The organism is Nitrosococcus watsonii C-113 (assembly GCF_000143085.1).
GTDB classification, from domain to species: Bacteria; Pseudomonadota; Gammaproteobacteria; order Nitrosococcales; family Nitrosococcaceae; genus Nitrosococcus; species Nitrosococcus watsonii.
Window position 1 is genome coordinate 1,810,687 of record NC_014315.1, and the last position, 57,671, is coordinate 1,868,357.

At 48.8% G+C, this 57,671-nt stretch carries 52 protein-coding genes, 1 tRNA gene and 2 pseudogenes (2 of these 55 only partly in view); 27 read left to right on the forward strand and 28 right to left on the reverse strand.

Annotated features, from left to right (window positions below):
• Positions 1-844 carry the 5' portion of a diacylglycerol/lipid kinase family protein gene (locus tag NWAT_RS08105; RefSeq protein WP_013220624.1) on the reverse strand. Its footprint begins 137 nt before the window's first position, so the window shows 844 of its 981 coding nt (coding positions 1-844); its start codon is at positions 842-844; its stop codon lies beyond the left edge, outside the window.
• 283 nt (positions 845-1,127) lie between these two features.
• Here NWAT_RS08105 and NWAT_RS08110 point away from each other — a divergent pair, with 283 nt between their 5' ends.
• From NWAT_RS08110 to NWAT_RS08145, 6 genes are all read left to right on the forward strand, one after another.
• On the forward strand, positions 1,128-1,442 hold the full coding sequence (locus tag NWAT_RS08110; RefSeq protein ID WP_013220625.1) for a DUF883 family protein: 315 nt from the start codon (positions 1,128-1,130) through the stop codon (positions 1,440-1,442).
• Positions 1,443-1,445: 3 nt separating this feature from the next.
• The gene (locus tag NWAT_RS08115) at positions 1,446-1,724 is read left to right on the forward strand and encodes a phage holin family protein (protein WP_013220626.1); all 279 of its coding nucleotides are present in this window, start codon (positions 1,446-1,448) and stop codon (positions 1,722-1,724) included.
• Positions 1,725-2,155: 431 nt separating this feature from the next.
• The gene (gene ppsA / locus NWAT_RS08125; protein WP_013220628.1) at positions 2,156-4,540 is read left to right on the forward strand and encodes a phosphoenolpyruvate synthase; all 2,385 of its coding nucleotides are present in this window, start codon (positions 2,156-2,158) and stop codon (positions 4,538-4,540) included.
• Positions 4,541-4,821: 281 nt separating this feature from the next.
• Entirely contained in the window at positions 4,822-4,980 is a 159-nt protein-coding gene (locus NWAT_RS16140; RefSeq protein ID WP_013220629.1) for a YqaE/Pmp3 family membrane protein, read from the forward strand.
• Between the two features lie 18 nt (positions 4,981-4,998).
• Positions 4,999-5,415: a DUF4112 domain-containing protein gene (locus NWAT_RS08135; protein WP_013220630.1), complete on the forward strand. Its 417-nt coding sequence runs from the start codon at positions 4,999-5,001 to the stop codon at positions 5,413-5,415.
• Between the two features lie 663 nt (positions 5,416-6,078).
• Entirely contained in the window at positions 6,079-6,294 is a 216-nt protein-coding gene (locus NWAT_RS08145) for an amphi-Trp domain-containing protein (RefSeq protein WP_013220632.1), read from the forward strand.
• Positions 6,295-6,573: 279 nt separating this feature from the next.
• On the opposite strand, the gene NWAT_RS08150 is transcribed toward NWAT_RS08145, so the two are convergent.
• The gene (locus NWAT_RS08150; protein ID WP_013220633.1) at positions 6,574-8,217 is read right to left on the reverse strand and encodes an AI-2E family transporter; all 1,644 of its coding nucleotides are present in this window, start codon (positions 8,215-8,217) and stop codon (positions 6,574-6,576) included.
• Positions 8,218-8,483: 266 nt separating this feature from the next.
• Between NWAT_RS08150 and NWAT_RS08155 the strand changes: the two genes are divergently transcribed.
• Positions 8,484-9,140: a DUF6629 family protein gene (locus NWAT_RS08155; RefSeq protein ID WP_013220634.1), complete on the forward strand. Its 657-nt coding sequence runs from the start codon at positions 8,484-8,486 to the stop codon at positions 9,138-9,140.
• A 70-nt stretch (positions 9,141-9,210) separates the two neighbouring features.
• Here NWAT_RS08155 and NWAT_RS08160 read toward each other — a convergent pair whose 3' ends face one another.
• Both NWAT_RS08160 and NWAT_RS08165 read right to left on the reverse strand, forming a co-directional pair.
• On the reverse strand, positions 9,211-9,852 hold the full coding sequence (locus NWAT_RS08160) for a hypothetical protein (RefSeq protein WP_013220635.1): 642 nt from the start codon (positions 9,850-9,852) through the stop codon (positions 9,211-9,213).
• Between the two features lie 53 nt (positions 9,853-9,905).
• Positions 9,906-10,409: a hypothetical protein gene (locus NWAT_RS08165; protein WP_232420070.1), complete on the reverse strand. Its 504-nt coding sequence runs from the start codon at positions 10,407-10,409 to the stop codon at positions 9,906-9,908.
• 280 nt (positions 10,410-10,689) lie between these two features.
• Here NWAT_RS08165 and NWAT_RS08170 point away from each other — a divergent pair, with 280 nt between their 5' ends.
• A complete protein-coding gene (locus NWAT_RS08170) occupies positions 10,690-11,280 on the forward strand; it encodes a hypothetical protein (RefSeq protein ID WP_013220637.1) in 591 nt (196 codons plus the stop codon).
• A 36-nt stretch (positions 11,281-11,316) separates the two neighbouring features.
• On the opposite strand, the gene NWAT_RS08175 is transcribed toward NWAT_RS08170, so the two are convergent.
• Entirely contained in the window at positions 11,317-12,063 is a 747-nt protein-coding gene (locus NWAT_RS08175) for a flavodoxin family protein (RefSeq protein WP_013220638.1), read from the reverse strand.
• 510 nt (positions 12,064-12,573) lie between these two features.
• Here NWAT_RS08175 and NWAT_RS08180 point away from each other — a divergent pair.
• From NWAT_RS08180 to NWAT_RS08200, 5 genes are all read left to right on the forward strand, one after another.
• Complete coding sequence (locus NWAT_RS08180; protein ID WP_232420071.1) at positions 12,574-12,975, forward strand: hypothetical protein; 402 nt, start codon at positions 12,574-12,576, stop codon at positions 12,973-12,975.
• A gap of 130 nt (positions 12,976-13,105) precedes the next feature.
• Entirely contained in the window at positions 13,106-13,609 is a 504-nt protein-coding gene (locus tag NWAT_RS08185) for a hypothetical protein (RefSeq protein WP_013220640.1), read from the forward strand.
• A 124-nt stretch (positions 13,610-13,733) separates the two neighbouring features.
• Positions 13,734-15,128: a TolC family protein gene (locus NWAT_RS08190; RefSeq protein WP_232420072.1), complete on the forward strand. Its 1,395-nt coding sequence runs from the start codon at positions 13,734-13,736 to the stop codon at positions 15,126-15,128.
• 3 nt (positions 15,129-15,131) lie between these two features.
• Positions 15,132-16,340: an efflux RND transporter periplasmic adaptor subunit gene (locus tag NWAT_RS08195; RefSeq protein WP_013220642.1), complete on the forward strand. Its 1,209-nt coding sequence runs from the start codon at positions 15,132-15,134 to the stop codon at positions 16,338-16,340.
• A 27-nt stretch (positions 16,341-16,367) separates the two neighbouring features.
• Positions 16,368-19,637, forward strand: a complete 3,270-nt coding sequence (locus NWAT_RS08200) for an efflux RND transporter permease subunit (RefSeq protein ID WP_013220643.1) — start codon at positions 16,368-16,370, stop codon at positions 19,635-19,637.
• Here the strand turns inward: NWAT_RS08200 and NWAT_RS16145 are convergent.
• Both NWAT_RS16145 and corA read right to left on the reverse strand, forming a co-directional pair.
• Complete coding sequence (locus NWAT_RS16145) at positions 19,532-20,167, reverse strand: DUF599 domain-containing protein (protein WP_013220644.1); 636 nt, start codon at positions 20,165-20,167, stop codon at positions 19,532-19,534. The genes NWAT_RS08200 and NWAT_RS16145 overlap by 106 nt on opposite strands.
• Positions 20,168-20,194: 27 nt before the next feature.
• The gene (gene corA / locus NWAT_RS08205; protein ID WP_013220645.1) at positions 20,195-21,271 is read right to left on the reverse strand and encodes a magnesium/cobalt transporter CorA; all 1,077 of its coding nucleotides are present in this window, start codon (positions 21,269-21,271) and stop codon (positions 20,195-20,197) included.
• A 192-nt stretch (positions 21,272-21,463) separates the two neighbouring features.
• Here corA and NWAT_RS08210 point away from each other — a divergent pair, with 192 nt between their 5' ends.
• Positions 21,464-22,114 carry a DUF2959 domain-containing protein gene (locus NWAT_RS08210; RefSeq protein WP_013220646.1) on the forward strand — a complete coding sequence of 217 codons (651 nt, stop codon included), beginning with the start codon at positions 21,464-21,466 and terminating at the stop codon, positions 22,112-22,114.
• 176 nt (positions 22,115-22,290) lie between these two features.
• Here NWAT_RS08210 and bfr read toward each other — a convergent pair whose 3' ends face one another.
• Positions 22,291-22,755: a bacterioferritin gene (gene bfr / locus NWAT_RS08215; protein ID WP_013220647.1), complete on the reverse strand. Its 465-nt coding sequence runs from the start codon at positions 22,753-22,755 to the stop codon at positions 22,291-22,293.
• 151 nt (positions 22,756-22,906) lie between these two features.
• Between bfr and NWAT_RS08220 the strand changes: the two genes are divergently transcribed.
• Together NWAT_RS08220 and NWAT_RS08225 are read left to right on the forward strand one after the other, a co-directional pair.
• Complete coding sequence (locus NWAT_RS08220; RefSeq protein ID WP_013220648.1) at positions 22,907-24,106, forward strand: NnrS family protein; 1,200 nt, start codon at positions 22,907-22,909, stop codon at positions 24,104-24,106.
• A gap of 135 nt (positions 24,107-24,241) precedes the next feature.
• Positions 24,242-24,700: a universal stress protein gene (locus NWAT_RS08225; protein WP_013220649.1), complete on the forward strand. Its 459-nt coding sequence runs from the start codon at positions 24,242-24,244 to the stop codon at positions 24,698-24,700.
• On the opposite strand, the gene NWAT_RS08230 is transcribed toward NWAT_RS08225, so the two are convergent.
• The gene (locus NWAT_RS08230) at positions 24,690-27,392 is read right to left on the reverse strand and encodes a cation-transporting P-type ATPase (RefSeq protein WP_013220650.1); all 2,703 of its coding nucleotides are present in this window, start codon (positions 27,390-27,392) and stop codon (positions 24,690-24,692) included. The genes NWAT_RS08225 and NWAT_RS08230 overlap by 11 nt on opposite strands.
• Positions 27,393-27,557: 165 nt before the next feature.
• On the opposite strand from NWAT_RS08230, the gene NWAT_RS08235 reads away from it, so the two are divergent.
• Together NWAT_RS08235 and NWAT_RS08240 are read left to right on the forward strand one after the other, a co-directional pair.
• Positions 27,558-28,850: a DUF3422 family protein gene (locus NWAT_RS08235; RefSeq protein WP_013220651.1), complete on the forward strand. Its 1,293-nt coding sequence runs from the start codon at positions 27,558-27,560 to the stop codon at positions 28,848-28,850.
• Positions 28,851-29,003: 153 nt separating this feature from the next.
• Positions 29,004-29,330, forward strand: a complete 327-nt coding sequence (locus tag NWAT_RS08240) for a hypothetical protein (RefSeq protein WP_198342149.1) — start codon at positions 29,004-29,006, stop codon at positions 29,328-29,330.
• Positions 29,331-29,537: 207 nt separating this feature from the next.
• Here the strand turns inward: NWAT_RS08240 and NWAT_RS08245 are convergent, their stop codons facing one another.
• From NWAT_RS08245 to gpmA, 3 genes are all read right to left on the reverse strand, one after another.
• Positions 29,538-30,182 carry a PEP-CTERM sorting domain-containing protein gene (locus NWAT_RS08245; RefSeq protein ID WP_232420073.1) on the reverse strand — a complete coding sequence of 215 codons (645 nt, stop codon included), beginning with the start codon at positions 30,180-30,182 and terminating at the stop codon, positions 29,538-29,540.
• 282 nt (positions 30,183-30,464) lie between these two features.
• The gene (locus NWAT_RS08250) at positions 30,465-31,583 is read right to left on the reverse strand and encodes a S1C family serine protease (protein WP_013220653.1); all 1,119 of its coding nucleotides are present in this window, start codon (positions 31,581-31,583) and stop codon (positions 30,465-30,467) included.
• Between the two features lie 51 nt (positions 31,584-31,634).
• Positions 31,635-32,357: a 2,3-diphosphoglycerate-dependent phosphoglycerate mutase gene (gene gpmA / locus NWAT_RS08255; protein WP_041350945.1), complete on the reverse strand. Its 723-nt coding sequence runs from the start codon at positions 32,355-32,357 to the stop codon at positions 31,635-31,637.
• 677 nt (positions 32,358-33,034) lie between these two features.
• Between gpmA and NWAT_RS08260 the strand changes: the two genes are divergently transcribed.
• Positions 33,035-34,144, forward strand: a complete 1,110-nt coding sequence (locus tag NWAT_RS08260; RefSeq protein WP_456299426.1) for an S-(hydroxymethyl)glutathione dehydrogenase/class III alcohol dehydrogenase — start codon at positions 33,035-33,037, stop codon at positions 34,142-34,144.
• Positions 34,145-34,182: 38 nt separating this feature from the next.
• Positions 34,183-35,028, forward strand: a complete 846-nt coding sequence (gene fghA / locus NWAT_RS08265; RefSeq protein ID WP_013220656.1) for an S-formylglutathione hydrolase — start codon at positions 34,183-34,185, stop codon at positions 35,026-35,028.
• 13 nt (positions 35,029-35,041) lie between these two features.
• Here fghA and NWAT_RS08270 read toward each other — a convergent pair whose 3' ends face one another.
• The 3 genes from NWAT_RS08270 to folE form a co-directional block, all read right to left on the reverse strand.
• Positions 35,042-36,181 (reverse strand): patatin-like phospholipase family protein, encoded by a 1,140-nt coding sequence (locus NWAT_RS08270; RefSeq protein ID WP_013220657.1) that lies wholly within the window; start codon positions 36,179-36,181, stop codon positions 35,042-35,044.
• 169 nt (positions 36,182-36,350) lie between these two features.
• The gene (locus NWAT_RS08275; RefSeq protein WP_013220658.1) at positions 36,351-37,106 is read right to left on the reverse strand and encodes a phytanoyl-CoA dioxygenase family protein; all 756 of its coding nucleotides are present in this window, start codon (positions 37,104-37,106) and stop codon (positions 36,351-36,353) included.
• A gap of 39 nt (positions 37,107-37,145) precedes the next feature.
• Complete coding sequence (gene folE / locus NWAT_RS08280) at positions 37,146-37,787, reverse strand: GTP cyclohydrolase I FolE (RefSeq protein ID WP_013220659.1); 642 nt, start codon at positions 37,785-37,787, stop codon at positions 37,146-37,148.
• A 195-nt stretch (positions 37,788-37,982) separates the two neighbouring features.
• Here folE and NWAT_RS08285 point away from each other — a divergent pair, with 195 nt between their 5' ends.
• From NWAT_RS08285 to NWAT_RS08300, 4 genes are all read left to right on the forward strand, one after another.
• The gene (locus tag NWAT_RS08285) at positions 37,983-38,765 is read left to right on the forward strand and encodes a class II glutamine amidotransferase (RefSeq protein WP_013220660.1); all 783 of its coding nucleotides are present in this window, start codon (positions 37,983-37,985) and stop codon (positions 38,763-38,765) included.
• 177 nt (positions 38,766-38,942) lie between these two features.
• The gene (locus tag NWAT_RS08290; RefSeq protein ID WP_013220661.1) at positions 38,943-39,317 is read left to right on the forward strand and encodes an Hsp20/alpha crystallin family protein; all 375 of its coding nucleotides are present in this window, start codon (positions 38,943-38,945) and stop codon (positions 39,315-39,317) included.
• Position 39,318: 1 nt separating this feature from the next.
• Entirely contained in the window at positions 39,319-41,640 is a 2,322-nt protein-coding gene (lon, locus tag NWAT_RS08295; protein WP_013220662.1) for an endopeptidase La, read from the forward strand.
• Positions 41,641-41,720: 80 nt separating this feature from the next.
• Positions 41,721-41,963, forward strand: coding sequence for a hypothetical protein (locus NWAT_RS08300; protein WP_232420074.1), 243 nt, complete (start codon positions 41,721-41,723; stop codon positions 41,961-41,963).
• Positions 41,964-41,974: 11 nt separating this feature from the next.
• On the opposite strand, the gene NWAT_RS08305 is transcribed toward NWAT_RS08300, so the two are convergent.
• From NWAT_RS08305 to NWAT_RS08360, 13 genes and pseudogenes are all read right to left on the reverse strand, one after another.
• The gene (locus tag NWAT_RS08305) at positions 41,975-42,334 is read right to left on the reverse strand and encodes a transposase (protein WP_083781438.1); all 360 of its coding nucleotides are present in this window, start codon (positions 42,332-42,334) and stop codon (positions 41,975-41,977) included.
• 145 nt (positions 42,335-42,479) lie between these two features.
• Positions 42,480-42,776: pseudogene (locus tag NWAT_RS08310) on the reverse strand (integrase core domain-containing protein); the annotation flags it as partial.
• Positions 42,695-42,913 carry a hypothetical protein gene (locus NWAT_RS08315; protein WP_083781439.1) on the reverse strand — a complete coding sequence of 73 codons (219 nt, stop codon included), beginning with the start codon at positions 42,911-42,913 and terminating at the stop codon, positions 42,695-42,697. The pseudogene NWAT_RS08310 and the gene NWAT_RS08315, both read right to left, overlap by 82 nt.
• Before the next feature lie 363 nt (positions 42,914-43,276).
• Positions 43,277-43,444: a hypothetical protein gene (locus NWAT_RS18200; RefSeq protein ID WP_456299417.1), complete on the reverse strand. Its 168-nt coding sequence runs from the start codon at positions 43,442-43,444 to the stop codon at positions 43,277-43,279.
• Between the two features lie 30 nt (positions 43,445-43,474).
• Positions 43,475-43,609 (reverse strand): annotated as a pseudogene (locus tag NWAT_RS18205) (recombinase family protein); the annotation flags it as partial.
• A complete protein-coding gene (locus tag NWAT_RS17050; RefSeq protein ID WP_198342150.1) occupies positions 43,596-43,790 on the reverse strand; it encodes a transposase in 195 nt (64 codons plus the stop codon). The pseudogene NWAT_RS18205 and the gene NWAT_RS17050, both read right to left, overlap by 14 nt.
• The gene (locus NWAT_RS17055; RefSeq protein WP_198342151.1) at positions 43,783-44,049 is read right to left on the reverse strand and encodes a hypothetical protein; all 267 of its coding nucleotides are present in this window, start codon (positions 44,047-44,049) and stop codon (positions 43,783-43,785) included. The genes NWAT_RS17050 and NWAT_RS17055 overlap by 8 nt, the downstream gene beginning before the upstream one ends.
• A 26-nt stretch (positions 44,050-44,075) precedes the next feature.
• Positions 44,076-44,390, reverse strand: a complete 315-nt coding sequence (locus NWAT_RS08330; RefSeq protein WP_456299418.1) for a recombinase family protein — start codon at positions 44,388-44,390, stop codon at positions 44,076-44,078.
• Positions 44,391-44,497: 107 nt separating this feature from the next.
• On the reverse strand, positions 44,498-46,225 hold the full coding sequence (locus NWAT_RS08335; protein WP_013220663.1) for a DUF885 domain-containing protein: 1,728 nt from the start codon (positions 46,223-46,225) through the stop codon (positions 44,498-44,500).
• Positions 46,226-46,513: 288 nt separating this feature from the next.
• Positions 46,514-47,458 (reverse strand): COG2958 family protein, encoded by a 945-nt coding sequence (locus tag NWAT_RS08340; protein WP_013220664.1) that lies wholly within the window; start codon positions 47,456-47,458, stop codon positions 46,514-46,516.
• 213 nt (positions 47,459-47,671) lie between these two features.
• Positions 47,672-47,747, reverse strand: a tRNA-Thr gene (locus NWAT_RS08345).
• A 151-nt stretch (positions 47,748-47,898) separates the two neighbouring features.
• Entirely contained in the window at positions 47,899-49,905 is a 2,007-nt protein-coding gene (locus NWAT_RS08350; RefSeq protein ID WP_013220665.1) for a sodium-translocating pyrophosphatase, read from the reverse strand.
• A gap of 847 nt (positions 49,906-50,752) precedes the next feature.
• Positions 50,753-52,384: a PEP-CTERM sorting domain-containing protein gene (locus tag NWAT_RS08360; protein WP_013220666.1), complete on the reverse strand. Its 1,632-nt coding sequence runs from the start codon at positions 52,382-52,384 to the stop codon at positions 50,753-50,755.
• Between the two features lie 626 nt (positions 52,385-53,010).
• Here NWAT_RS08360 and ftsH point away from each other — a divergent pair.
• From ftsH to NWAT_RS08375, 3 genes are all read left to right on the forward strand, one after another.
• Positions 53,011-54,945, forward strand: a complete 1,935-nt coding sequence (gene ftsH / locus NWAT_RS08365) for an ATP-dependent zinc metalloprotease FtsH (RefSeq protein ID WP_013220667.1) — start codon at positions 53,011-53,013, stop codon at positions 54,943-54,945.
• 452 nt (positions 54,946-55,397) lie between these two features.
• Entirely contained in the window at positions 55,398-56,711 is a 1,314-nt protein-coding gene (locus NWAT_RS08370; RefSeq protein ID WP_013220668.1) for a YfdX family protein, read from the forward strand.
• A 601-nt stretch (positions 56,712-57,312) separates the two neighbouring features.
• Positions 57,313-57,671 carry the 5' portion of a Smr/MutS family protein gene (locus NWAT_RS08375; protein ID WP_013220669.1) on the forward strand. The gene runs 190 nt beyond the window's last position, so the window shows 359 of its 549 coding nt (coding positions 1-359); it begins with the start codon at positions 57,313-57,315; its stop codon lies beyond the right edge, outside the window.

Sequence of the window (57,671 nt, forward strand, 5' to 3'; positions counted from 1 at the left end):
TTATATTTTTTTCGGCCCATAAATAGTCCGTATGGGGAGATTCCTTATGCCGTCCCCTCAAGGCATGCCACAAAAAAGACGAATAATGGAGAAGGCCCCGGGTCCGGACAATACAAATATCCACTTTCCCGTCATCAGGCTTGACCTCTTCGCCCCAACGCAGGGTAGCCGCTCCCATGGCGCCTACATTAGCAATCATAATAAAAGCGGCTTTAATGCGCTGCCGCTGACCGTCCACAACGAGGTCAAAACGCCATACCCGAGTGCCGATAAATTCAGCAATCCCATTCCAGATATAGGCGAGTTGGCGAAAACGCCGTTTAGCCTCCACGCTGGTTCTCTCCGCAATGCGCGAATAAGAACCCAGGCTAATATGGGAAATCAAAACCTGACGGCCCACCCGCATGGCATCAATCTTTCTTATCGCACCCCCGGTAACCACGAGTTGACAGGCGGACTCCAGATCTAACGGGATAGCCAACTCACGGGCTAGTAAATTGGCCGTACCCACCGGAATAATACCCAGGGGAATCGGGCTGTGAATTAACTCACCAGCCACCATCGAAGCGGTGCCGTCACCGCCTGCCGCGACGATAACGCTATAGTCTTTCTCCCGCGCCTCACGCACAATACTGGGCAAGTGCTCTTTGCCAGTGGTCTCATAAATTTCGTAGCCTACATCATGCTGCTCGCAGTATTGCTTCAGAGTAAACCTGACCTGCTCGGCGCTGCAGCTGCCCGCGACTGGATTAAGAATGAGAAATAGGCGCGAATTGGCCGTGTCTGGTTCAAGCGTCTCTGCGGTTGATGTAAATTTTACATCATCATTATGTAAAGATTTCATACTCATTATCCTCAAACAATCACCTCACGGATACGTTGCATGGCAATTCCAGAATAAACATAGTGAAGTGTCCTCAAAAGGCAAGTTTTATTCCAATAAATTAAACTGGCAAACAGCGCGCCAGTAATTAGATTTGACTCTGGCGAGTACCTTCGTTTGCAGGGCAATAAAAAAGTGGTGATTTTTTATTTATATGCTATTCTTCCAATAGTAAACGTTTTACTATTGTGGTATTGAATATTATTTTTCTAACTTTCATATAGAGTATAGAGGCAATTCTCAAATGGCGGATAACTCTCCAAAAAAAGAAGTGGATGAATTAAAGGACGAACTTAGCCAACTACGTAAAGATATGGGAAGCGTAGTTTCAGCGGTAAAAAACTTGGGTCAGAGCACGGCCCGGACTACCAAAACCAAGGCCGAGCAGGAACTAGACGAAATGCTTGAGAAATTAAACCGAGCCTATTTGTCGGCCCGCGAAGGGGGTGAACGGGCGGTCATATCCACCTATAGCGAAATTGAACGGCACCCATTGGCTAGCTTGGGTGTTGCCTTTGTAGCTGGATTAATTGCAGGTAAACTGTTCTCTCAAAAATAAATCGTGACTGCCTTTGTCGAAGTTTTTCTAGCTGCGATCGAACTGATCAAAGCAGAACTGCAGCAATCGAAAATAAATCTTTTTTCTTTCCTCGCCGCGCTGGGTTTTTATCTGGCAGGGGTATTTTTTCTTATCATAGCATTGGTTCTGATATTGGTATCCATCGGTTTGGCATTAGATACCGTATTTTCAATGCCTATTGCTGTACTCATTACCGGGGCGGTAGCTATTTTATTCGGCCTGCTGTTAATTTACTTTGGAAATTTAAAACTCCGGCGATAATTTTGGATTTTAATCATGGCGGCTATAAAAAATTCTAATATCACTCCTGAAGAAAGAATAAGTCAGGCACGCCTGCGTTTACTAGCCGCAGCACAAATGGGATCTGCACGCTTACCTTCGAAACCCTATAAAAAAACGACTCCTATCCCCGCTATTGCTTTCGCTTTTGCTGCTGGCTTCGTTGCCGGTTTCTTTCCATCCATATCAAAAACTCTCTCCCAAGAAACCAGCCCCCTTTTACGCCTTTGGCTGACAAACCGAATGGTGCCTCCCCCAAAAAAATAACTGTTTTTTTACCCGCCTTAGTCTTTGTAAGCACGGAACTTGCGAGACCTTATAATTTTACTATACTGCAACTGATTAGCTGCGAAAAGCGCCTAAAATCCGCTGTTATTTTTGGAGTGTCTCCATAAATCCGTCAGGAGAAAACAATGGCTGAACAGTACGTCAGGTGGCTGGAAAACCTGGTTTCCCATGATGTCCCCTTGGTAGGGGGTAAAAATGCTTCGTTGGGAGAAATGATCCAACAACTACAGGAAACAGGCATCCAGGTTCCCGAGGGTTTCGCCACCACGGCTCAGGCTTATTGGGACTTCCTAGAGGCCAATCATCTTAAAGAGAAAATCGCGCAACAGCTAGAAGAACTAAGGAAAGATCAGCAATTATTAGCAAAAGTCGGCGAAACCATACGAGAGTGGTTCTATGAGGCTGATTTCCCTGCTCCCCTCGCGCAAGCTATTACACAAGCCTATAAGCAGCTAGCCGAACAAATAGGACGTCAGAACCCGGATGTAGCGGTGCGCAGCAGCGCCACGGCCGAGGATCTTCCGGAAGCAAGTTTCGCTGGTCAGCAGGCAAGTTTTCTCAATATCAGCGGAGAAGAAAATCTGCTGGATGCTTGCCGATGTTGTTTTGCCTCCCTATTTACTGACCGAGCCATTATTTATCGCGAAAATCACGGCTTCGATCACCTGAAGGTAGCGCTTTCAGTCGGCATCCAGAGGATGGTCCGCTCGGATCGGGCCGGCGCCGGGGTGATGTTTTCCATCGACACGGAGAGCGGATTTCCTGATGCAGTGCTCATCAATGCCGCCTGGGGACTGGGCGAGAGTGTGGTCCAGGGAAGCGTGGACCCGGATGAATATATGGTTTTTAAACCCTTGCTCAAAAACTCCGCCTATTGCCCCATTATCAAGAAAAAAATTGGCAAGAAAGCTCAAAAAATTGTTTATACCACGGAAGGGGAAAAACCCATACAAACCCTCGATACCGCTACCAAAGAGCGTCTTTATCCAGTATTAAACGATGACGAAATTCTCACCCTGGCCCGATGGGCAGCCACTATCGAAGATCATTACGGCTTCCCCATGGATATTGAGTGGGCTAAAGATGGAATAACCCATGAACTTTTTATTGTCCAGGCCCGCCCAGAAACTGTTCACTCTCGCAAAGAAGATTCCTTGCTCAAGACTTATACCCTAAAACAAAAGGGGAAACATTTGCTCAGCGGGCTTAGCATTGGCAGCGCCATTGCGGCGGGTAAAGTCTGCAAATTACATAGCACTGCTGATATCGATCGCTTTGAAGATAATAGTGTACTGGTCACCGACATGACCGATCCGGATTGGGTCCCCATTATGAAACGAGCCGCGGCCATCGTCACCGATCAGGGTGGGCGTACTTCCCATGCCGCCATTGTTAGCCGAGAATTAGGACTCCCTGCCATTGTAGGTACCGGCAAGGGTACCGAAATTTTACAGAGCGGCCAAGCCATCACCGTCTCCTGCGCTGAAGGGGATGAAGGTTTTATCTACGAAGGCATTGCCGATTTTGAAACCCAAGATCTTTCCCTAGAAGATATTCCTAGCACTAAAACTCAGGTCATGCTTAATCTGGCGCATCCGGCAGGCGCCCTGCGCTGGTGGCCATTGCCTAGCGATGGGGTAGGCTTGGCCCGAATGGAATTTATTATCAATAATCTCATCAAAATCCACCCCATGGCTCTCATCCGATGGAATAAGCTAGAAGATTCGGAAGCCCGCCAAAAAATTGATGAATTAACGGCCACCTGGGAGGATAAACCTCAATATTTCGTCGATACCTTGGCCCAGGGTATTGCGCGCATTGCCGCATCCCAATATCCAAAGCCCGTTATTGTGCGTATGAGTGATTTTAAAACGAACGAATACGCCGACTTGATTGGCGGCCGTGCCTTTGAACCTAAGGAACCCAACCCCATGCTCGGGTGGCGCGGCGCAAGCCGTTACTATAGCGAGGATTACCGGGAGGGTTTTGCTCTGGAATGTCGGGCCATTCGAAAAGCCCGGGAGAAAATCGGGCTTGATAATATCATTATCATGATTCCCTTTTGCCGTACTCCCGCGGAAGCGGATAAGGTGCTGGAGGTCCTGGCCGAGAACGGATTAACCCGAGGCGAGCATGGGCTTCAGGTGTACGTCATGTGTGAGATTCCTTCTAATGTCATTCTGGCCCGGCAATTCGCGGATCGTTTCGATGGATTTTCCATTGGCAGCAACGATCTAACCCAATTAGTTTTAGGCGTGGATCGGGATTCCAATAGACTCGCACCGCTCTTTGACGAACAAGATGATGCTGTCAAGGAAATGATCGCCACCGTCATTCGCTACGCCCATGAGAAACAGCGCAAAATAGGTCTCTGTGGCCAAGCCCCCAGTGATTATCCAGAATTCGCTCATTTTCTAGTACAAGCCAATATCGATTCTATTTCTGTTAATCCGGATAGTTTTGTTAAGGTCAAGAAACAAATCGCTACGGCTGAAAAAAAAGAAGGATAATCACGACAAGGAGGAGATATATTTGGGGGTTAGATTATTTCTAACTCATGAAAATACTCCTTCAGAAATTTTTCTAACCCACTTTACTACACTCTTGCCTTCAGCTTGGAAGCAGGGTTTATTTTCCTTAGTCTCTTCCCTAGCCAAAATAGCAATCCATACGATCAGATTTTAATAAAGAGAACCATTATTATGGTGGCAAAAAAAATAGGAGCGGCTATGCTTATTTAAAGCGTAGAGAACCCTTGTTGTTAAACCGATCATTAAGAGGTTATTAAATTATGGATTTGGTACGTATTCTATTTGCAATTTTGCTGCCTCCTCTAGGGGTATTTTTGCAGGTCGGCCTCGGTGGTCAATTCTGGTTGAATATCCTGCTGACCTTGCTTGGCTACATCCCCGGCATCATTCATGCCGTATGGATCATTGCAAGACGCTAAAGATTTAGGACTAAACCCATGGCTTTACCATCGCAGCCACCACCCCATGATCCTCAGTTACGTACCCACCAGGAGCGCGAACGACTCGCTAAGCTGGCTTATTGGCTGGATGATCGGTTCCGCATTCCAGGCACCAATTGGCGGATCGGAGCGGATGGCCTGGTCGGTCTCATCCCAGGGGTGGGGGATGGGATCACCACTGCCGTGTCCGCCTACCTGGTACTCGAGGCACAGCGCCTAGGCATACCCAAGGCAGTGCTACTGCGCATGATCTGGAACGTGGCTATTGACGGCCTCGTGGGCACAGTGCCCGTGGTAGGCGATTTGTTCGATATCCGCTGGAAAGCTAACCGCAAAAATATACGATTGCTTAACGAACACCTTGCCAAAGTTTCTGAGCCAGAACAGTCCCCCACACTACCAAAAACCCTATAATAAAGTCCCGCTTTCATGCTTATGCAACAACCACCCTATATTCCAAAGTAGTGCTGAAGGGTGAGTGGCATACCACCTAAAGAAATAATACCAGGCGTATGGAGAGATTTATATTTTCTCCTTATTTTTACAGGTCCTATGGTTTACTAACTAACAACCTTCCTAGATTAATCTGGAAAAAGCCATCAGCCCCAAAAAATACCTCCTGCGATTTTATCAAACTAATTATAAATTTAAATGCCATAAAAAAACTCGATAAAGCAATTAAGCCTAATGAAAAATTACAGGAATATGCTCCATAAGGCGAAAATAAATATATTACAAATTTATCGAGGAAAGCGTGGTGAACGCTTTGCCCAACATTATAAATTTCAGCAACGACGAAAAAGCAAAAAAAAATCCTGGGAAACTCCTTTTTATATAATCATGGGCCTTCTATTGGTGGTCGCCGGTATCCTTATTTCCATCCCTCCTATCGGAGTACCCGGTTTTATATTAACCCTATTAGGACTTAGTCTACTGGTTAGCCGCTTGAGAATAGTTGCTGTCTTACTGGATAAAGGGGAAGTTACTTTTCACCATGCTATCAAATATTGTAAAGGAAAGCTTAATCACTACCTCAGGAAATAAAAAGTATACGATATACACAAAGGAGCCGAATTCATGAAACCAGATAGAGACCTAGAAAAGACTTACCCCACCAAAGATTTTATTGCAAAGCTACGCCGCCTAGCTGATTGCCTGGAAACTGGAAAGCAATTCGAGATCCAGATTGCAGGCGAGAGAATCTATGTACCGGTGGACGCTATCTATAATATCGAACATGAACGTGAGGGTGGCGACGAAGAGATTGAATTCCAAATCAAGTGGAAAGCCTAATAGGGGCGTTGTAGCCCGACGCTTAATCGCTTCGGTCCAGTCCATCGCCAGATCACCATCGGATTGCTTAACTGACGAAGTTTCCTACAGCGCCGGAAGGATCGAAGCGAATGAGTGCGAATTTCATTCAATAGGATGCGCTTGCCCCTGTGGGGGAATAAAAAAGAGAAAAACCGCACATAACTTCTGAAAACTGGAACACTAAACCAAGCCCTGCAGGCGGATGGCTTCCACGCTACGCGCTCCGACAACCGCTGAGGGCCGCCGCTAAGTTTTTCATCACTCCATGCCAAGAAAACGGGCATTAAGATGACGGGCTAAACCTTCGCCACCTTGTTGCATGACCACGCTATGATTCCATTTAAAAACGGGCTTTAGCAACGAAGTTAGCCAATTCATCCAAAACTTGGTGACACGCACATGCCAATCATAGCGCACTTCTGTGATACTGCCTTCGCTAGCAAGACGCCATCGCCCCCACCCTTCTACATCACCACTCACTATTGCTTCAACAAGAACAGGCGCTTCAATACGGGTTACTTTGGACTCCAGTGAAATTCTATAGGGCAAACGAGTTCGCCATAGGAGGCAATAACGGGAACCCAAACCATTTTTATCGCCTGACTCCAATTGAACTACCCGCTCCACATAATTCCACCATGCTGGCCAGTTCTCGGTATTGGAAATAGCATTCCAGACGGCTTCGATCGGTGCTTCTATACGCCAGGTTGTGAGCAACGAATATTGGGCTACCCCTATCGGGGGACTTTGTTGTAATACCTTATGTTCTCGCCGATCCCCGCCTTCTGTTAATGCCTTCCCTTCCGAAACATCGTCATGGGTTAATTGGGCTGGTGAATCTGCCGCCGGGCTGAGATCCAGATAATAATGGCTCGTGACATACTGTTTAATTGCAAACCGGGTTAACACCCCCACCACCGCAGCTACCGGAACGGCCAGCAAGATACCCAAAAAACCAAACAATGCTCCCCCAGCTAAAAGGGCAAAAATGACCATGACTGGATGCAATCCTACGCGAGTCCCTACCAAACGGGGCGTTAGCACATTACCTTCGATAACCTGTCCTATGATAAAAACTCCCGCCACTAAAAAGATGGGGGTCCATTCGGAGAACTGCACAAAGGCTAACCCAAGCCCCACAATAAAACCTACGATAGTGCCCACATAAGGGATAAAGGAGAGCAGCCCTGCAAGCATGCCCACCATCAATCCGAAATCCAGCCCGATCAGAGCCAACCCTACAGCATAGAAAGCGCCAAGCAACAGACATACGCTGAATTGGCCGCGTATAAAACCCGATAAAACCGTATCAATCAGCTTGACTTGCTCCCGAATGACAGGGGCATGTTTTCGCGGCAACAGACTATCGATTTGGGCTATCAGTTTGTCCCAATCCCGCAGCAGATAGAAGGTTACCACCGGCATAATAAAAACGAGCGACAAAAGATTAGCTAACGCTAAACCGCTACTTAGAATCGTCCCTACGGTCTTGCCTACCCACTTAACCAGCATGCCCGCCTGCTCCCTGGCGGCATCCTGAATCTGGGACATATCAATAGACCAACGCTCTTGAAGCAACTGCAACCAAGGCCAGGTTGAATCCTGTGCCCGAGCAATCAAGGAGGGCAGTGTTTCTATCAAATGCACGATTTCACTTCGCAATAGTGGAACTAGCAGCAGCAAGACCATACTGACAACCAGAATAAATCCTGCGGTTACCAGGCTCGTCGCCGCCGTGCGCGAACATCCCTTTCGCTCAAGCCAATCACACAGGGGATCAATTAAATAAGCTACCACCATGCCTGCCACAAATGGCAACAAAATTTCCCGCAGCAGATAAACCGAAATAAGAAAGAACAGAAACCCAATTAACCAAAATCTAAGCTGACGCCTCGCATTCATAATATACTCTCCGAAATGGCTCTTAATACCTTAATAAAGCTATGGGGAATAGCCTTGGAGCCTAGCAACTGGAAAAGTCTTCTCTCTCAGAGTATACCCCTAGAGGATAAGCTTGCTAAAAGGTTGGAATTCTTCCAAAATTGCCAAAAAAAAGATAACTGAAGGTTTGAAGATACTCATGGATCAATCAATTCCTGCTATTTTCATGAGAATCCTGCCATGATCGAATACAGAAACTAATAACACCACGCAAGAGATTTTTATCTATGTGTTTTTCAGCTACCGCTAATTTTGTGGGAGGCGCGGTCATTGCCAGCGTCGGCATAGCAACCTTGGCACGTGTAAAGCATGCTAACGAAGTGCTTTTTGCCGCCTTGCCACTGCTGTTTGCCCTCCATCAGATTATCGAAGGTTTTGTTTGGCTAGGTCTGGATGGTAAATTGTCGCCGGCGGTTCTCAACGGCATGGGTGCCGCTTTTATGCTCTACGCGCAAGGATTGCTGCCGATCCTGATGCCATTGTCAGTATGGCTCATCGAGCCTGGCCAGAGACAACGCAGGCAGATTGTACCATTTATGGTGATCGGCATAACGCTGGCGCTCTACATTCTATGGGCCTTAACGGCATTCGATACGCGTATTTTTCAGGCTGAAAATAGTATCGTTTATCTGAATGAGGGCACCAACTATACGACAGTGGCGGTGGTCTATGTCATCGCCACCTGCGGCCCGTTATTTCTTTCCGGCTACAATTACTTGATTGGCCTGGGGGTCGCTAACCTGCTGGGCATATTTGAAGTCATGTATTTCAAAGCAGAGGCATTTACTTCGTTGTGGTGTCTCTATGCCGCCATTGTGAGCGTATTAATTTATGGCCACTTTCATATCCGCCGGACGATGGATATGACCTCTAAACGGATATAAAGCTGGATTTCATCGGCTTATAAGTTATACCTCCAACCCTGCTAGGCAATCCCCTCTAGAACATGCTGCCTTATTCTGGCGGAGGAGGCGCTAGATTGGTTGATTCAAAAGTAAACCCAAACAAGAAGGTTTTTACCGCATAGTAGGCTTTACCTTCATAAGCAGGCGTCGCAGAAACAAATTGACCGTCTTCTTTCTTGATAATGCTTATGGATAAGCGCGTCCTTGCATCTTGTTCAACCGCCTTATAAAAGCTGAGTTCTGGAGTCGAGAAGGGAATAAGCGTGCTGTTAATAGGAGGAAACCCAAAGAAAAATTCGTTATGACCAGTGCCAATTCCATGCCAAACTACTCGTATTACATAGTCCGCGTTATCCTCAATCACCTTATATCCTTGCTGGCCAAGCCATGCTTCAAACACTTTTATAGCGAAATATTGATCCTCTGTTAAACCCGAAGTCCTCACCTGGACAGAAGCGCCGTCCGGAAGCGGTATTTTTGCATGGTTTAAACTGCTTTTTACCGACTGCGTAATCAGAACTTGTTCCAGGAAGGTTCGTTCTGTCTCGGTAATCGAGCGCGTTGCTGAGCACCCCATAAAAGATAAGATAAAAAGCCCATAAATAAAAATTATCGCTATTTTTGCTAAGGTAAAAAATAGTTTTTTTTGCACATAGTACATTTTCAAATTAGGGAAATTTTGAGATATCATTTTATCGCCTATTTTTAAATCCTAGTGCGCGGTCTAGGTTTCTGATTATCATTCTATTTAGAATCCATTAAACATATATCTCCTGATGTCCGGAACCAACTCTTCCCTCTCTCCCGCAATCCCCAGGCGGTGGCAAGTGCCTGACACGTCAAGTCAACCAGAGCATGATTTAATGGTACGCTAATATATTGGTCATAATGGGCGCTTCCTTCCCACAGGACTCGGTTAGAATCTACATTAAACCCTCGAACGGAAACCATGGGTGCTCGAATTTCTTGATCTAAATCCCCAAAAACAACCAGATCGACGTGCATTTTTTTTGCCGATTCAATGACAATCACTTGATCATCATCAGAGTTAGATAAAATCACGTCCTGATCCTTTAAAGTCTGTTCAAGCCAATTTCGCTCGATGGGAACGAGTCCCTGTTTATGTAACCAAATACTCATCGTATCAGTCACTACAGGATGACTACCCCATACAATAACGACGGAACCTGCTTTTGGAAGAGAAGAATGCGCTCCATCCGTGATAGGTATAGCCCCGCAGGCAGACACTATGAATCCTATCCATATAAGCACAATATTCCTCTGTATCTTCACCATAGCATTCTCCTTACTAACTATTCTTCTGTGTTATCTTTTCTTTAACCGTTAGGCAAACCATAATAGAATTAATATTCCTCTAGAAATGCGAGCGGCAACGACTTCAAAATTTATTATTTGTATAAAACACGATACTGCCATTTTCTAAATAGTTATATAATTTGTAGTTATTTTTGGTATTTAGAAGTGCTTATAATGTTAGTCATTATCAGGCAACAGCAAAGAGAATTTCATGGGTCTGTTACCGTCTGCCAACCCCGTTGGCTTTACACCTAACCGGGAAAAATTTATGGTGCTGATGATCAGTGCTTGGGTCATGGTTGGGGCGATTGGCATCGTTCTCAGTTGGGCCTTTGGCGATGACATCATCGGCGATGCTATGGGATGGGTCATTGGCGGAGCCACTGGCGGTCTAGCGACCGGGTATGCCTTAACCATAGTCAACCCTTCCATTCAAAGCAAGCAAGTAGTTGTGCTGACCTTGGGCTGGGCTATTAATTTGGCCTTTTTCGAGGCCATTGTAGGCGCTATCGGTGATGCCTTGAGTATTGCTCTGAGTTGGCCCTTAGGATGGGCGACGGTTGGCGCTATAGGTGGATGGGTAACCGGCTATGCGCTAACATTGGAGCCACTTCACCTTCAGAAGAAACAAATAGCCGTGACGGCCCTCGGCATTGCGCTTGGCTGGGCCATGGGTGGAACTATTGCAGGAGCCATGGGCGATCCACTAAGTTGGGCTATTGGCTGGAGTATTGTTGGTGCAGCCCAGGGCGGCATCCTGCTGTGGTGTCTCAACCCTTCTAAATTCATCTTTAATGCCTAACCTCCCCCTGCTGGTATTCTCAGAATCGGTACTCTCTTACCGATAATCCGGGTTAGGATAGTCGAAACGGCAGCTCGCTTCCCATTCAGACCGTTGGTTGCCATGGGCGGGGATACCACCCGCTTCTTTTAACAGACGCGCCATATGCATCAAGTTCCAGCTCATGAAAGTCGTGTTGCGCTGGGTAAAATCATTTTCCGGCCCGCCTGAGCTTTTGTCCCGGTAGGAAGGGCCAGGGCCAGCCTCACCTATCCAGCCCGCATCGGCCTGGGGGGGAATAGTATAGCCCAGGTGTTGTAAAGCATAGAGCACTGTCATAGCGCAATGCTTGACGCCATCTTCATTACCGGTAACGATACAGCCGCCTACCCGGCCATAGTAGAAATATTGGCCTTTCTCATTCAGCTTGCCCGACTCCCCATAAAGCCGCTCGATCACGCGACGGCAAACCGAACTTTCCTCACCGAGCCAAATGGGAGTACCGAGCACCAGAATATTAGCAGCCTTTACCTTCTCCCAAAGTTGGGGCCATTCATCCCGAGCAAAACCATGCTCGGTCATGTCAGGGTAAACACCGGGCGCCAGATCGTAATCCACTGGACGTAAAATCTCCACAGTAATACCATTGGCTGCCATGATGGCCTTGGAAACCTCTAGCAACCCCTCCGTATGGGACAGAGTTCCAGTAGGTTTGAGGGTACAATTAAGAAACAAAGCTCTCAGACCGGAAAAATCGAAGCGATGCCCCCTGCAAAGGGACTTTTGCTTTTCATTCAGAACCATATCGACTCTCCTTTCCTCTCTCCTATAGATACCCCGACTGCCCCTATTTTAATGGTCAAATAATTACAGCACCTGGCGGTGCTGCTTCCATCCTGATGTCCTTCAAATTTCATATATCTCTTGACTTACACATTCTGCATGACAATTAGCTTTTCAAACGGCTCATAATGTCGGATATAGCATACTTTGGAGGAATAATCATACCCTATGCGCATCTGATTACGCTCAAAGCCAGGCACACTTCGTTGCGGCCTCAAAAGCACCTTATACTTGTATATAATATTCGAGGGATTCCCCATTGTCGCGGGTATGCTATATCCTTTCTCTAATCTATTGCTATCGCCTATGATTGCTGCTCAGCCATAAAATAATCATTTAGATACTGAGGAGAGATTAATAACAATGAACTTATCACTTAAAAGAAAAATTCAATGGTTATCACCGCTCTTAATGCTGGGGCTCATAGGGCCGTATTCATCCTCTTATGCCGCTAATAAAATATACTGTTCTATGTACACTGAAACCGCGGTTGCTCAAAATGAGCAAAATATTAAAAATAACTGTGGCTATGATGTTATGCCTCGATGGAGTTCTGATGCTGCCCACCATACTGAATGGTGCCTAAATGCCTCAAATAAAGCGGCTAAAAACGAAAATACCGCCCGCATAGGCCAATTGGCCAAATGCCCTGGAGTCCAATTTCCCGCCGGCGCCGATAAAGGATGCCATATATATAGCATCGTAGCTATTGGGCAGAACAAGGCCAATCTTTCTGCCGAGTGTAGCCTATCAGGACCTACCTGGAGTGCCAGCTACACCCATCATTACAGGTGGTGTACCACAGCCTCAAAAGATCACACTAATGCCCAAATAACAGCGCGGCAGAAAGCATTAGATAAGTGCGCTCAGTGATCTGCCCAGAAACAATACGTAGGGATTCCTCGATGCCAGGCACTAAGCTGCTTCGGGGGGTTCCTGCCTACTTGATTGGCGGATTAAAATAAGTTGCCATGGCTATTATCTTAAGCTACCCTACCCAAGCATGAATAAACGGCGGTTTATCGGCTGGTTTTGTCTACTAGCTTATTTTCTGGCTTGGGTAGGAAGCGCTCAGGCCATGCCCCTACTGCTGGCAAGCGTGGGTCATGCCCATAAAATATTCTTGACCTACCACGGCGATAAAATCCAGATCGCGCTCCATCATCCAGGTTATATAGACGAACACGAACCTGCCGCCAAGTCCCCTTTGTCAGCCTACCAGCATGACTTCCTTGATAAGACGCTATTGGCTTTATCCAACCAGGCGGGCCATGACTATTCCGACCATATAATTCACCTGCCATTAGAGCAGCAGGCAACCATCACAGCCTCTAAAAAATCAGAAAACAACAAAATTACATCGTCTCCTACCTTCCTCTTTCTGGCAACTGCCCCCCCCTTTCCCGCTTTGGCGGAACTCATGCATCCGCTCTATTTAAGTCAGCCGCCACCGGATAATATCCTCTTAATACCCTTACATATCCGCACCACTGTCCTGCTGAATTAAGTTCCAAGAGGGTTGCATCCAGTCCTCAACCCTCTTGCAGGGAAACTTTCAATTTCCCTTCCCCTAATCATTATTATTTTGGCGACCTGCCGTATCCTTCATGGGAAAGGATGGAAAACCGGATATGCTTTACAAATACTTTTCAATTCTGCTGTTAGTAAGCCTGCTCACATCAGTAGTGGGGTGCCGTGCTTATTCCCCTCCGGCCGAGAGTTCAAATTCTCTCTCATCAAAGCCGGCGCCGATAACCCACTCCCCACCACAAACCCCATTGATTCGCAAGTTTCAAGAAGCCTCCCTTTCCACGCCGGCCAAAAAGGACGAGCCGAAAGGAAACCTTACACTGCGACAAGCGGCGGCTTTGGCCTTGCTCAAAAACCCAACTCTAGCTGCTTTCTCCCAGGAAATCCGGGTGCAAGAAGCAAGGGTGCTCCAAGCAGGCTTGTTACCTAACCCCCGGCTAAGTGTGCAAGGTTCAAACCTAGGCAATGCCACACTCAAAGGTCCCGATGGCGCCTCGACTACGGTCCAGCTTAGTCAGCTTATTCTTCTGGGGGGAAAAATCGCGAAACGAATCAAGGCTGCTCAGCTGACCCAAGACTTGGCTGGCTGGGATTATGAAACCAAACGGGTTAATGTGCTGACCCAAGTGGCTCAATCCTTCATTGCCGTATTAAGCGCACAGAGAAGGCTGGCCCTAGTACAGCAGCTTGTAAGCCTCGCCCAGCAGGTTGCAACTACAGTTTCCAAGCGGGTCCAGGCCGGTAAAATCTCACCTGTGGAAGAAACCAAGGCTCAGGTAGCGCTGTCTTCGGTTCACATTCAACTTACCCGTGCCGAGCGGAATCTTACGACCGCCAGGAAACAACTCGCGGCCACCTGGGGAAGTACCACACCCCACTTTCAGCAAGCGGCTGGCCAGATGGGCGATGTTGCCTCCCTCCCCTCCTTGGAACAATTGACCCAACTGATCAGCCAAAATCCTGATCTTGCCCGCTGGACAACCGAAATCGCCCAGCGCCAAGCTTTCATCCATTTAGAAAAAAGCAAAGCCATACCCGATATCACAGTGAACTTCGGCGGAACTGAATATGCCAACACTGGAGATTATGCCCTCCTAGCCGGCATTTCCATTCCCTTGATGCTGTTTGATCGGAACCAAGGCAGCATCCTGGCGGCAGAGCGCCAACTTACCAAAGCGGAGGAAGCGCGCCGGGCCGCCCAAGTGCAGGTGGCCACGGCCTTGAGTACTGCCTATCAGCGCCTGGCTGCTGCCCATGCTGAAGCCACGATTCTCAAAACCCAGATTCTGCCAGGGGCGCAAAACGCCTTCGATGCGGTCAACAAAGGCTTTCGTCTGGGCAAATTCGCTTTTCTGAGCGTTTTGGACGCACAACGCACTCTTTTTGACTCCAAGTCCCAATATCTACGCGCCCTCACCGATTACCACCAGGCCGCCGCCGAGGTCGAACGGCTCATTGGGGAACCGCTTGAAACAGCCCGCGCTAAGGGGGAATGAAGGATGAAAAACAAAACCCTGCTCACCGTCCTGAGCATCATTGGGATGGGGCTCCTGCTGGGCTGGTTCATTTTGCAAATGAAGCCCCCCCACGTGAATGAGAAAAGCACCCCTTCCGCTAACCAACAAGCCCAAACTAAGACAAATTCTCCTGAAGAAAAATATATTGCCCTCACGCCCGAGGCTCAACAAAAGGCGGGCATTCGGGTCAAAGTGGCGGGACCGGTACAAATCAAAACAGTTCTGGAGCTCCCTGGCGAGATACAATTCAATGAAAACCGCGTAGCCCATGTAGTCCCCCGGGTGGAAGGCGTTATCACCGCGGCTTACAAGCATCTAGGTGCGCCTGTTGAAAAGGGGGAACTCATAGCCGTTTTGGAAAGCCGGGAATTGGCGGATTTAAAAAGCCAGTACTATACCGCTATTAAGCGACGGGAACTGGCGCAAATCACTTTTGACCGGGAAGCGCGTTTATGGCGGGAGAAGGTCTCCGCCGAGCAAGACTACTTGGCGGCGAAAACAGCCCTGGCGGAAGCCAATATCGTCGTCACCGCCGCCGCCCAACGTCTCCTTGCTTTAGGACTCACCCAGGATGCCTTGGACACCATTCCCCAAGAAAGCCAGTCAAAACTGAGCCGCTATCCCATCCGAGCCCCTTTTGATGGCCGGGTCGTGCGCAAGCACGTGGTCCGGGGCGAAGCCGTCAAGGCGGACGCCGAACTTTTTATGATTGCCGATTTATCCACGGTCTGGGGAACCATTACCGTCTACACAGAGGATCTCAACCAAGTTCATCTGGGCCAGAAAGTCACGGTGAGGTCCGAAGAACTGGGGCTGGAGGCGACCGGCACTATTTCTTATTTGGGGTATCTGATTGACGCCCAAACCCGTTCCACCCAGGCTCATGTGGATATTCCCAATCCCGAGGAACGCTGGCGTCCTGGTCTTTTCGTGACAGTGGAAGTGGCGGAAAAGAAAATCCCCGTCCCGGTAGCGGTCGCCGCCGAAGCCATTCAAACCTACCGGAACCAACCGGTGGTATTCGTCCAACACGGAAATGGTTTTGAAGTACGACCCATTACCCTCGGGCGCCGCAGCGGAAACGGGCAGTGGATAGAGATGGTAAACGGCCTCTCCGCCGGGGAACGCTATGCCGCCGACAACAGCTTTGTGCTCAAATCCGAGCTCGGCGAAGCCATGGCCCCCCAGTAATTTCGATTCCTTCATCACTAGAAAATCATGTTTACCCATATTCTGAAATTTGCCGTTCAGCAGCGTTGGTTAGTGCTATTAGCCACCTTTGGGGTAGCCGTACTAGGGATTTATAATTACCAACGCCTACCCATCGACGCTGTCCCCGATATCACCAATGTGCAAGTTCAGATCAACACCGAAGCGCCAGGCTACTCGCCCCTCGAGACGGAGCAGCGCATTACTTTTCCCCTTGAGATTACCCTGCAAGGGCTTCCCCGGCTAGAGGAGACCCGCTCCCTCTCCCGTTATGGACTCTCCCAAGTGACCGTTATTTTTGAGGACGGCACGGATATCTACTTTGCCCGTCAGTTGGTGAATCAACGCATCCAGGAAGCTAAAGGCAACCTTCCGCCAGGCATCGAGCCTACAATGGGCCCCATCGCCACGGGACTGGGTGAAATTTTTCTCTGGACGGTGGAATCGGAGCCCAGCGCCCGTAAGCTAGATGGCGCCCCTTATACTCTCACCAACTTAAGGACTATCCAGGATTGGGTGATCAAACCCCAATTGATCACCGTCCCGGGGGTGACCGAGATCAACAGCCTGGGAGGGTATATTAAGCAATATCATGTCACCCCTTACCCGAAAAAACTTATCGCCTATGGCCTCTCCTTCCAGGATTTACTCACCGCCCTAGCCCGCAATAATGCCAATGTAGGCGCAGGTTATATTGAGCACTACGGCGAGCAATATCTGATTCGGGCCCCGGGGCAAGTGCAAAATTTGGAGGAAATAAGCCATATCATCGTGGGCACCTATCAGGGCGTTCCGGTATATGTCAAGGACGTGGCCGATGTACTGCTTGGAAAAGAATTGCGTACCGGCGCAGCCACCCGGGAAGGGGAAGAAACCGTGCTAGGGACCGCCTTCCTGCTCATGGGGGAAAATAGCCGGACGGTGGCCCGTGCAGTCGCGGAGCGGTTAGCGGAAATTAACCACACTCTTCCCGAGGGCGTGGAAGCGAAAACCGCCTATGATCGCACCGCTTTGGTCGATAAAACCATTGCCACGGTAAGAAATAACTTGCTGGAGGGAGCAGCGCTAGTGATGGTCGTGCTTTTTCTCCTTTTGGGAAATTTCCGCGCCGCTTTAATCACCGCCATGGTGATCCCCCTGTCCATGCTGTTCACCATCACCGGCATGGACACCGAAAAGGTCAGCGCCAATCTCATGAGCCTGGGGGCGCTGGATTTTGGCATTATTGTGGACGGGGCCGTGGTCATCGTCGAGAATAGCATTCGGCATTTGGCGGAAGCACAACAGCGCCGAGGTCATACCCTATCGCTATCAGAACGGTTGGAGGTGGTATTCCATTCCTCCGAGGAAGCCCGCCGGGCGATTCTCTATGGACAAACCATTATCATGGTTGTATATCTCCCCCTCTTTACCTTAACCGGGGTGGAGGGGAAGATGTTCCATCCCATGGCCTTCACGGTTGTGGCCGCCCTGTTCGGGGCTATGGTCCTCTCGGTCACCTTTGTCCCCGCGGCGGTGGCCATTTTCGTCAAGGGGCCTATCGCCGAAAAAGAAAATCCCGCCCTGGTGCTAGCCAAAAAAGCTTATCGGCCAGCACTGTATTTTACCCTCAACAACAAAATAGTAGTCATCACCCTCGCGGCGGTAATAGTGATGCTCAGTGGGCTGCTGACAACCCGCATGGGCGCTGAATTTGTGCCTACCCTAGATGAAGGGGACATGGCGGTACAAGCCATTCGGACTACCGGAACCAGCCTCTCCCAGTCGGTGGAAATGCAACGTGCGCTGGAGGAAAAGATCATGGCATTTCCCGAGGTAAAAACCGTCGTTGCCCGGATTGGAACCGCGGAAATTGCCAATGATCCCATGCCTCCCAATGTCGCCGATACCCTGATCATGCTCAAACCGAGGGCGGAATGGCCGGAACCGGAACGCCCAAAAACCGACTTACTCCAGGCGATGGAAGCCAGCATCACTCAACTTCCCGGTAACAAATACGAGTTTACTCAGCCCATTGAGCTGCGTTTCAATGAGCTTATTTCTGGCGTGCGGGCGGATATTGCAGTCAAAGTTTTTGGCGATGATATGGCTACCTTGCTCAACACGGGTGAGCGCATTGCAGCAGTGCTGAAAACCGTCCCTGGAGCGGCGGATGTTCGGGTGGAACCGATAACGGGTTTGCCCGTGGTTACCGTGCGGATGAAACGGGAAAAGATGGCCCGCTATGGGCTCAATGTGGCTGACGTCCAAGCAGTCATTACCGTCGCGCTGGGAGGAAAAACCGCTGCCGGAGGGGACAGTACGGGGATGATCTATGAAGGGGATCGCCATTTTCCCCTGGTGGTTCGCCTTCCCGAGGACTTGCGTAGTAATCTTGAGACCTTAAAGCGTCTCCCGCTCCCCCTTCCCTCCAAGGGATCGGCATCGCAGCAATTCCCCTTGCAGGGCGCGGCAGGGGTACCTCTTCGCCCTAGCTATATTCCCCTCAGTACCGTGGCGACTTTGGAAATCACTCCCGGACCCAATCAAATTAGCCGGGAGAATGGCAAACGCCGGCTGGCTGTCACCACTAATGTCCGCGGCCGCGACCTAGGCTCCTTTGTGGCGGAAGCCCGGAGCAAAATCCAGGCGCAAGTTCAGATCCCCCCAGGCTACTGGGCCACCTGGGGCGGCCAGTTTGAACAAATGATCACCGCCGCTAAGCGCCTCGAGATTGTCGTCCCCATCGCCCTTCTCCTTATTTTTATCCTCCTCTATGGCACCTTTGGCACCCTTAAGGATGGCCTGCTGGTGTTTACCGGCGTCCCCTTCGCCTTGACCGGCGGGATAGTATTGCTTTGGCTGCGGGATATTCCCCTTTCCATCTCCGCAGGCGTAGGCTTTATCGCTCTTTCCGGCGTGGCGGTGCTCAATGGCTTGGTCATGATCGCCTTTATTAAAAAACTGCGCGAGGAGGGTTTACCCCTGGAGGAGGCCGTTCGGCAAGGGGCCCTGACCCGCCTGCGCCCGGTGCTAATGACGGCCTTGGTGGCCGCCCTAGGTTTTATCCCCATGGCCCTGGCCACCAGCACTGGAGCAGAAGTGCAACGCCCCCTGGCTACCGTGGTCATTGGGGGCATCATGTCTTCTACGCTTCTCACCCTGCTGGTTCTGCCGGCTCTCTATGAATGGGTCTACGCAAACCGATCCAGCCGGTATAGCACCGCCACCAAGAGCACTGCTCCCCCCAATAACCATAGGGAACCCAATAGCCATAAAGACAAGGGTATGGCCAGATAATAGCCCCGCATTCCCAAAGTATAGTGATTGGCGCCCCGTTGCAGTATCTCCGTGACTGTTTTAGCGCTTATACCGGCCTCCTGGCATTCAGGAACATTAATCATAAAGCCCGTATGATTGTAGTAGCGAATCGCCAGGGTAAAATTAAAAAAAGCAAAAAAGAAATCCCCGCTCAGTATTACCAATTTCAGCAGCCATAACAACTCACTATCGTAACCCAAGTAATTGAGCAGCTTAGAAGGCTGAGATTGTTGTTCCGTAGTAAACGCCACATTCAACAGGCCAAGGCCCAGCAAAATGGCGGTAGAAGCCAATAAAGTCGACGCCATGGTCCAATTACGCAGAGTTTGAACAGCCAGGATGTCCCGCCCTTCTTGAATGACCTTTTTAACCCATAGCTTGCGGATACGCCGGGACAGGCCCACCGCCGTAGATAAAGGTTGCCTGCGTATTCGCCAGAACAGATAAAAATGATAGCCACCTAACAACGTAAAGGCCAGCAACGTTAGCTCATGTTCCCAGTGCGGCATATCAAAAATTAAAACCTATCCGGCGAATTAGAACCACCCCCGGCGTTTGAAGAAGATGAGCAGTAAAACGGCCACTGCAATCATCACCAACCATATCAAGGGGTAACCGTAATACCAGCTAAGCTCTGGCATTGCCCAAGGGCTGTCGGGATTATCACCAAAATTCATGCCGTAAACACCTGCGATAAAAGTCAAAGGGATAAAAATAGTGGCAATAATCGTCAATATACGCATGATTTCATTAGTATGATGACTGACACTAGAAAGATAAACATCCAACATGCTACTGCTCATCTCCCGATAGGTCTCTAGTAACTCCATGATCTGAATACTATGATCATAGCAGTCCCGCAAATAGATCTTGATCCCGTTAGTCATTGGACTATAGTCCTCCCGCAGCAACCTATTGACCACTTCGCGCTGAGGCCAAAATATCCGGCGCAGCAATAACAGTTCTCGCTTAATCCTGTGAATCCAGGCCAAGGTATTCTGAGTTGGGCAGCGCAAAAGTTCCAGCTCAAGTTCTTCAAGTTGTTCACCAAAGCTTTCTAATATTGGGAACCCCTCATCAACCACTAAATCAATCAAAATATAAAATAGATAATCTATGGAACGGGATTGGAAACGTTGACCGTTTTTTCGCAGCCTTTTCCTGACCGGCTCAAAGGGATCGCTATGTCCATTGCAGAAACTTACAATATAGTCCTCGCCTAAAAACAGGCTGATTTGCCTTGCCTTTATAGTAGAGTCATGAATGACGGCCAAACTCAAAATGACAAACAGCTGCTCATCGTAACTTTCCACCTTGGGACGTTGCCCTGTATTGAGAACATCCTCCATCGCCAAAGGATGAAGATTAAACATTTCCCCAAGTTGGCGCAAAATGGCAGGTTCGGCATAGCCTTGAACATGAATCCAAGTATTGCTGGAATCCTGGAGATAGGGTCGGCACTCACTGACATTGGCCAATTCCCGTTCCCTGAGTTCAGCAGCCGTATAGCCCATAAGGCGGATTGAAAGTGGCGTCTCCGCACCCTCTTCCGCTTCCACTAACGTACCGGGAGGAGTCCCTGGAGGATGATAATCCTTAGTAAAATAATCCACGCTTAGTGAGGTTTCTTCTGGCGCTGCTCGCCTTGAATATACGCTTTGAGATCCATTTGCAGGGTTTGCTGGTTTTTACATTACGAAACGTTTGCCTAAACAACAATAGCTTAAGTATCCAGCCAGACTCCCATTCTCTCTTGGGATTCTGCTACTATCTCCAATTTTAGTCCAAAAATGGAAGTTTTTCCCATGCTGAATGTAACTCTCCGAGCCCTTCTAACCAGCCTCTTTTTATGGCTACTTATTGGCTGTCAAACTGCCTATTACAAAACCATGGAGGAATTTGGGTATCACAAAAGAGATATTTTGGCGGATCGAGTCGAAGAAGTACGAGATACCCAAATTGAAGCGAAGGACCAATTTCAATCTGCGCTAGAGCAGTTTTCTTCCGTTGTGAACTACGATGGGGGCGATCTGGAAGCCCTTTATGAAAAGCTCAATGACGAGTATCAAGCTAGCAAAAAAGAGGCGGAAGCTGTTCATGACCGCATTGCCTCTGTTGAAGACGTTGCTGGAGCCTTATTTGTAGAGTGGCAAGAAGAGCTGGATCAGTACGATAATCCTTCCTTACGGCGCAGCAGCCAACAACAACTTACCCAAACCCGTACCCGCTATGACAAGCTACTCCGGGCCATGAAACGCGCCGAAGCAAAAATACAACCGGTACTCGCTACCTTCCATGATCAAGTGCTGTTTTTGAAGCATAATCTCAATGCCCGCGCCATTGCGTCTTTACAAGGAGAACTCAGCACCATAGAGACGGATGTCAACCGGCTCGTCCAAGAAATGGAAGCCGCGATCGATGAGGCCAACACATTTATTAAGACCCTAGAGAGCTAATGGGCCTGGCATTTGATTATTAAAGTATAGGGGGACGTCCAGGCGTGAGTAAAGATAAAGTAGAAGACAGGCGTCGCTAAAAAACTTTTATTCACCACGATCTGACTCCCCCCGCAGCAAGCCATCCATCCCGGTACCGCCAGATGGATGGCCTCGCGAAAATATTCGCGTTATTCTTACATATGAGATTGAAGATAGTTTTGCTCGCCTACCTTCTTAATAAGGTCTAACTGAGTTTCTAGCCAATCAATATGTTCTTCCTCACTATCTAGGATTTCTTCAAACAGATCCCGAGAAACATAATCGCTTTGCTTCTCGCAATGGGCAATCGCTTCCTTTAGCACGGGTAAATTATCCTTTTCCAGCTTGAGGTCGCATTCCAGCATTTCCTTGGGGGCCTCACCAATTAAAAGCTTACCCATATCCTGAAGGTTGGGAAGTCCCTCCAGAAACAAGATTCGTTCAATAAGCTGATCCGCATGCTTCATCTCATCAATGGAGGCCTCGTACTCATATTTATTCAGCTTTTCAAAGCCCCAATTTTTATACATGCGGGCATGGAGAAAATATTGGTTGATAGCCGTCAATTCATTGGTCAGCGCTTTATTAAGATAGCTAATTACCTTTTTATCGCCCTTCATGATGCATACTCCTTGCCGTTATTGTATGATGGTTTGAAAATACTTTAGCGAAACACTAAAGAATTGTCAATTTTTCTATTTATTACAACAAGTTAAATACGAAAAAGAATAGTTATTGTTTTCCCTGTTCTTTCCAGGAGTCTAAAGATTTATGTCCTCCTCTACCCCCTTTTTAAACGCTGTATTTCAGCATCGCCGCTGGACCTTCCTAGGTACGGGTTTCCGGCCATTTTTTTGGTTTGGAACCTTAATGAGCAGCGTCTGGATGCTCTTATGGCTATTGTTATTAAGCGGGCATCTGAGCCTCAATTCGCACCTTCCCCTGCCTTACTGGCATGCCCACGAGATGCTGTTTGGCTTTGTTGCCGCCATCATTGCCGGGTTTCTTTTGACCGCGACCCAGAATTGGACTGGGCGTATTACGGCAACCGGCCCTTCCCTCCTCTTTCTCGTTCTAGTATGGGCTGCTGGACGCGCCGTCATGCTAGGGGGAGATGCCCTGCCTGTTTCCCTTGTCATCACGGTTGATATGGCTTTTATCCCCTGTTTGCTGTTTTTCGTTGCCCGGCCTGTCGTGGCCGCACGGCATACCCGCAGTATCGCCTTGGTAGTGATATTAGGGGTTCTAGCAAGTTGCAACCTGCTGGTTCACCTGGGCGGGGCTGGCTATCTTCCCGCGGCAACAACGCCAGCCCTCCACGCCACAGTCAATGTCATTACTCTCTTGATGGTGATTATTGGCGGCCGCGTGATCCCCTTTTTCACCCGCAATACCCTGCAAATCCCTATCTACCAATTCATCTGGCTGGAGCGCCTGGCTATCGGTTCCGTCACCGCGCTTTTGATAATAGAAGCCATCAGCGGGATCAATGCCCTAACCGGCGCTATTGCACTTGCGGCAGGCATATTCAACCTAATCCGTCTGCTTGGCTGGGGCGGGCATAAAACCTTATCCCAACCTCTTCTATGGGTGCTGCATCTAGCGTATCTATGGATCTGCGTTGGGCTTGTCGTCAAGGGTTTGGATGCCTATCTAGGGGGAGACTATCATAGCATTGCAATCCACCTTTTAACGGTGGGGGCCATGGGTACGCTCATCCTAGGCATGATTTCCCGTGTTGCCCTTGGCCATACGGGACGACGCATGGTATTGCCTAAAAGAATGGTTGTAGCTTATGGCTTGATTACGCTAGGCGTTATTGTCCGAACCGGTGGCCCGCTGCTACTGCCCACTCACATGGTAGCTGTTTGGTTGCTTTCGGGCGGACTTTGGATAGGGGCTTTCGGGGTCTTTCTATTCCACTATACCCCTATCTTATGGCGTTCCAGGATAGATGGGCGCCCAGGCTAAAAAGGATTAACCCACCCGTAAATTTCTATTGGCGCAAGCTAAGGAAAGCGACTATATCTATTCAATATAAGTGAATACTTGGCTTTCTCAGGCTATAAATGTGGCAATAGTTTAGTTAATGAAGGAGCGATTATCATGAATGCTCAATTCAATGACATTATTGAGGACATCATTGTAACGGTAGATGGCTCTGAAAATGCGCAGCGGGCGGCACGCTTCGCAGCCCGCTTGGCTAAAGCAACGGAAAACAAAATAACTCTGCTCTATGTATTTCCAACAGGAGCCACCAGCGATTTTGATTTTCTGAGCATCACCCATCCAGAGGAGGAAAATACCGAACAGCTCAAAAAAGAAACAGCCCGTAAGGTTTTTGACGAAGCCCGGCAGGTTATGGGTGACCAGGGCCAAGAAATTAAAGAAGAGATCCTCACAGGCGACCCAGCAACGGAAATTATCCATTACTTTGAGAAACGCCCTAACACAATAACGGTAATAGGCCGGCGCGGTCTCTCGCGCTTTGAAGCCCTATTGCTAGGCAGCGTGAGTGAAAAAGTCGTACGCCATGCCAAGGGACCAATCACTATTATTCACTGAGCAACATTTTTTTCCTTCTCAAAAATAATTTTTCTAGTTCTACGAACACAAATACGGAGGAGGTGACCAGAATGATCCAGCCCCAATCAGCAAAACCGAGAGGCACGCTGCCGAAAAGCTGTTGCATGATTCCAGTGTAGGTAAAGAGTAATTGCAGTCCTACCACGATGACAATAGCTATCAAAACGTAGCGGTTACCTAGTAGACCTTCTCGGGATAAGGCTGAACGAGTTATATAGCGGGTATTGAAAAGATAGAATATCTCAAACATTACCAAGGTATTCACCGCAATAGTCCGAGCATATTCAATAGATGCACCTTGTTCCCGGTACCAAAGAAAGAGCCCAAAAGTACCGGCTACCAAAATAGCAGAGACGAAAACAATACGCCAAATTAAAAACCCGGATAGTACCGGTTCCCTCGGATCACGAGGAGGACGGCGCATGACATTCCCTTCTGGGGGCTCGAAAGCCAGCGCCAAGGCAAGGGTAACCGCCGTGATCATATTAATCCATAGAATTTGCACCGGGGTAATGGGGAGCCTATAGCCAAGCAAAATGGCAACCAACAAGGTCATCGCTTCGCCTCCATTGGTCGGCAAAATGAAAAGTATGGATTTCTTTAGATTGTCATAAACGGTGCGCCCTTCTTTTACTGCTTGGGCAATGGAAGCAAAATCATCGTCGGTAAGCACGGCTTCGGCGGCCTCTTTGGCCACCTCCGTGCCTTTCTGTCCCATGGCGATGCCCACATCAGCCCGCTTCAAGGCGGGGGCATCGTTAACGCCATCACCCGTCATAGCCACGACTCGTCCTTGAGCCTGCAAAGCTTTAACCAAACGAAGCTTATGTTCTGGACTAGCCCGAGCGAAGACATTCACATCCAAAACTAGCTTACGCAGGTCTTCATCATCCATGATTTCCAGATCGGCACCGGCCAAGGCTTGCCTGTCTTGTTTGAGACCTAATTGCTGGCCAATGGTCTGGGCGGTCAAAAGATGATCTCCGGTAATCATCTTGACCTGGATTCCTGCTTCCTGGCATGCTTTGACCGCAGCAATCGCCTCCATCCGCGGAGGATCGATAATTCCAAATAACCCTAGCAAGGTTAACTCCCCCCCCACATCCACAAAACGCAAATCGCTGCGGCTAATATCGCTAACCCGGAAAGCGATAGCCAATACTCGCTCCCCCTTGCCCGCCATCTCTAGAATACGTCCATGCCAATAAGCTATATCCAAGGGTCGATCCTCACCTTGGCTGCGCTGGCGATAGCACATTTCCAAAACCTGTTCAGGCGCCCCTTTAAGATAAATAAAGCCGTGCCCTGCCCGATCCTGGTGCAAAGTTGCCATGAAACGAAGTGCCGACTCAAAGGGAATGACATCGATCCGGCGCCATTCTTCCCGTTCCAATTCTGGAATTAAATTCGCCTTCATGGCCAAGCTCACCAAAGCAGCTTCAGTAGGATCTCCTTGGCAGATCCACTGATCTTCCCAATTGTGAAGGTTTGCATCATTACACAGCAGACCCGCACGGCAGAGATTTCCCAACTCAGGATAGTCATCCACCGAGATCAGCTGGCCTTGCCGGCTAAATCCCCCATGGGGGTGATATCCTACTCCACTGACATCGAATAAGGTATCGGCGGTGGCTACCGTACGCACGGTCATTTCGTTCCGGGTTAAAGTGCCGGTTTTATCAGAACAAATCACATTAACGGAGCCCAGCGTTTCCACTGCCGGAAGATGACGAATAATGGTATTGCGGCGCGCCATGCGTTGGACTCCAATCGCCAAGGTAATGGTCATAATGGCAGGCAGTCCCTCTGGAATGGCCGCCACGGCAAGGCCCACGGCCGCGAGAAACATGTCCTGGGGAGAATAGCCTTGGACTCCTACCCCAAAGGTAAACACAATCGCTGCCAGCCCCAAAATAGCGGCGGTCAACCAACGCCCAAACACAGCTATCTGCCGCAGCAAAGGCGTTATCAGAGTTTGCACCTGTCCTAGCATGGCGCTGATACGCCCAATCTCGGTGCGATCCCCCGTGGCTATTACCACCCCCTCCCCAGTACCGTAGGTAACCAGGGTTCCGGAATAGGCCATGCAGGTTCGATCCCCTACCGGTGCATTTTCAGTAACGGGTTCAAGCGCCTTCTCCGCAGGCATGGATTCCCCCGTTAGAGGGGCTTCCTCAATTTGTAAATTCTTGACCCGAATAAGGCGAAGATCCGCGGGCACCTTATCACCCGATTGGAGGATCACCACATCACCAGGAACCAAACATTCGGCAGGAATCACCCTATGCTGGCCATCGCGTAACACATTCGCTTGGGGCGAGAGGAGATGACGAATAGCTTCCAAGGCTCGTTCTGCCTTGCCTTCTTGAATAAAGCCAACCAAGGCATTGAGCACCACGACCCCCAAAATAACCCCGGTGTCCACCCAGTGAGCCAGCAAGGCCGTCACCACGGCGGCGGCGAGCAACACATAAATGAGCACATTATGAAATTGGGTTAAAAACCGTTCCACGGACCCTCTTCGCCTAGGCGGTGTGAGTCGGTTAGGCCCATACTCCTTTAGACGTTGCTCCGCCTCCTGTTGAGTCAACCCCAAACGTTTGCTGCCCACCCGCAGCAGCACGGCCTCCGCAGTATGGACATGCCAACTATTTTTCCTGACCGGCGCCATGACGACCTCATATCTCTACTGTTCTATCAAGAATGATACGATACCAAGAGCTATAATGCTGCCCTTGTCTAAGGGTCTTGGTTGAGAATCTCTTTTTCTAATCATTAATTGGTAAAATGAGGAACTCAAAATAATCTTTTTAAGACCAGCCCAGATATTAATCTCATGACGATACCCGTCGATCATCCGCAGCGCCTGCTACTGAACCATGAACTACACGCCCGGCTACCAGAATCGCTAGCGCCCCCGGAGCAAATATCCCATCTTGTGCTTTCCTCCGATGCGGAGATGGTTCAGCAAGAGCGGGAGAAACTAACGGAAATTTGCCTCCGGTTTGGTCATTCTATTCCAGTCTCAAAAGATAATCATTTTCGTATTGATCTGGGTCCATTCCGCCTCCAATGGGAAAAACACACTGAATTCACTAGCTATACTTTTTTTCGGCGCGGCCCATTCCAGGAGCCATTCGCCAACACCGTCATAGAAAGCGTACCCCAAGACTGGCTTACGGAATTGCCGGGCCAGGTCCTCGTTGCTGCTCACTTGGCCATCTACCCCCGACCCGAAAAACCACGGGACCCGGATGAGATTGCTGCCGCCCTATTTGAAGGCAATGCCGTTACGGGCGCCCGCATTGGCGAAGGGGCAGGAATCGCTTACGCCGATTTTCGCCTCCATAAAGACGGGTTTAGCCGCTTTATCATTAAGGATATCAGTCTCACCCCACGCCAGGCTGGACGGGCGGTACAACGCCTGCTGGAGATTGAGTCCTATCTCATACAGGCGTTGCGGACCTACCCCCTGGCGCGCAAAACCATGCCCATGCTAGGACATGCCGAGCAGGAATTAGCCCAGATTACCGAGGCCATCGCCTCGGCTACCACCGAGGAAGAATCGGCGTTACTTGATCAGCTCACTAAATTAGCGGCCTCTACCGAAAGCCTGGCTTCTTCGATCCAATATCGAATCACCGCCGCCCAGGCTTACTACGAATTGGTGCAGCGGCGTATTAACGAGCTGCGTGAGCTGCGGGTTGAAGGCATGCAAACCTTTCGCGAGTTTTGCGAACGGCGCATGGGACCGGCCATGCATACTTGCGAGACTGTACTCCGGCTACAGGAAAATCTGTCCCGACGCATTGGGCGGGCAAGCGAATTACTACGCACCCGGGTAAATATTTCCCTTGAGCACCAGAATCAGCAAGTGCTCTCTTCCATGGCGGAACGGGCTAAGCTCCAGCTCCACTTGCAAGAAACCGTGGAAGGGCTCTCCGTTGCCGCCATCACCTATTACGTAGTGGGTCTAGTCGGTTATCTCGCTAGGGCGGCAGAAGCGGCAGGCTTACCCATCAACCCGGATTTAGCCATCGGCATATCAATCCCGGTCGTCGCGTTATCGGTAGCCCTGAGTGTGCGGAAAATCCGGCGTATGGTAACGAGAAACCACAACGTTGATTGATTTACAGCCGAATTAAAGCAAATTTTCTAGAAACACTTATCATTATATATCTATCGTTTTGTGATCCCTGTCACATCAAGCTTATAAAAAATGATCCGATAGACTTCCTGTGCGCGGTATTACTCAAACAGGAAAAATAGGACGCTGATAGCCTTGTTAGCATTAGCCCTTGATGGTTGGAAAATGACCGCCCGTTATCTTGATAATGGACCAGACGCGAGGGTAACGATTCGTCTTCGAGAGATGAATCTCGATACTGGCGAGTTTACAAACATTTTCAAAATAGATAGTGATGACTACGCAGCGGACGAGCTATACCAAACCCAAAATAAAGATTTTGAGCTAGGTTGTTTTTCTAGTTACTCCTTTGATTTTAGTAACCATGCCTACTATGTGGTAGTAAAGCTGGAGAAAACTGGATTAGCAGGACGAGCGGGTATTTCGGCAATGAGAATAGAGCCTACAAACTGCCTCCTTTAATATATAAATCTGGGTAGAGAGGGAAAGCAAGAGCGCATCCCGCCTTTCGCAACCAGGGAACCCACCCGCTTTCCCAGGCTCCTGCAACGAATATCGACTTCAGCTGCCAAAGAAGGAACATTAAAAATTCTGCGCCCCTCTGTTTCTAAAACACCTCCAAGCCGAGGGGCCTGAGATCTGCCCCTTCTTTCCAAAGGCCTCAAAGCATCAGGCCAATAGTTTTCTTCCACGGCCCACCGCAAAAATACCTCCCCCTAGAAGCAGCAAAGCCAAGGAAGAAGGCGCTGATACGTTGACGGGCGGATCGGTAATTACCCGCAGCTGATCTACTGCGGGTTTGGCTTTCCAGTCAAACCACAAGGTTCGAGAATCGGCGCTAATATTCCAACCCCCATGATTAAGCTCGTGTTTATCCAACTTTCTTCCACTTTTAGAGAAGAGGGTGCCCGGCTGGCTAAGAAAATCACTCCCTCTTAAAAAACGGTTAGAATAGATCAAACCGATAATATCGGTATCAAAGGTAATCCATCCCTTCGCTCTGGACCACTTGCCTTTCTTATCTTTACCAATAGGATCAAAGTGTAATAAGTGACTGTTGATGTGTGTGCCGGCAGCAATTGCATTGTTCAAGTCACCATCAAATTCAAACTCTCTATTGACAGAGAGATCCTCAGTTAATACGAATGCTTGCTCGTTAAAGGCAAATACGTTCACATTGCTTTCATAGTGATGATTCCGTAAATTAGCAGGCTGGACACCCAATAGGGCATCTCCGCCGAGCTCAATGATTAATGCCTGGACATTGCCCATGCTGCTCGCCAATAACAAAAATATTCTTAATAACTTTCCCATGAGATTTGCCATAAACTTTATAAAACATTGAATTAATCATTCCTAAGCAAATCTCTTACCAATTCATATTTTTTTATATGTAAAACAAATATTTAAATTATCTATTCCACCGCCAAGCTGAACCAAGTTGTAATAAACATGATACTTTTGCTTGCTTATTTGTCCTCTACGAATCTCCCTGCTCAAAAATTTTTTTAAAATCATTTACTTACAAACTTTCCGGCAAGAATCTCCAAGTGTCACTTTAGGCTTTAGAGGCGAGCGCGGACTACTAGAAAAAACCTATGCTGGTGAGCCCAATGTCACCTCTATATCCAGTCGTTGCTCTTCACGAATCACTTGCACTTGAATTTTTTCGCCAGCTTGACGCTGCTCAAGAGCCAAGACTAAATCATCGGCATCCAGCACGGGCTGGCCCTCGACCGCAACGATAATGTCCCCCAGATGAATCCGCCCCAGGGAGTCGCGCTGAACCCCGCGCAAACCGGCTTGCTCCGCGCCACCACCAGGAATCACGCGCAGAATGACTGCCCCTTCCACCCTCATATTGGCCATAGCCCGCGCTGGCAACAACTCAATCCCCAGCGTTGGTCGCTCTACTCGGCCCTTAGCAATAAGCTCCGGCACTACCCAATTGACCGTATCCACGGGAATAGCGAAGCCAATCCCGGCATAGGTACCGGAAGGGCTATAAATGGCTGTATTCACCCCCATCAGGCGCCCAGCGCTATCTAGCAAAGGCCCTCCCGAGTTGCCTGGGTTAATGGCGGCATCGGTTTGTATCACATTGCGAATGGGGATTCTTGCCGCCGACTCCATTTCTCTACCCAGCGCGCTAATTACCCCCGTGGTTAACGTTTGATCCAGACCAAAGGGGTTCCCAATCGCAAATGCTTTTTGGCCGACTTGGAGATCACCGGAGCTGCCAATAGCGATAGGCTGAAGCTTGTTTCCCGGCGCCTTAATCCGCAGTACCGCTAAATCCTTTTCAGGGGCTGCCCCAATCAGTTTGGCATCCCAGGTTGAGTGGTCAGAGAGCGTCACCTTAGCAGCACTCGATCCTTGCACAACGTGTAAATTAGTCACAATGTGGCCGCTATCATCCCAAATAAAGCCTGAACCAGTCCCCCGGGGAATTTCTTGCACATTTAAGCTAAACCAATCTCGGTGCCGGGACAGGGTGGTGATAAAAACTACGGCGGGGGAAACTTTGCGAAAGAGTTCAATCGTTGATTTTTCATCCGCCGCCAAATCCCCACGCGCCAGAACCGGGCGCGGCTCTACCGGAGGGGGCGCTTCTAAAAACCGCTCTGCAACTCCCTGCCACCCCATTCCCACAATAAACGCAAGCGCCAACAATAACGCCAAGGAGCCAATAGAGATCTTCTTTCGCTTTAGCACGGCTTGATTTTTTAGTCTTTCTATCTGGAAAAGTAGGAGCAGAATTATAGCCTAATGGGCGGTGTCACCAATCGCTTCCTGGCTCTTTTCAGAGTCAGCCAGATAATAATGGGCGGTTGGTCTGAAGGCGCTGTCTAGCTCGAACACCAAGGGAATACCCGTAGGAATATTAAGCTCCATCACTTCTTGATCAGATAGTCCCTCAAGATGTTTATATAAAGCCCGCAAAGAATTACCGTGAGCAACAATAATTAGCTCCTTACCAGCGGCAATATCCGGCAAGATGCACTGTTTCCAGCAGGGAATAACCCGCTGAAGGGTCTTTTTAAGAGATTCTGATGCTGGCAGCGCTTCCGGAGCCAAGCCTGCATAACGCCTATCGAAGCGCGGATGCCGGGGATCGGAATTATCCAATGGCGGTGGCTCAATCCCATAACCCCGACGCCACTGATGCACTAACTCCGCACCATATTGCTTAGCCATTTCTGCTTTGTTCAACCCTTGCAGACTGCCATAATGGCGCTCATTCAGTTCCCACCGTTTCTCCACAGGGAGCCATACCAGGTCCATCATTTCTTCTACGATCCAAAGAGTGCGAATAGCCCGCTTAAGTACCGACGTATAGGCCTTATCGAATTGATACCCTTCATTTTTCAAAATCTTACCCGCAAGACGGGCTTCTTCAACGCCATTTGTAGAAAGATCGACATCCGTCCAACCGGTGAAGCGATTCTCCAAATTCCACATGCTTTCACCATGACGAAGTAATATCACTCTATTCACTATCACCTCCTTCCCACCGAAAACCTATTACAATCCCTATCGTATAATGCGATAACTTTTGGAGAGAAAGAACCGGTATCTTTAAAAATTGGGACATTCCGTTTCTCCAGCGCTCCTATTTTTATCTTAGCCTCCATTGGTAAATTATGCTTAAATATGCTGTAAGTGGTGAAGTATGCACCCGCAAAGATTTAAATGCCTGGAGATATGGAAGTTTTGGCAAAATTAAGAGATTCAACTCTATATTAGGGGCTTGACAATTCCAAAATTTACCGTTTTTACAAAAAAGTTTTCAACAGATCATCCTTCATTCCAAGGACAAGTTCTCTCGCTTAGGCGCTAACTTCAAGTCTTCTAAGAAATTTTTTATAACTATATGATTTATAAAATAATTTTAGATTGGCTATTTTTTCACCGATTTGTAAAAAAGCATGGTAGTTGGGGCTTAGCAGGAGAGCATCCTCTCTTTATCCACAGACTTATCCACAATAATTGTGGATAAGTCTGTTCCTGTTATTTTCACTATTTTCCAGTTTAATAGCTGACTCCTCCAAGTGCCTATTATCTCTTCCGAATAGAAGCAGGAATACTCTCGGATATTATTATCTTCCGATAAATAACTATACTCTTTAAAGTTACAAAGACACGATCAAAGGAGCAACAGGATGATTAAATCAAGAGCAGCCATTGCATGGGGGCCAAAGCAACCCCTTTCCCTGGAAGAAGTAGAGGTAATGCCACCGCAAAAAGGGGAAGCTTTGGTTCGTATCGTCGCCACGGGTGTGTGTCATACCGATGCGTTTACTTTGTCAGGCGAAGACCCGGAAGGTGTTTTTCCCGCTATCCTCGGTCATGAAGGAGGAGGGATCGTAGAGGCTATTGGCGAAGGCGTGACCAGCGTCGCGGAAGGAGACCATGTCATCCCCTTATATACGCCAGAGTGTGGCAAATGTAAATTCTGCCTATCCGGCAAAACCAATCTATGCCAAAAAATCCGCGTGACTCAAGGCCGTGGACTAATGCCAGATGGCACCACCCGCTTCTACAAAGCGGGCCAGCCCATCTACCACTATATGGGCTGTTCTACTTTCTCCGAGCACACCATATTACCTGAAATTTCGCTTGCGAAAGTGAACAAGGAGGCTCCTCTGGAAGAGGTTTGCTTGCTGGGCTGTGGCGTCACCACAGGTATAGGGGCCGTCATGAACACCGCTAAAGTGGAAGAAGGCGCCACGGTGGCTATTTTTGGTCTGGGAGGAATTGGTTTGGCAGCCATTATTGGCGCCACTATGGCCAAAGCCAGCCGCATTATCGGGATTGATATCAATGAAGGTAAGTTTGAACTGGCCCGTAAGCTGGGGGCAAACGACTGTATCAATCCCCAAAACTACGATCGGCCCATCCAGGAAGTAATCATCGAACTGACTGGTGGTGGCGTGGATTATTCCTTTGAATGTATTGGTAATGTTAAGGTTATGCGTTCTGCATTGGAGTGTTGCCACAAAGGCTGGGGGGAATCGGTGATTATTGGCGTTGCCGGCGCTGGCCAGGAAATCTCTACCCGCCCATTTCAGCTAGTCACTGGACGGGTATGGCGAGGTTCTGCATTTGGTGGCATTAAAGGACGCTCCGAGTTACCAGAATATGTAGAGCGTTATCTGAAAGGCGAATTCAAACTTGATGACTTTATTACCCATACCATGGGACTGGAAGACATCAATAAGGCTTTCGATCTAATGCACCAAGGCGAGAGTATTCGTAGCGTCATTCATTATTAATCAATAAAATTGACTTAGAGACTACCTGGAGCCCAAACATGACCCTTGAAAACTTAAGTCGTAACAAAAGCTTTGGTGGCTGGCATCAACAATATAACCACTACGCCTCAAGCCTCAACTGCACAATGCGCTTCGCCATCTACCTGCCACCTCAAGCTACTGCAGGAGCAAAAGTCCCGGTACTATACTGGTTGTCCGGGTTAACCTGCACCGATGAAAATTTTATGCAAAAAGCCGGTGCGCATCGTATCGCCGCTGAACTGGGGATGGCGATAGTAGCGCCAGATACCAGCCCAAGGGGCAAGGAAGTAGCGGACGATCCAGAGGGTGCTTATGATCTAGGCAAAGGGGCAAGCTTTTATGTCAATGCTACTCAACCACCCTGGCGATCCCATTACCAAATGTATGATTATGTGGTACAGGAACTCCCGGCGCTCGTTGAGGCCCAATTTCCGGTTTCTGGGCAGCGTTCTATTGCGGGCCACTCCATGGGGGGACATGGCGCTTTGATCATTGCTATGCGTAACCCCGAACATTACCAGTCGGTATCTGCCTTCAGTCCAATCAGTAACCCCATGAACTGCCCCTGGGGACAGAAGGCCTTCTCGGCCTATCTTGGCCCTCAGATGGATACATGGCGGCAGTATGATGCCAGCGAATTGATGCGCGCTGCAAAACGATTCGTACCGGCCTTGGTGGATCAAGGCGAAGGGGATAATTTCTTGCACACCGAGTTAAAGCCAGAAACGCTACTAGCGGCAGCACAGATCAGTGGCTATCCCCTGCAACTGCGTCGCCATCAGGATTATGATCACAGCTACTACTTTATCGCCAGTTTTATTGAAGAGCATCTACGCTTCCACAGGGATCACCTTACATCATGAAGCAAAGAAAGCCTTACTTCTCCAGAAACTCGCGAATTTCATCACTTCGCCGGTGGGCATCCTCTCTTCCCAATTCCATCAAGCGCTCAAGGTAATCGGGTTGAAACATCAACAGGCTCAAAACATCATTACTGCGAGTTTCCTGGGTACCCAGCCCCCGAGTCATAAAGCGAAAGGAACGTGGCAGCGTCGATTCATACTCGTTGGCCAACTTGCCTAAATCCTGGGATGGCCGTGATAGCAGAAGCTTAACGGGGCGCAAACCATAACGCTGCTGTTCTGGTAACCTAGCTACCAAGCGGTTGATCCGCTCCAAACGCAAGGCATCATTGTCGAATACATCCAAAAAGATTGCATCAAAAAGCGCACCAGCCACCTGGATAGGCGGTGGATAATGATCGATATTGGGATAATTGTCTTCCTCATAACTAGGAGCGTAGTGGGTTGAAATAGCTAGTATCCGGCTGGCCCCAAGATGAATAGCCGGCGATAAAGGCGCGGTCATGCGGATACCCCCATCGCCATACCAATGTCCACCAATCTCCACCGCTGGGAAAAAGAAGGGTAAGGAAACGGAAGCTAGAATATGCTTGCGTTTCAGAGCACATTGAATTCCCTTGCGATGGGCCCGCTCCCAGCGTCGCAATTCCCGCCCCTGCACCCAGCTTACGGACTGGCCCGTGGAATAATTGGAGGCAGTGATAGCAATAGCTTTTAACTCCCCTCCCCCCAAATTACGTTGAATACCTATCAAATAACCGTCATTCAGATCAAAAACCTCCTCTAACAGCACCTCCAGCGGAGAAGTATCCAAAAGGCTGCGGACTTTTATGGTATGGGAGGCCCCCCCTAGCAACAGACGAAGGCTCCAGCGGACTACATTACTGACAATAGAAAGTGAATCGACCCGAAACATCTGTTCCGTGGTAAGCCCCTTCCATATCTTGCTCAAGCCTTCGACTCTTTCGCTAAAAGTACCAGGCTGATTAGCCAAATAGGTAGCATTAATAGCGCCGGCGGAAACGCCGGTTAAAATAGGTATCTTGAGCTCAGGATAAAGCTGGGCAAGGCAGTTAAGAAACCCGATCTGATAAGCGGCGCGGGCCCCTCCGCCGCTCATCACTAAAGCAAGATCGCCCCCGTTAGAATTCATAGAAAAGATCTTTTCAACAGCCGCTTCTTTCAGGCTTTAAAAATCATGGATTTAATTATAATTAAATAACTGTTCGCGGGTAAACCTATGATATTCTTTACCGCATAAATTTTTTTATCAACTTACCATAATATCCATTGGTACAGAATCGACAACACTCAATTTCCTTCTAAACCCGGAATACATATTCCTTTCCTTCCTCCCGCTCGCAATCCTGGGGATAATTTTTGCGCTTGTCTTCATAATACCGCTCACGGGCATCTCCTTCCGAAAGGCGATTGTAAGTTACAAAAAGAAGCCGCCGCTGCTTATCCGTAAGGTTGGGTTGAGAGCCGTGGGGAGTAAAAGAATCAAACAAAATCATATCTCCCGGCTGAGTTGGGCAAGCGATAAATGTCATCTCTTTCATTTCATCTTCCCCCAAGGGTGCCCATTCCTTGAACATACCAATTTTATGTTTTCCTGGGACAATTTCTAGGCAGCCATTTTCCTGATTGGCCTCATCAACACAAATAAGCGCCGTGATACAAAGACTATTATATTCCCACCAACCCGCTTGGTGATCTTGATGGGGTTTAAAACCATCGCCACCAGGAAATTTGAAGTTGATTTTTTCCTTGAAAAGGACCGCGGGTTCTCCAAAGAACTCAGAAATGGCTTCCTCAAGCTTGCTCTTGCAAAATAATTGAGCAAACCCCTTATGATAAGGAGAGAAATTCTCCATGCGATTTAACAATCGCCGGCCAGGCTCAGCAAGGGAATCCTCATAATAACGCTGATACTTGCCAGGGGCATCAGGATAAGCCTGAACCTCATCTACCCAGCGGCTAATTTGCGCCATTTCCCGATCATTATAAAATCCCCGTACCACAGCAAAGCCATCGCGCTTGAAAGCTTGAATATGCTCCTTTATTAGATCACTCATGGAGACTCCTTAAACACATCCATTATCGAAAAAAATGAGTTAACTAACCGAGGAACGGCGTATTAAGTCCATAAACTCGGCCCGAGTCCGCGAATCCTCCCGAAATGTCCCCAACATAGCACTGGTGACAGTCTGGCTATTCTGTTTTTGCACGCCCCGCATGACCATACAAAAATGACAAGCTTCCAACACAACCCCAACGCCGCGGGCATTAAGTACTGACATTAACCCACTCGCGATTTGAGTAGTGAGACGTTCTTGCACTTGAAGCCGTCGAGCAAAGACATCAATCACCCGGGCGATTTTACTCAGCCCCACAATGCGCCCCTTCGGCAGGTAGCCCACATGGGCTCGTCCAAAAAAAGGCAGCATGTGATGCTCGCACAGAGAATAAAATTCCACATCCTTGACAATGACCATTTCCTCGCATTCATCTTCAAAGAGGGCATCCTTGACCACCTCCTCCACCGTCATATGATAACCACTCGTAAGGAAATCAAGGGCTTTAGCAACTCGCTGTGGAGTACGTTTAAGCCCCTCGCGCTTGGGATCTTCGCCCAAGCGGGTTAAAATTTCCTCCACGCTAGCTTCGAATTCCGGGTCATAATGCTCTCCCGGCCCCACATCCAAGCTGCCAATGTAGTGGCCTTCCCGCACCACCTTGGTCAATTTCGTATCCATCGTGTTTTTACTCTCTACCCAGAGATGCCTAGACGGCTCCCATTATCATTATAATTCAGTTACGATTGTACTTTTGCGGACTTACAATACCCCTAACATTGGTGAAGAGGCTCCTCCCTTGCAATAATTTTTTAATAGTATACAGAATTACGCTGCTCTGATACCTGAACCTGTACTTCATAGAGGTTTGTTCCCATGTGTCAATTACTTGGAATGAATTGTAACGTGCCCACCGATATCTGTTTCTCCTTTGAGGGCTTTAGTCAGCGTGGCGGCGGTACCGATGAGCACCGGGACGGTTGGGGAATTGCTTTCTTTGAAGGGAGAGGCTGCCGAAATTTTGTAGATATTTTACCCGCCACTGATTCCCCCGTTGCCCATTTGGTCAAGGCATATCCAATTAAATCCCTCAATGTGATCGCCCATATACGTAAGGCTACCGTAGGTAAAATCCGTCTGGAAAACACCCACCCTTTCGTCCGGGAACTCTGGGGACGTTATTGGATTTTCGCCCATAATGGAGATTTGAAAGACTTTACTCCGCCCCTTCCAACTGATTTTCAACCGGTTGGAGAAACTGACAGCGAGCAGGCTTTTTGTCTTCTGCTGCAAGCGTTGAAAGACCGCCACCCCCATGGTATGCCTACACTACCGGCGTTACATCGAACCCTATGCGCCACAGCAGCGGAAATTGCCACTTACGGTAGCTTCAATTTCATCCTTTCCAATGGGGAGCATTTATTTGCCTATGGCTCTACCCAGCTAAGCTATATCGTTCGGCGCCATCCCTTCGGCCAGGCTCATTTAGTGGATAAGGATATGACGGTTGATTTCAGGGAAGTCACCACTGAGCGGGACCAGGTTGCCGTTATTGCCACCGCCCCTCTTACGGATAATGAATCCTGGACCCTAATCCCCCCAGGAACCCTCGTTGCATTCCAGGATGGACTCCCACTTATTTCAAACTCCGGCAGATAGCCATTTTAAATACTTCAGGGTTAACAAGATGACAACTCAATGCCCTTGCCGCTTAAGCTCCAATCCCCTACGCTTTATAGAGATAATTAATGAAAGTTAGAATTTTACCTAGGGGGGCCCCCGAGGATTTACCGTTTAACGGTCTTTAGAGTCATTGTTACAGGTAATTTTTCCCTCATGGCAACTTATTTTTCTAGCATGAAACAGGTATTCATTAATTCTGAAGAACAAGCCTATCAAGAAAGCGTTTGGCAACCTCCCGCCGATATCTATCGCATTGAACGAGGATGGCTAGTTAAACTAGATCTTGCTGGGATTCGCAACGAAGATATTCACCTTAGTATTCACGAGCAACGTTTGGTCGTCCAAGGCTTACGCCGAGATTGGATAGTAGAAGCTGGGCAGCAATATTACTCCATGGAGATTGCTTATAACCGCTTTAGGCGTGCGATTGAGTTTCCTGCTTCTTTGGAGCAGGCTCGCATCACCACCAAGTACCGTGATGGGATGCTGCTCATCTGGCTAGAAATAACGTCTCAAGAGGGTTTGTGAAATGGAAAACAACGTTTATCCAACATTGCCGCTTAAAAATACTGTCCTCTTTCCCCACCTGGTGCTTCCCCTGTCGGTGGGACGAGCAGGATCTATGGCCGCAGTCGAAGCGGCGCTGACCAGCGAAGATAAGCTGATTGCTGTCTTTCCTCAAAAGGATTCCCGAACTGACGAACCCGCTGCGGAGGATCTGTTCCGCTTTGGCACGGTAGGGCTCATCAAAAAGATGGTCAGGAGCGAGGATACAGTGCAGATTCTAGTTCAGGGAATAGAGCGGGTTGAGCAGTTAGAAATGGTCCAAAAGCAACCTTATCTTTCCCTCAAAATTGCTACTCTTTCTGAACCCTCGGATACGGGCGCTGAAATCGAAGCTTTGCACCGAACCGTTATCGAACTGGCTGGCAAAATGATCGAACTGGTGCAACCCCAAATCCAGGTAGGCATCCACCACATTATTTCCGATGTGGAAAAGCCCCTCCACCAAATCTATCTTCTCACCTCTATCCTCTCGCTGGATTTTGACAAGGAGAAAGAACTGCTGGCTGCCGCCACCCAGGCGGAAGCCTTACAGTTAATGCACCGTTATCTTAACCACGAAGTGCAGGTTCTGGAAGTGCGGAGAAAAATCACTAGCACTGCCCAAACAGAGATAGATAAGAAACAGCGTGAATATGTCCTGCGCCAGCAATTAGAGGCCATTCAGGAAGAATTGGGAGAGACTAATCCTGAACAGGCTGAGATCAAAGAGTTGCGCCAGCGAATGGAAGAAACGGAACTCCCGGAGTTGGTCCGCAAAGAAGTGGAAAAGGAAATTACCCGACTGGAACGGATGCCTTCGGCTGCTCCTGATTATCAGCTGACCCGCGGTTACGTGGAGCTAGCCCTGGAATTACCCTGGAATAAAACTACGGAAGATCGTTTGGATCTCAAAAGGGCACGCGAAATTCTTGATGAAGATCACTTCGACTTGGAAGACGTCAAAGAACGAATCATCGAACATCTGGCGGTGATGAAACTCAACCCGGAAGCTAAATCGCCCATTCTTTGTTTCGTTGGCCCCCCTGGAGTTGGTAAGACCTCAGTAGGACAATCCATGGCGCGCGCCTTGGGGCGGAAATTCGAGCGCATGAGCCTTGGCGGCCTGCATGATGAATCAGAGTTGCGCGGCCACCGTCGCACCTACATTGGCGCCATGCCTGGCCGAATCATTCGCGCCATCCGCCGCACCGGTTACCAGAATCCGCTTCTAATGTTGGATGAAATCGACAAACTGGGCCGGGATTTTCGTGGCGATCCGGCGGCAGCATTGTTAGAGATTCTCGATCCCGCCCAGAATGCCGAATTTCATGATAACTACTTGGATCTGCCCTTCGATCTTTCTAAGATTTTCTTCGTTACCACCGCTAATACCTTGGATACTATCCCCCGCCCCCTGCTTGATCGGATGGAGATCCTGCGGCTACCAGGGTACAGCGACGAAGAAAAACAACATATCGCCCGCCGTTATTTGATCGGACGGCAAATTAGAGAAGCCGGCCTTTCCGAGATCCAGCTCTCCATACCAGATGAAACACTCAGTTACCTTATCCGGCGTTATACCCGGGAAGCTGGAGTGCGCGAGCTAGAGCGGATGCTGGGGCGAATCGCCCGCAAAGTGGCTACCCAGGTTGCCACGGGCCAAACCCAACCGGTAACCGTCACGCCACAAGATCTCGTCGAATTACTAGGACCAGAGCGGTTTTTCGCTGAAGAAATGCGCCAGCAGCTCGCCCCCGGCGTAGCAGCAGGCTTAGCTTGGACCGAAGCAGGCGGCGATGTCTTATACGTGGAAGCGGCTCTGCTACCAGAAGGAAAAGGGATGACCCTGACGGGGCAACTAGGCAGCATTATGCAAGAATCAGCGAAAGCTGCCCAAAGCTATCTCTGGTCCCACGCCGAAGAACTTAAAATAGATCAAAAAATTATCCAGGAGTCGGGGGTCCACATTCATGTTCCAGCGGGTGCCATCCCTAAAGATGGCCCCTCGGCTGGGGTCACCATGGCCACAGCACTCACTTCCGCCTACACCCATTGGCCTGCCCGCAGCGATACGGCAATGACAGGAGAAATAACACTGAGCGGTTTAGTCCTTCCCGTGGGAGGAATTAAAGAAAAAGTGCTTGCCGCCCACAGGGCCGGCATCCAGCGAATCATTCTCCCTAAAGAAAATGAAAAAGACTTGCGGGAAATTCCTGAACATGTCCAAAAAAGCATTCAATTTATTCTAGCCGGAAGGATCGAAGAGGTGCTGGCTGAAGCTATCCCAGATTTAAATAAGCGATAAAGCGATTGCTTTATAACGTACACTATTTCCAAAGGCTTACACCATGCCAGCTACTATCATACATCTTGGTCTAGGCGTGCATGAGGGCAGCAGCTATAGCAGCAGTATTTGGCGCCTATAGTCATATCCTGATGGATAGCATTATGCACGCCGATATGCAGCCTTTTGCCCCCTTCTCATTCGTCAATGGCTTTTGGGGAGCTATTAGCAATTTTCATCTGCATATGTTTTGCATTATTTGCGGAGCACTCGGTATTATCGTTTTATGGCTATTATGGGAAACAAGGGAAGTCCCAGAATTTGTAGAAAAGAACAAAGGATAAAAAAACTATACTCATTCCAAATAACTTTGTGCCATTACAAGTTGTTCGACCGATTTTTGCGAGTATTGTTTTCGTTTTTTCAGGAGGATGTCGGATTTTTTGTGGAATCTGGCATTATCCATGACAATGACACGGGGTTGTTTCAGCTCTTTGAGCAGGAAGTCTTTGAGCCAGACGTTCACCCGTTCCGTATTGCATGAGCCTTTAAAGACTACCGGCGCAAGCCACCTGTCACGCCGTTGCGCCATGATCAAATTCACGTCCTTGCGATTGTTTCCCGAGACATCACCATACACCTTCTGACCACGCACCACCCATCCATGCGGACGATAGCTGTCTTTCTCAAAGCCGCTTTCATCAAAGTAAACAATATTGTTGAAGGGGCTAGACTATTGCGGACACACGAACTCAAGTCACCTTAAAGACAAAAAGATAACCGAAAAATGGCCTGATCATGTGTCCGGAAAACCCTTGCCACATCACTACTGATGTGGCAAGGGTTTTCCGGACACAAAATTACACCGCCTTTTGGTTCTGCGCCTCATAGTGAGCTGGCGTCTGATAGCCACTGGAGGAATGGCGGCGCTGGCGGTTATAGAACACCTCAATATACTCAAAGACTTCCTGCCGGGTGAGGTAACGCCGGTGATGGATGAGTTCGGTTTTGAAGGTATTAAAAAAGCTTTCTGCGGGGGCATTATCGTAGCAGCAGCCTCGACGGCTCATGCTACCTATAAAGCCATAATCGCTGAGAGTCTTCTGGTAGAGTTCGGAAGCGTATTGACTGCCACGATCACTGTTTTTAGAATATCCCGCTCCTCCTTTAAGCGGGCATTCTCTTTTCTCAGACGCTTGAGTTCATCATAAAGGTGTTCTTCACCCACCTTCTCCTCCTCCTGGTTAGCACGATGATACTTGCCAATCCAGGTAGGCAGGGTATGCTTGTTCACCCCTCACTCTTCGGCAGTCTTGCTGAACGGCTGCTCACTCTCTACTGCCAGCTTCACCGCGCGCGCTTTAAATTCCGCGGTAGTCTGATTCGCTCTCTACTTGGTATTCATCACAACACACTCTCCTCATTTTGCCTTTAAAATGACTTGAGTTCGTGTGTCCGCAATCGTCTAGCCACTTCATGCGTGATTTAATGAGTACGACGGTTTCTGACAAGCTGAGCAGCCCGGCCAGAGCGTCCGCTTTATGTCATCGAGTTTAGCGCCATGAAAGTCCCAAGATAGCCGATAGGGTGAGTTCAAGGAAACATTCCGTCGGAATTTACACGACCAGCCTTTTCCTGAAAACCCGGACTTCCCCATTTAGTCTTTTTCGAACAACTTTGCGCCATCCTGCCGCAGTACCCCCTGCGGTGAAACATGCCGGTACAACGTTTGCTTAGTCACGCCGAGTTCTTGGCAAAGATCACCGACTTTGGTTTCTGGCTGCCCCATTGCCGCCATAGCCAATCGGAGTTTGGCGGCTGTCATTTTAAACGAACGCCCACCTTTGCGGCCTCGCGCCCGCGCAGAATTTAGGCCCGCGACGGTGCGCTCTGAGATCAATTCGCGTTTGAATTCGGACAAGGCGGCGAATATTCCGAAAACCAGTTTCCCGGCAGCGCTGATTGTATAGCCTGTCCTAAATAAATTGATTTAAAGTGAAGATTTTGTTGATGGAGCAGTGGCTTTGTTTTCTGATGGTTTTAGCTTGAGCCCATTTTTGTTCGATAGGGTTGAGGTCAGGAGCATAGGGCGGCAGGTAAAGCAATGTGTGGCCGGCTTTTCTAATAAGGTTTTGCGTGTCTTGTCGTTTAGGAAAGGTTGCGTTATCCATGACGATGACGGCCTTTGGCGGCATGCCAGTCTTGTGTTCCTACACATCTATGCCCGACAGGCGCATAGCCATGGGTGCGCGGCCTATCATGGGCAAAGCCGCTTTCATCAATGAAAACAATCTGGCGTTTATCGTATTCGTAAAACTTTATCAGGCTCTGAAAGATACGCCGTGCGCCGCTTTGGGCTTTGGGAGGTTGCAGCGTTTTTTTTATAGCTAACGCCCAGGCGCCGGGCATGCTCGTACTGATACGCATCATAGTATGATCAATTTATAATGGATTGGCTATATCAATGGCCGCGCCATGCCCGGTAAGCACTTTGATTTGAGTCCAACTCCTTTCGAGGTAAGGTCGAGCATGGTGTTGATCAAGTGCCGCAAGTCGCGCCCGAGGTGGTCCAGCTTCCACACTAGGAGCATATCCCCTTCGCGTAGTGCTTTGAGGTACGCCGCGAGTCCTGGGCGATCTTCGCGCTTACCGGAGGCTTGATCCTCATAGAGTTGGGAAGGATCAATACCAGCAGACAGCAGAGCATCTTTTTGCAAGTTCGTCGATTGAGAGCCGTCCGCCTTTGAAACTCTCATGTAGCCAATCAGCACCTATCCCTCCTGTCACGTATACGTTAGTTAGAAAAAATAAGCGCTTCAAGGCCGGCGGGCACTCATTTTCTCCAAACCAAAAGAACCAATATTTAATTTGCACCCATTTAAAGAGCAGGACCCACATTTTCTCCAAGCATCTCTTTCCGAATTAAGGGGATAGGCGGCCCACCATAGGAAAGGAATTTATCATGAAATGCCCGCCATCCCTTGCGCTCTCCTCGGGCAGCGGTCCACTCCCCCCGTAACTTCTTAATCATCAACTTCCCTAACGTGTAGGTAATATAAGCCGGATCAAACGTTCCCCGCGCTGCCTGTTGCCTTGCCGTGCCTACATCCTGATAGGCAAATTCCTGAAACATTCGCTCCGATTCTTCCAAGGTCATCCTTTGAGTATGCAATCCTATTGCGGATAAATAACGCACATTCCGCAATAGAGCATTGAGCAATTGGCCGATATGAATTTCCGGATCGCCATCACCTAACCCCGCTTCCCACATCATCTCTTCTACATAGTGGGCCCAGCCCTCAGCAAAACCATAACCTACAAAGAGTTTTCCTAAGGGTGAGGCAACCCGATTGGAATGTAAAAATTGTAGAAAATGGCCTGGCCAAACTTCATGCACCGATACAAATAGCAAGTCCGCCTTATCCGCAAGGTAATCCTCCCGTTCCGCTTTTGACCAGGCCGGATCAGGAGGCGCCACATAATAAACGGCAGGTAGCCCTTTATCAAAAGGGCCAGGAATGTCGATATAGGCAAAATTCCATTGCATATAAGGGGGAGAAGGAGCCACCTGAGCTTGCTCAGCGCCCGGAATGGTAACTAAATCTTTAGTAACCACAAACTCCTTAAGCTTCTGAAGCTGGTGGCGAGCTTCTTCGACGGGACCCTTCTCAGATTTTACGGCCCGTGCTTTTGCAATGCATTCCGATACGGATTTACCAGGAGCATAATTACTGCACGTTCTCTTTAAAGCGGCAAGATTACGCTTAAGATCCTGGCGCCCTATCTGCTCTAGCCGCTCAAGGGGAATCTCCACGCCCTCAGTCTCGCGCAATAGGGCACGAAAAAGAGGCGCACCTAAGGCAAAGTCACTAGTGGCATTAGCCCGTTGTGTCTGCAGCCACTGCTGCAACTCCTTCATCGCGCGGATAGCTTGCCGGTTGGCTGCCCGGAACTTTCTGTGTAGCGGCTCATTCTCCACGGTACTGAAAATGGCGGGTGCATCTTTTTCATAGTAGGCGGCGAGTCCCCCAAATACCTTATCACCGATATCCACATAGGTTCGGGATAGTGGTGTTCTCAAATTATGGCGAATTTGCTTGGCTGCGACAGGAATGGCTTCAGTATAAGCAATATAAGCACGCATACGCTCTTCTAAAGGAGCATAAGGGCGGCTCAGGTAAACATTAGGATCAAGTTCTTGGGTATAAAATGCCGGATTTCTATAGGGCCACTCTGCTGTTTCCAGCCAGAAGAGATCCTTATCAATCCAAGCAACTAGATAATCACGTTCAAAACGCTGACTTGCCGTTAAGGAGGCTGCATCAAAAGCGAGTGCCCGCTGGCGCTCTGACCGAAGGCGCTTGATCTCTTTAGCAAGCGCTTCTGGACTCCAGTCAGGCAGCTTGCCATCAAATTCATGGCGGCCGGCGCGTACCGCAAAGTCAGGATTAGCAGTGAAATATTCTTCAATAAAATCGTGAACGAATGCATCCCAACGGATATTATTTGCTGCTGCTCGTAGCTCTGAAATGCCCGCGAATAATAAAAATAAAGTCAAAAAGAAAAAGGCTATACTCCCTGAAAAGGGAGAAAAAATTTTTCTCATTTTAGCTCCTTTATTATCTATTTATAAATACTGCTACCCTGCCTAAGTATCATCACGCCGCCCTTAACTAGATATTATTTTAACGAATATTCCTACTGTTAAAACCATATCTCTCCGTCAAAGTAAATTTTTAACAAACCTTCAGCGATAAACTTCCTATTGAAGTTCCTTCCGCGACAGTAGCCTAGAGCACATGGCCAGACTCTGGTTCGGCCAACACGATTGAATACTTATTACTGGACTGCTCTCCCGTTGCAGGCTGCGGCAGTATCTGCTGGAGGGCTAATTTTACGAGACCTTCCAATCAGCAGAGCGCACATCCCCTGTTTGGTAAAATTGGCGGATCAGTTGGATGTACGCCATGAAATCCTTGTTCTCTGTGGCAAGCCTGTTGGCGGTATGCCAATCAACCTCCACTCTTTCATTGGCCGGAATCATCACTTGGCTTTCAGACGGATTATTAACATCCAGTCGAATAAAACCGATCCCATGTAAACTGGAGAGCATGCGCAGTTCTTTCAGAGTCTCGGCCCCCTCGATTTCGCTGGCCACAAGATACCCAAAATTGGCCCAGGAAGAATTGCTCACCGTTTGAAAGAAAACTTCGCGGACATTGGAACGGTTAATTAATATCTTGACCTCGAAAGACCACAACGTGGTCTTCTTATCGGCATATTGCTGTACGCAATCCCTGATTTCACGGTTCCAGTCTGCGCTTAAGTCCTCCATCCCCACCAAGTCCGGATAAAGCCACTTGTTACCCCCCGGCCCACGGGCATTCGATGACCGTTTTTCATCAATGCGCTTGCTGTATATGCCGAGCTCTGACCATAGGAACTCTGACAATAAGGGATAAAGATCAGACTCTTTAATAGAGACCTCTTTTCCTGGAGTCAGAGAATCAGGACACTCGGGTATTTCAGCGCTTGCTACTTCATCCGCATCGCTTTTTTCCGTGAAATAGTATTTCCGGGGGCGCCCTTCTGTCGTTTTGATTCGCGGATATTTCTTTTGCAAACGGGGTCGCTGTGAGCCGATCTCAGCAATGATCTGTTGAAGAAGCGCCGCCTGGGTTTCCAGGGGCGTCACGATGGCTTTTGATCGTTTCTGCTTTTCGTGGCATTCTGCCGGATACGTTTCTACTATCCATTCTGCAATCTGGCGTGCAGTAAATTTTTCTTCCGGCTTCTGTGCCAGAAAGTTAATCACCGTCTTTGCCAGATTGAGCGCCATGAGAAATAGTTATTTATCGCTAATCTTTAATTACTACGCCGTACGCTGGTCCTCAAAGCATGCGGGTACTTTTTGCCATTTTTAAGGAGATACCCCTAAGTGGCCTTGGTTCGCAATGGATACAAAAGAACAGTACCATAATAACCTAAGTCACTAAAAATAGGGATAAAACGTCGAAATCAGGAAGGTTACGAACGGTCTCGGAGGGGGGGTTGGTGCCGGATATAGGAGTCGAACCTACGACCTTCGCATTACGAATGCGCTGCTCTACCAACTGAGCTAATCCGGCAAACCGCTTCTAAGTATAAAGAAACTCTCGCCGTCACGCTAATAACCGCTAACCGCTCTTTTAAGCGTATTCAAGAGAATACAGTGAATTATATCCAAGGAAAAAGTCCTTGGGCCTCCCTCTTTACTCCAAGAGAAAGGCCCCTTTTCCCTTATAATAAAGGAGCAATAGTTAGACTCACAATAGCCATCACATTAATAAGAATATTCATGGACGGTCCTGAAGTGTCCTTAAAGGGATCTCCCACGGTATCGCCTACTACACACGCTTTATGAACCTCGGACCCTTTACCACCCAAGTTCCCTTTTTCCACGAACTTCTTCGCATTATCCCACGCTCCTCCCGCATTAGCCATTGTCAAAGCCAGGAGCACGCAACCTAGGAGAGCACCTCCTAGCATCCCGCCTAACGCTTCCGGACCTAATCCAAATCCGACGACTACTGGCGCAGCCACGGCTATCACGCCAGGGACAATCATTCGCCTTAAAGCAGCCGTAGTCGCAATATCTACACAGCGGGCAGTATCAGGTTTTCCGGTGCCTTCTAAAAGTCCTGGTATTTCCTTAAATTGGCGCCGGATTTCCTTAATCATATCAAAAGCCGCATCGCCTACAGCTGTCATGGTAATAGAACCAATGAGAAAGGGAATGACTCCCCCAATGAGTAATCCTATCAATACTCTGGGACTATTAAGATTGAGTAAAAATCCCGGATCCTTGTGACCAACCGTTTGAACATAGGCGGTGATAATAGTTAAAGCCGCCAGCGCTGCCGCACCAATAGCAAATCCCTTTCCAATAGCTGCGGTCGTATTTCCCAGTTCATCTAAAGAGTCAGTGATCTTCCTGGTTTCTGGACCCAATTCTGCCATTTCAGCAATGCCTCCAGCATTATCGGCAACCGGGCCATAGGCATCAATTGCCATGGTAATGCCAACTGTAGCCAACATTCCCACTGCGGCAATCCCCACGCCATAAAGACCGGCAAGCTGGCTGGCGAAAAAGATAATGCCCGCTATAGTGAGTAAAGGCACCACTACCGATTGCATCCCAACAGACAAACCCGAAATCATGACCGTAGCTGCACCGGTTTCACCCGAATGGGCTATTTTACGTACTGGGGCTCCGGCTGTGTAGTATTCGGTCACCAATCCAATGATGATCCCCCCCACGGCACCCGTGATGACGGCGCCCCATACCTGGCCATTTACCCCGGCTATAAGAATCACCAAATAGGCCACAATAATAAATAAAACCGAAGCACCAATCGTTCCCAAACGTAAAGCCACATCCGGAGCTTTATTAGAGAAATGCTGCACCAATGCTATTCCCCCTATGGAACACAGCAATCCGGCCGAGGCAAGCGCCAGGGGTAAAAACATCAACCCCTCTTGATTTCCACCTAATGACTCGATTTCAGCCAGAGCCAAAGTGGCCGCAATGGCGATGGTAGCAATCATAGCGCCACAATAGGATTCGAAAATATCGGACCCCATGCCAGCCACATCCCCCACGTTATCCCCCACGTTATCGGCGATAACCCCTGGGTTGCGGGGATCATCTTCAGGAATTCCGGCCTCGACTTTACCCACCAAGTCAGCTCCCACATCAGCGCTTTTAGTATAGATGCCGCCACCCACACGGGAAAATAATGCCACTGAGGAAGCTCCTACCCCAAAACCATGGATAACGTGCGCTGTCTCCGGATCCCCTCCAAAGAGAAGATAGAGAATACCAAGACCTAGCAACCCCATGGAGGCCACCGTAAGCCCCATGACGGAACCGCCAAAAAAGGCGACGGTCAAAGCGGAAGAGACCCCTTCCTGGTTAGCAGCCAAGGTAGTCCGGACATTGGCCCGGGTAGCTGCGTACATCCCCCCATAACCTGCTACCGATGAGCTTAATGCGCCGACGAGAAAAGCAAAAGCCGTGCCTAGCCCCAGATAAATGTAAAGCAATACTAAGACAACGGCAGAAAAAATTCCCAAGGTTATATATTCACGCTTAAGAAATACCATTGCACCCAGCTGGATCTGCTCGGCAATCTCGGCAACTCGGCCTTCCCCACCCGGCCGTTCCATAATTATCTTAAACAAACGGTAAGCGGCATAAAGTCCCAACCCGCCTAATACCGGCGGAATCAGATATGCAACCGACATTAACTTCTCCCCGAATTTATACTTGAATTGATGGCGTACTATTTATTAAAGCCAGAATAAGTTATCCGCCGTTGGCGCATGGTACAGGGCTACTGCTGGACCTGCAAGCACGAACCAGTGCAGGGTATGCAAAATGGTCCCAGGAAGAACGCGGTGAAAAATACGTTGCCGGGCGTTGTAGCAGGCATGATTCGATACTTTGTGAGGAGTTAATCTGGCACAATCGCCACGATGCGCGTCGGCCCGCCGCCCGTTCTTCTCTTCCCATACCAACAAGTCAGCAACGCCGATTTGATAATCGGGATTGCCTTCGCACCTCGCCTGTACGTTGGATCAATAAGCCTACCAGAGATTCGTGGCATTGAAGCCAGTGCGCTTTCGATGCCGATCGGGTTTAAGAAATACGGCCATCATACCCCCCCACCTTTTTCAGCAAATGGCACAATACCCCCGGGAGATCCCGTGATTATCCATCTGGAGGAAGACTTGGATCACCCAAGCTCCTACGACTGCCAGACTTTTTAACTAGATCCTTCCCTTTTACTCCTCCCTAGCAGTTCCTTCCCCCCTTTTCAGATTGCCCCCCAAAGCCAGGCTTTTCACCACGCCTTCTCGGCGCAATTTCATAAATAGCACACTAAAATACAGAATAGGATAAATTGTCGGTAGTGATCGATGTTTAGAAATCGCCTATACATAGCGAATCGGTAATCCACTGTTGCCGCCCGCCGGAAGGTTTTAGGCTGATCGAAAAATAATAATCTAACGAGGCTGGGACAAAAAAGGGCCGACATTTCCGCCGGCCCCACATTTTTTATGTGCGTCCCAACGCATAACCTCGCAGGTTTCAAACCACGACTTTTCTCCGGCGGCGCGCTAGCAGAATGCCGCCCAGGCCAAAACCGAGCAGCGCAAAAGTGCCTGGTTCAGCCACGGAAGCTGCTCCACCTGCCGCCGTCAGAGCAAACATTTCACCTCCCAAGCCAATATTGACGATACTGCCGCCAGTAATGCCCGAGTTGGCTGTGAACATCACATCAATATTGGTAAGAGGGTTAAAGTTGTTGTTAACCTGGAACACAGTGAATCCAGAGAAAAAATCCTCGATATTGAGAATGTCCATCGGCTCAAACCCAAGAATCAAATCGATCATGGCCGTCGCGCCAAAGATCACATCGCCGGAGACGATGAATTCATCCCTATCGAAAAGCGAATCGATCTCAAGTTCAAGCGTGCCACCATTGACTATAAAATCGCCATCGATAGTCATTGTGCCCGGCGAATTACCCGGCGCGACCGTGCCGCCGTCGACAATCACATTGCCGGTGATCGTCCCATCGCCGGAAAGTCGGCCATCCGCATTGACGAACACGTTCTGCGCTGTAGCCATTCCGCCATTGCGCACCGTCAGGGAGGAATCCTGCCCGCTTACGGATGTCACGCGGGGATCACTATTGTTACTGGAAATATTGATATCGGTAAGCGTGGTTACCTTGCCACCATTTTCCACCAGAAGATGGCCTGTTGATTTTCCCTGGGATACTTCGATGCCGATATCAATATCCGTGACGGCGGAAAGGCTCGATGCGACACCGCTTGCTGATATGCCGCTTACATTGACCTGCGCGCCGTTGGCGTCAAGCGAATCAATAATAATGCCCGGTTCCTGCTTTCCATCAAAGACGAAGCCTGGCTCAAGCTGTTTCACCGCGCCGCCATCCGTGATATTGACAACAGCCTGGCCAAATTGATTCTCGACAAAGATGCCGTGCTGGGCTTGTATTGTCGAGCCCTCGCCCGTCACGGTAACGTTCACGTTGGCTGCCGTGGCTTCAGAATAATCGCCAATGAAGACGGCGCCCTGTTCAAATTCGCTCAATTGGCCGCCGACCGCGTCAACGAGACCGCCATTGGAAACGGTCAATGTGCTGCTCGCCGCACCGAATGGAACAAGTATCCTGCCGCCGCCAGCGAAGGAGCCGCTTGCCGTCTGGCTTCGCAGCACCGATCCCGCGCCATCAATGGTGACATTTGAAGTCCCGGTGCTGCCCGAAAAACTCTCGCCGAGATGGATATCCGCATTGCTTTCCAGGACGCCACCTTGGCGAACCTCAAGCGCGCCAGTACCGCCTAAACCAATTCGCGCACCGATACCATTATTGATGGTTGCCGTGGCCGATCCCGAAATGCCATTACCAATGATGCGTACCCCGCCCGTTGATCCGGCGCCTGCACCAACGAGAAGTCCGCTGCCGCCAATTGCGGTAAAACCGTTTCCGGTCCCTCCCCCGTTGACTTCCAATTCCCCCGAAGCGCCTCCGTATCCTACATTGATCTGGCTCGTACCGGTCGGTGTGATGGCTGCATCCGGAAACACATAACCATTTGTAATCACTGTTGCATGCGTTCCGAACGCCATCATTGATATGCCGGTGGCTAGAACCAGGTTGGTTGTTGTTTTTAAACGATTGCGGAACATTTTGTAGACTCCTTGCTTCTTAATTCGACCATTGTTGCAATGCCATAGGCAAAAATAACGCCAATAATTTTTCATTTTTTTAAAACAAGGAGTTAATCAAAAATTAGCAGAGATAAGCCGAAGCCCTTGTAAAGCAGGAGACACAATCAAATTATATATGAATGGGTGCGCGTCTCGAAGAGGCTCTTGATTCGCGCTCCTTTCGGGGATTAAAAACCCCTCGCCTTCATGCAAGGGGAAGTGTTACACGGATAAAACCATTATAGCGGCTCACAGTACCGCCAATGGTGTATGCCTCAATGTTGATGGTGAGGCAGAGGTTTTTGCAGTGCGCTCGGCGATGTTATCCCCTATGTGGTTACGGATCGAATAATTCCGGTTCCAGGATCAGTGAATTGTCAGGTTAGAGGGCGCAGAAAGGCTTGCTCCATTGCCTTAAAACCCATTTCCTCCATCCACACAAACAATTCTTTTAAAATACCCCCAAAGTGCTCACTTATAAATGGGAAATGCTATATCCATGGTGATGATGCCATCTTCCATGTCTGTAAGTTAGAATTAACTTAACTTAATTCTATATGGCGTTACGCAATCAAAACTTGCTTCTTTGAAACCGGGGGATATCCGTGGCCAGCCAAAAACCAGACATCGACATCAATAAACCCGCAAAGATACCTTTTTGGCGGAGGCCCTGGTTTTTATTCCTGCTCTACGGACTATTTATCTTCGTGTCCTATTCAACCTTCAAAACAGAGCAGGAAGAAATTCCTTATAGCCAATTTCTAAAATATGTCCAGGCTGGTCGAGTTCAACAAGCCTTCATTAGGAAGGACATGATCGAAGGAACCTTAAAGCCCGAGAAAAAACCCAAAAGCAAAAAGACGGAAAAACCCCGGCAATTCGTCACGGTACCTCTCTGGGATGATCCACTTGCGGTAATGTTGGAAAGGCATGGAGTGAACTATGTGGTCAGGACCGGTGGCGATTGGCTCTCAAATCTGCTATTTAACTGGATTCTTCCCTTTGCGGTCATCTCTTTCTTGTGGATATGGATCGGGCGTAAAGTCAACAGGGGCGGGAGCTTTTTAAGCTTAGGGGGCAACCGCGTCCGTATTCACCCGGATACCCTGCCCAAGGTCACCTTCGATGATGTCGCCGGGGTTGAAGAAGCTAAAGAGGAACTTCGAGAGATCATTACCTTTCTGAGAGATCCCAGCCTTATTCAGGATCTCGGAGGGCGCATGCCCAAAGGAGTTCTTCTGGCTGGCCCTCCGGGAACTGGCAAGACTTTACTGGCCCGGGCCATAGCTGGAGAAGCCCGAGTTCCTTTCTTTAATATCAGTGGCTCTGAGTTTATCGAACTATTTGTGGGTGTTGGCGCGGCGCGCGCCCGGGATTTGTTTGAGCAGGCGCGGCAAAAAGCACCCTGTATTATTTTCATTGATGAATTGGATGCCATTGGACGCACTCGCGCCGGAGCGGTGTCCATGGGGGGACATGATGAGCGGGAGCAAACCTTAAACCAGTTGTTGGTGGAAATGGACGGCTTCGACCCTTCCGCGGGGGTGGTGGTAATGGCGGCAACCAACCGGGCGGAAATTCTTGACAAAGCTTTATTACGCGCTGGGCGCTTCGACCGTCGGGTGCTGGTAGATAAACCCAATTTAGAAGGACGCATCGAAATCCTTAAAATTCATGCGCGGACACTTAAGCTCGGACAAGACGTGGATCTCAAGGTGGTTGCCCAACGTACGCCCGGATTTGTCGGCGCTGATCTAGCCAATATCGCCAACGAAGCCGCCCTCCATGGAGTCCGAATGGGTCATAAAGCCATTACTCTGGATGACTTTGAAGCGGCTGTTGACCGGGTAATTGCGGGACCGGAGAAAAAGCACCAAATTTTGAGCCCCGAGGAAAAACACCGGGTCGCTTACCATGAATCGGGCCATACTTTGGTAGCGGAGACGGTTCCCACAGGAGAACCCGTACACAAGGTATCCATTATTCCCCGGGGCAGCGGCGCCTTGGGATATACGTTACAACTGCCGGTAAAAGAGAAATTTCTGGCCAATGCTTCCGAGCTCAAGGATCAGCTGGCCATTCTCCTAGGAGGGCGTTCGGCGGAAGAGATTGTCTTTGGCGATGTCTCCAGCGGCGCGCAAAATGATCTAGAAAAAGCCACCGAGATTGCCCGCAGTATGGTTTGTCAGTTAGGAATGAATGAAAAACTTGGCCCCTTAACTTACGGCAAACGCCACCAATCTCTTTATTTAGGCGTAAATTATGGCGAGGAGAAAAACTATAGTGAGGCCACCGCTCAGCTTATTGATACGGAAGTTAAGAAGCTCATAGAAGAAGCCCATCAACGGGCCCGGAAAATACTTACCGAGCAGCGTAAAATACTGGATATCATCGCAGAACTTTTAGAAGAAAAAGAAATTATCAATGGAGATGAGGTTAAACAGGTCATCGACAATATCCGGGGTTTATCTGGAGGAAACGCCCTTCTAGAGGCAGGAAAGGCAACGGTAGAGGGAAAAGAAACGCGGAAACATAGTTGACTCTAAAGTTGTTTTTAAAATGTTTAAATAGGTCTGGGCCTCAGCTTTAACCGTCCCGACCACAATAGACTACCATTTCTAGTAGGTGCGCCGTTTTACCTGCTTTGATTCCCTCTAGCACGGCTTGTAGCAGAAGCTGGCGTCTATAAACATTTCATAAACCTCTTTCGAGTATACACACCCCTTAAACAAAGACTCTAGCTCGGAACATCTCCATTGGAATATAGGTCAGTTCCCTTGTTTTCCTGGAAAAAGCTTACATTCCATCCCTTTTTTTTTCTCCATCCTATGAACTAACCCACAGTATCTTATTTCTAACCAAATAGCTCAAAAGAGCATAAGCGATCAATATTCACTTTGTAGAGCTTTAAAAAATAGACTATAGGTAATTACTTCAGGGACATGATGCATAGCTTCGATTCAATTTTTCCGTTGATGAAGGAGAAAAAACCATGCAAAACAAAAGAAATAGGCTACAAATGGTTTCCACCGCATTGGTAATTGTTTCTCTTATTCCAGCCATAGCGGTTACGGCCTGTGCTAAGTCCGCAGATCAAAAGCAGGCAGCTTCTATCGATCAAAAACAGGCCACCTCCGCTCTCGCATTTGACCAAGGACAACCGCTATATACCATAGATATCGTCTCTGCCGCGGGGGTGGAAATTCTCGATCATATTGTCCAAGCTCGCGCGGATATACATAGTGGCGATATCAAGCAGGCAAAAGAAGAGCTTAGCAATGCCCATAGGCATTTTGAAGCTATCAGGGCCATTGAACCCACCACCCAAATCAAAAAGCACATTTCAATCGTAGCAAAATATTTAGGCTATGGAGAGAAAGAGGAGATTCAGCCTTACTTTATTCCTCTTTACGCTAGCCTTGACACCATTGCCGATTTAGTGCCCATCAGTTCCGCCAAAGCCCATATTAAAAGGGCGGAAGAGAATATGAATAAGGATCAACGAGAAGCTGCCGCACAGGAATTGAGTGAAGCTGAGCAGTCCCTGATTTATACTGAAATTGATTTGCCATTGGCTACGACCGAAGATAATGTGACCATGGCCCAACAAGCCTTAGCCGAAAACAAACCAAAAGTTGCCGATAAGGCATTAAAGGCGGCTGAACAAAGCGTCATACTTATTAGCTTTGGGAGCAGTGAGCCGGCCACCTCTGCGCGCAATAACCTCTCGATGGCTAACCACAACTATACGGCCGGGAAGTACCAGGCTGCGAAGCTGGATCTGGCCGCTGCCATCAAGAATTTAAAGGAAACGGCCGCAAGCGATAACGATCTCACTGCAGATTTAGCCGATAAGCTACTGCAAGAAGCCAAAGCAATTGAACCGGCTATTGAGAAAAAATCCGATGAAACCACAATGCGTCTACAGGCCCTCTTAGAGCGCACCAGCGCCTTGTCGGAACATGAACTTGAGCTAATGGGAATCGGTTGGAACGATCTCTCTGAAACCGCCGAACAAGCCCGCCAAGCACTTGCCAATGCTAAGCTGTATCTGAGTTATGCGGAAATTGATCAGCTCACTCTCCACGACCAAGATAAAACCCAGGAAGCCTTAAAACAGGCCCAATCCTATCTCCAGAAAGGTGCTGAGAATGAAACAGCCCATAAAGGCGCCATCGAAAATATAGAAAAGAAAGTACACACCCTTCAAAAGAAGGCAGGGGAGAAGGAAAGCGACGAAAATGCCAGCCAGCAATATGCGGATACTCTAGCCCAGCTGCGGCTTATTATTAACAATAAGCTCTAATGCTATCAACTCCCTCCAATAGGATAAGGCATCACACCATTCTAGCCATTTTTAGGAAACTGCTGGCTTCAGTTTTTGGGTAAAATGAGGCGATAGCGCAATGTACCGAGTACAGGGAAGTACTCTACTCTATATCTGAGCTCTAGGCCCATATCACACCATCGTTTACTACGGCATTCATCTCCGCCTACAACACTAGACAAATCCATGGTTAACCCAGTCACCGCACCGGTCTCAACATGGCGGTGAAGAATCTTTAGCTACTGCTACCCCCCTCGATTCAATCTTGACGGCTATCTCAAAGATCAATGCCCACTATATTAATAAGTTTTTGGGCGAGTTAAGTAAATTACTTCCTTTGGCCAGCACTGATAATAGCTATAGCTACAGCCATTACCACATACCAAATATCCCGCTCAGGCAGAAAGGCAGGCGATTTGGCCACCCAGGGATAGAGTTAGTTAGCCGTATGCGTTGAAATTATCCCCCAAACAGGCCAAGAGAGCAGAGCAGCCTCCCAAGCATATTTACCACACCACCTGTAAGCACGATCAAGATAGAATTCGCTAGAATGGCCCTATTGAGAATTTAGGCGTTTTTTATGAGCCATAAAAAAAAATCGGTTTCCATCCACGATAGAGAACTTTTTCGAGAAGCGGTCAAGGATGTACTGCCATTAAATCAGGATAAAATCAAGCCCTTTCAGCGGCGTCTCGCCCCCATACCTCAGCAGCGAAGGCAGGATGAAGCCCGTGTGCTTCAGGACATGATGTCGGATACCTTTGAAGCGGTTGAATTGGAAACCGGGGAAGAACTGCTCTACCTTCGGTCAGGAGTGCAAAAGCGGCTGCTTCGCCAACTACGCCAAGGAAAATTTAGTATCGGCGCCGAACTTGACCTCCATGGCATGAATGTCCCCATGGCCCGGCAGGCACTTGCCGGATTCCTAAGAGAGTGCGA

What these genes read in the sequence shown, in the direction of transcription:
- NWAT_RS08110 (WP_013220625.1), top strand. Translation starts at nt 1,128, where the DNA reads ATGGCGGATAACTCTCCAAAAAAAGAAGTGGATGAATTAAAGGACGAA.
- ppsA (WP_013220628.1), top strand. Translation starts at nt 2,156, where the DNA reads ATGGCTGAACAGTACGTCAGGTGGCTGGAAAACCTGGTTTCCCATGAT.
- NWAT_RS16140 (WP_013220629.1), top strand. Translation starts at nt 4,822, where the DNA reads ATGGATTTGGTACGTATTCTATTTGCAATTTTGCTGCCTCCTCTAGGG.
- NWAT_RS08135 (WP_013220630.1), top strand. Translation starts at nt 4,999, where the DNA reads ATGGCTTTACCATCGCAGCCACCACCCCATGATCCTCAGTTACGTACC.
- NWAT_RS08145 (WP_013220632.1), top strand. Translation starts at nt 6,079, where the DNA reads ATGAAACCAGATAGAGACCTAGAAAAGACTTACCCCACCAAAGATTTT.
- NWAT_RS08150 (WP_013220633.1), bottom strand. Translation starts at nt 8,217, where the DNA reads ATGAATGCGAGGCGTCAGCTTAGATTTTGGTTAATTGGGTTTCTGTTC.
- NWAT_RS08155 (WP_013220634.1), top strand. Translation starts at nt 8,484, where the DNA reads ATGTGTTTTTCAGCTACCGCTAATTTTGTGGGAGGCGCGGTCATTGCC.
- NWAT_RS08160 (WP_013220635.1), bottom strand. Translation starts at nt 9,852, where the DNA reads ATGATATCTCAAAATTTCCCTAATTTGAAAATGTACTATGTGCAAAAA.
- NWAT_RS08170 (WP_013220637.1), top strand. Translation starts at nt 10,690, where the DNA reads ATGGGTCTGTTACCGTCTGCCAACCCCGTTGGCTTTACACCTAACCGG.
- NWAT_RS08175 (WP_013220638.1), bottom strand. Translation starts at nt 12,063, where the DNA reads ATGGTTCTGAATGAAAAGCAAAAGTCCCTTTGCAGGGGGCATCGCTTC.
- NWAT_RS08180 (WP_232420071.1), top strand. Translation starts at nt 12,574, where the DNA reads ATGTACACTGAAACCGCGGTTGCTCAAAATGAGCAAAATATTAAAAAT.
- NWAT_RS08185 (WP_013220640.1), top strand. Translation starts at nt 13,106, where the DNA reads ATGAATAAACGGCGGTTTATCGGCTGGTTTTGTCTACTAGCTTATTTT.
- NWAT_RS08190 (WP_232420072.1), top strand. Translation starts at nt 13,734, where the DNA reads ATGCTTTACAAATACTTTTCAATTCTGCTGTTAGTAAGCCTGCTCACA.
- NWAT_RS08195 (WP_013220642.1), top strand. Translation starts at nt 15,132, where the DNA reads ATGAAAAACAAAACCCTGCTCACCGTCCTGAGCATCATTGGGATGGGG.
- NWAT_RS08200 (WP_013220643.1), top strand. Translation starts at nt 16,368, where the DNA reads ATGTTTACCCATATTCTGAAATTTGCCGTTCAGCAGCGTTGGTTAGTG.
- NWAT_RS16145 (WP_013220644.1), bottom strand. Translation starts at nt 20,167, where the DNA reads ATGCCGCACTGGGAACATGAGCTAACGTTGCTGGCCTTTACGTTGTTA.
- NWAT_RS08210 (WP_013220646.1), top strand. Translation starts at nt 21,464, where the DNA reads ATGCTGAATGTAACTCTCCGAGCCCTTCTAACCAGCCTCTTTTTATGG.
- bfr (WP_013220647.1), bottom strand. Translation starts at nt 22,755, where the DNA reads ATGAAGGGCGATAAAAAGGTAATTAGCTATCTTAATAAAGCGCTGACC.
- NWAT_RS08220 (WP_013220648.1), top strand. Translation starts at nt 22,907, where the DNA reads ATGTCCTCCTCTACCCCCTTTTTAAACGCTGTATTTCAGCATCGCCGC.
- NWAT_RS08225 (WP_013220649.1), top strand. Translation starts at nt 24,242, where the DNA reads ATGAATGCTCAATTCAATGACATTATTGAGGACATCATTGTAACGGTA.
- NWAT_RS08230 (WP_013220650.1), bottom strand. Translation starts at nt 27,392, where the DNA reads ATGGCGCCGGTCAGGAAAAATAGTTGGCATGTCCATACTGCGGAGGCC.
- NWAT_RS08235 (WP_013220651.1), top strand. Translation starts at nt 27,558, where the DNA reads ATGACGATACCCGTCGATCATCCGCAGCGCCTGCTACTGAACCATGAA.
- NWAT_RS08245 (WP_232420073.1), bottom strand. Translation starts at nt 30,182, where the DNA reads ATGGGAAAGTTATTAAGAATATTTTTGTTATTGGCGAGCAGCATGGGC.
- fghA (WP_013220656.1), top strand. Translation starts at nt 34,183, where the DNA reads ATGACCCTTGAAAACTTAAGTCGTAACAAAAGCTTTGGTGGCTGGCAT.
- NWAT_RS08270 (WP_013220657.1), bottom strand. Translation starts at nt 36,181, where the DNA reads ATGAATTCTAACGGGGGCGATCTTGCTTTAGTGATGAGCGGCGGAGGG.
- NWAT_RS08275 (WP_013220658.1), bottom strand. Translation starts at nt 37,106, where the DNA reads ATGAGTGATCTAATAAAGGAGCATATTCAAGCTTTCAAGCGCGATGGC.
- folE (WP_013220659.1), bottom strand. Translation starts at nt 37,787, where the DNA reads ATGGATACGAAATTGACCAAGGTGGTGCGGGAAGGCCACTACATTGGC.
- NWAT_RS08285 (WP_013220660.1), top strand. Translation starts at nt 37,983, where the DNA reads ATGTGTCAATTACTTGGAATGAATTGTAACGTGCCCACCGATATCTGT.
- NWAT_RS08290 (WP_013220661.1), top strand. Translation starts at nt 38,943, where the DNA reads ATGGCAACTTATTTTTCTAGCATGAAACAGGTATTCATTAATTCTGAA.
- lon (WP_013220662.1), top strand. Translation starts at nt 39,319, where the DNA reads ATGGAAAACAACGTTTATCCAACATTGCCGCTTAAAAATACTGTCCTC.
- NWAT_RS08300 (WP_232420074.1), top strand. Translation starts at nt 41,721, where the DNA reads ATGAGGGCAGCAGCTATAGCAGCAGTATTTGGCGCCTATAGTCATATC.
- NWAT_RS18200 (WP_456299417.1), bottom strand. Translation starts at nt 43,444, where the DNA reads ATGACAGCCGCCAAACTCCGATTGGCTATGGCGGCAATGGGGCAGCCA.
- NWAT_RS17050 (WP_198342150.1), bottom strand. Translation starts at nt 43,790, where the DNA reads ATGGATAACGCAACCTTTCCTAAACGACAAGACACGCAAAACCTTATT.
- NWAT_RS17055 (WP_198342151.1), bottom strand. Translation starts at nt 44,049, where the DNA reads ATGATGCGTATCAGTACGAGCATGCCCGGCGCCTGGGCGTTAGCTATA.
- NWAT_RS08335 (WP_013220663.1), bottom strand. Translation starts at nt 46,225, where the DNA reads ATGAGAAAAATTTTTTCTCCCTTTTCAGGGAGTATAGCCTTTTTCTTT.
- NWAT_RS08340 (WP_013220664.1), bottom strand. Translation starts at nt 47,458, where the DNA reads ATGGCGCTCAATCTGGCAAAGACGGTGATTAACTTTCTGGCACAGAAG.
- NWAT_RS08350 (WP_013220665.1), bottom strand. Translation starts at nt 49,905, where the DNA reads ATGTCGGTTGCATATCTGATTCCGCCGGTATTAGGCGGGTTGGGACTT.
- NWAT_RS08360 (WP_013220666.1), bottom strand. Translation starts at nt 52,384, where the DNA reads ATGTTCCGCAATCGTTTAAAAACAACAACCAACCTGGTTCTAGCCACC.
- NWAT_RS08370 (WP_013220668.1), top strand. Translation starts at nt 55,398, where the DNA reads ATGCAAAACAAAAGAAATAGGCTACAAATGGTTTCCACCGCATTGGTA.